Origin of the sequence: Gemmatimonas sp., assembly GCF_046594945.1 — a bacterium.
Classification (GTDB): domain Bacteria; phylum Gemmatimonadota; class Gemmatimonadetes; order Gemmatimonadales; family Gemmatimonadaceae; genus Gemmatimonas.
The window spans coordinates 1-45888 of sequence record NZ_JBKJRB010000021.1; the positions used below are offsets into that span (position 1 = coordinate 1).

General features: G+C 65.2%; 43 protein-coding genes. 22 read left to right on the plus strand and 21 right to left on the minus strand.

What is annotated here, in order from left to right; genetic code table 11:
* A partial coding sequence (locus tag ACLL97_RS02715) for a prolyl oligopeptidase family serine peptidase (protein ID WP_411278940.1) occupies positions 1-1522 on the plus strand: 1522 nt, incomplete at its 5' end.
* A gap of 107 nt (positions 1523-1629) precedes the next feature.
* Here ACLL97_RS02715 and ACLL97_RS02720 read toward each other — a convergent pair.
* Entirely contained in the window at positions 1630-2538 is a 909-nt protein-coding gene (locus ACLL97_RS02720; protein ID WP_411278941.1) for a hypothetical protein, read from the minus strand.
* Positions 2539-2647: 109 nt separating this feature from the next.
* Between ACLL97_RS02720 and ACLL97_RS02725 the strand changes: the two genes are divergently transcribed.
* Complete coding sequence (locus ACLL97_RS02725; RefSeq protein WP_411278942.1) at positions 2648-3088, plus strand: DUF2721 domain-containing protein; 441 nt, start codon at positions 2648-2650, stop codon at positions 3086-3088.
* 69 nt (positions 3089-3157) lie between these two features.
* On the opposite strand, the gene ACLL97_RS02730 is transcribed toward ACLL97_RS02725, so the two are convergent.
* The gene (locus tag ACLL97_RS02730) at positions 3158-3370 is read right to left on the minus strand and encodes a cold shock domain-containing protein (protein WP_411278943.1); all 213 of its coding nucleotides are present in this window, start codon (positions 3368-3370) and stop codon (positions 3158-3160) included.
* A 342-nt stretch (positions 3371-3712) separates the two neighbouring features.
* Between ACLL97_RS02730 and ACLL97_RS02735 the strand changes: the two genes are divergently transcribed.
* The 6 genes from ACLL97_RS02735 (at position 3713) to ACLL97_RS02760 (ending at position 9348) form a co-directional block, all read left to right on the plus strand.
* Complete coding sequence (locus ACLL97_RS02735; RefSeq protein WP_411278944.1) at positions 3713-4699, plus strand: alpha/beta hydrolase family protein; 987 nt, start codon at positions 3713-3715, stop codon at positions 4697-4699.
* 52 nt (positions 4700-4751) lie between these two features.
* Positions 4752-5333: a DinB family protein gene (locus tag ACLL97_RS02740; protein WP_411278945.1), complete on the plus strand. Its 582-nt coding sequence runs from the start codon at positions 4752-4754 to the stop codon at positions 5331-5333.
* Positions 5334-5436: 103 nt separating this feature from the next.
* Positions 5437-5616, plus strand: a complete 180-nt coding sequence (locus ACLL97_RS02745; RefSeq protein ID WP_373065321.1) for a hypothetical protein — start codon at positions 5437-5439, stop codon at positions 5614-5616.
* 295 nt (positions 5617-5911) lie between these two features.
* Positions 5912-6280 (plus strand): hypothetical protein, encoded by a 369-nt coding sequence (locus ACLL97_RS02750; protein WP_411278946.1) that lies wholly within the window; start codon positions 5912-5914, stop codon positions 6278-6280.
* Between the two features lie 54 nt (positions 6281-6334).
* Positions 6335-6868, plus strand: a complete 534-nt coding sequence (locus ACLL97_RS02755) for a hypothetical protein (protein ID WP_411278947.1) — start codon at positions 6335-6337, stop codon at positions 6866-6868.
* A gap of 2 nt (positions 6869-6870) precedes the next feature.
* Positions 6871-9348 (plus strand): ATP-binding protein, encoded by a 2478-nt coding sequence (locus tag ACLL97_RS02760; protein WP_411278948.1) that lies wholly within the window; start codon positions 6871-6873, stop codon positions 9346-9348.
* Positions 9349-9397: 49 nt separating this feature from the next.
* On the opposite strand, the gene ACLL97_RS02765 is transcribed toward ACLL97_RS02760, so the two are convergent.
* Both ACLL97_RS02765 and ACLL97_RS02770 read right to left on the minus strand, forming a co-directional pair.
* Positions 9398-9526: a hypothetical protein gene (locus ACLL97_RS02765; protein WP_411278949.1), complete on the minus strand. Its 129-nt coding sequence runs from the start codon at positions 9524-9526 to the stop codon at positions 9398-9400.
* A gap of 71 nt (positions 9527-9597) precedes the next feature.
* A complete protein-coding gene (locus ACLL97_RS02770; protein ID WP_411278950.1) occupies positions 9598-10425 on the minus strand; it encodes a DUF547 domain-containing protein in 828 nt (275 codons plus the stop codon).
* Positions 10426-10435: 10 nt separating this feature from the next.
* Between ACLL97_RS02770 and ACLL97_RS02775 the strand changes: the two genes are divergently transcribed.
* Positions 10436-10759, plus strand: a complete 324-nt coding sequence (locus ACLL97_RS02775) for a hypothetical protein (RefSeq protein ID WP_411278951.1) — start codon at positions 10436-10438, stop codon at positions 10757-10759.
* Here ACLL97_RS02775 and ACLL97_RS02780 read toward each other — a convergent pair.
* From ACLL97_RS02780 to ACLL97_RS02795, 4 genes are all read right to left on the minus strand, one after another.
* Positions 10747-11433: a CAAX prenyl protease-related protein gene (locus tag ACLL97_RS02780; RefSeq protein ID WP_411278952.1), complete on the minus strand. Its 687-nt coding sequence runs from the start codon at positions 11431-11433 to the stop codon at positions 10747-10749. The two genes, ACLL97_RS02775 and ACLL97_RS02780, sit on opposite strands and share 13 nt — an antisense overlap.
* A 47-nt stretch (positions 11434-11480) precedes the next feature.
* Positions 11481-11771, minus strand: a complete 291-nt coding sequence (locus tag ACLL97_RS02785) for a hypothetical protein (protein ID WP_411278953.1) — start codon at positions 11769-11771, stop codon at positions 11481-11483.
* Between the two features lie 165 nt (positions 11772-11936).
* The gene (locus tag ACLL97_RS02790) at positions 11937-12596 is read right to left on the minus strand and encodes a DUF4412 domain-containing protein (protein ID WP_411278954.1); all 660 of its coding nucleotides are present in this window, start codon (positions 12594-12596) and stop codon (positions 11937-11939) included.
* Positions 12597-12618: 22 nt separating this feature from the next.
* The gene (locus tag ACLL97_RS02795) at positions 12619-13983 is read right to left on the minus strand and encodes an aminotransferase class V-fold PLP-dependent enzyme (RefSeq protein WP_411278955.1); all 1365 of its coding nucleotides are present in this window, start codon (positions 13981-13983) and stop codon (positions 12619-12621) included.
* Between the two features lie 253 nt (positions 13984-14236).
* Here ACLL97_RS02795 and ACLL97_RS02800 point away from each other — a divergent pair, with 253 nt between their 5' ends.
* Positions 14237-15760 carry a S8 family serine peptidase gene (locus ACLL97_RS02800; RefSeq protein ID WP_411278956.1) on the plus strand — a complete coding sequence of 508 codons (1524 nt, stop codon included), beginning with the start codon at positions 14237-14239 and terminating at the stop codon, positions 15758-15760.
* Between the two features lie 97 nt (positions 15761-15857).
* Here the strand turns inward: ACLL97_RS02800 and ACLL97_RS02805 are convergent, their stop codons facing one another.
* Complete coding sequence (locus ACLL97_RS02805) at positions 15858-18551, minus strand: TonB-dependent receptor (protein WP_411278957.1); 2694 nt, start codon at positions 18549-18551, stop codon at positions 15858-15860.
* 48 nt (positions 18552-18599) lie between these two features.
* Entirely contained in the window at positions 18600-19691 is a 1092-nt protein-coding gene (locus tag ACLL97_RS02810; RefSeq protein ID WP_411278958.1) for a FecR family protein, read from the minus strand.
* A 172-nt stretch (positions 19692-19863) separates the two neighbouring features.
* Here ACLL97_RS02810 and ACLL97_RS02815 point away from each other — a divergent pair, with 172 nt between their 5' ends.
* Positions 19864-20412, plus strand: a complete 549-nt coding sequence (locus tag ACLL97_RS02815) for an RNA polymerase sigma-70 factor (protein WP_411278959.1) — start codon at positions 19864-19866, stop codon at positions 20410-20412.
* 104 nt (positions 20413-20516) lie between these two features.
* The gene (locus ACLL97_RS02820) at positions 20517-21431 is read left to right on the plus strand and encodes a hypothetical protein (protein WP_411278960.1); all 915 of its coding nucleotides are present in this window, start codon (positions 20517-20519) and stop codon (positions 21429-21431) included.
* Between the two features lie 89 nt (positions 21432-21520).
* On the opposite strand, the gene msrB is transcribed toward ACLL97_RS02820, so the two are convergent.
* Entirely contained in the window at positions 21521-21922 is a 402-nt protein-coding gene (gene msrB / locus ACLL97_RS02825; RefSeq protein ID WP_411278961.1) for a peptide-methionine (R)-S-oxide reductase MsrB, read from the minus strand.
* A gap of 16 nt (positions 21923-21938) precedes the next feature.
* Between msrB and ACLL97_RS02830 the strand changes: the two genes are divergently transcribed.
* The 4 genes from ACLL97_RS02830 to ACLL97_RS02845 all read left to right on the plus strand — a co-directional run bounded on the left by ACLL97_RS02830 (position 21939) and on the right by ACLL97_RS02845 (position 28704).
* A complete protein-coding gene (locus ACLL97_RS02830) occupies positions 21939-22559 on the plus strand; it encodes a lysophospholipid acyltransferase family protein (protein ID WP_411278962.1) in 621 nt (206 codons plus the stop codon).
* Positions 22559-25102, plus strand: coding sequence for a DUF5916 domain-containing protein (locus ACLL97_RS02835; protein WP_411278963.1), 2544 nt, complete (start codon positions 22559-22561; stop codon positions 25100-25102). Before ACLL97_RS02830 ends, ACLL97_RS02835 begins: the two co-directional genes overlap by 1 nt.
* Before the next feature lie 100 nt (positions 25103-25202).
* The gene (locus ACLL97_RS02840; protein WP_411278964.1) at positions 25203-27515 is read left to right on the plus strand and encodes a 3-hydroxyacyl-CoA dehydrogenase/enoyl-CoA hydratase family protein; all 2313 of its coding nucleotides are present in this window, start codon (positions 25203-25205) and stop codon (positions 27513-27515) included.
* Positions 27516-27537: 22 nt separating this feature from the next.
* Complete coding sequence (locus ACLL97_RS02845) at positions 27538-28704, plus strand: thiolase family protein (protein ID WP_411278965.1); 1167 nt, start codon at positions 27538-27540, stop codon at positions 28702-28704.
* 123 nt (positions 28705-28827) lie between these two features.
* Here ACLL97_RS02845 and ACLL97_RS02850 read toward each other — a convergent pair whose 3' ends face one another.
* From ACLL97_RS02850 to ACLL97_RS02875, 6 genes are all read right to left on the minus strand, one after another.
* Positions 28828-29916, minus strand: coding sequence for a phosphotransferase family protein (locus ACLL97_RS02850; RefSeq protein ID WP_411278966.1), 1089 nt, complete (start codon positions 29914-29916; stop codon positions 28828-28830).
* 6 nt (positions 29917-29922) lie between these two features.
* The gene (locus ACLL97_RS02855) at positions 29923-31149 is read right to left on the minus strand and encodes an acyl-CoA dehydrogenase family protein (protein ID WP_411278967.1); all 1227 of its coding nucleotides are present in this window, start codon (positions 31147-31149) and stop codon (positions 29923-29925) included.
* Positions 31146-31940, minus strand: coding sequence for an SDR family NAD(P)-dependent oxidoreductase (locus ACLL97_RS02860; protein ID WP_411278968.1), 795 nt, complete (start codon positions 31938-31940; stop codon positions 31146-31148). Before ACLL97_RS02860 ends, ACLL97_RS02855 begins: the two co-directional genes overlap by 4 nt.
* A 40-nt stretch (positions 31941-31980) precedes the next feature.
* Complete coding sequence (locus tag ACLL97_RS02865) at positions 31981-33411, minus strand: bifunctional metallophosphatase/5'-nucleotidase (RefSeq protein WP_411278969.1); 1431 nt, start codon at positions 33409-33411, stop codon at positions 31981-31983.
* Between the two features lie 317 nt (positions 33412-33728).
* Positions 33729-34964 carry a 4-hydroxy-3-methylbut-2-enyl diphosphate reductase gene (locus tag ACLL97_RS02870; RefSeq protein ID WP_411278970.1) on the minus strand — a complete coding sequence of 412 codons (1236 nt, stop codon included), beginning with the start codon at positions 34962-34964 and terminating at the stop codon, positions 33729-33731.
* Positions 34965-34973: 9 nt separating this feature from the next.
* Entirely contained in the window at positions 34974-35435 is a 462-nt protein-coding gene (locus tag ACLL97_RS02875) for an acyl-CoA thioesterase (protein ID WP_411278971.1), read from the minus strand.
* Between the two features lie 64 nt (positions 35436-35499).
* On the opposite strand from ACLL97_RS02875, the gene ACLL97_RS02880 reads away from it, so the two are divergent.
* The gene (locus ACLL97_RS02880) at positions 35500-36420 is read left to right on the plus strand and encodes a universal stress protein (protein ID WP_411278972.1); all 921 of its coding nucleotides are present in this window, start codon (positions 35500-35502) and stop codon (positions 36418-36420) included.
* Here ACLL97_RS02880 and yjjX read toward each other — a convergent pair.
* Positions 36405-36977, minus strand: coding sequence for an inosine/xanthosine triphosphatase (gene yjjX, locus ACLL97_RS02885; protein ID WP_411278973.1), 573 nt, complete (start codon positions 36975-36977; stop codon positions 36405-36407). The genes ACLL97_RS02880 and yjjX overlap by 16 nt on opposite strands.
* Before the next feature lie 97 nt (positions 36978-37074).
* Here yjjX and ACLL97_RS02890 point away from each other — a divergent pair, with 97 nt between their 5' ends.
* Both ACLL97_RS02890 and ACLL97_RS02895 read left to right on the plus strand, forming a co-directional pair.
* Entirely contained in the window at positions 37075-37728 is a 654-nt protein-coding gene (locus ACLL97_RS02890) for a CGNR zinc finger domain-containing protein (protein ID WP_411278974.1), read from the plus strand.
* Entirely contained in the window at positions 37725-38384 is a 660-nt protein-coding gene (locus tag ACLL97_RS02895; RefSeq protein ID WP_411278975.1) for a hypothetical protein, read from the plus strand. Before ACLL97_RS02890 ends, ACLL97_RS02895 begins: the two co-directional genes overlap by 4 nt.
* Before the next feature lie 25 nt (positions 38385-38409).
* Here the strand turns inward: ACLL97_RS02895 and ACLL97_RS02900 are convergent, their stop codons facing one another.
* Entirely contained in the window at positions 38410-39084 is a 675-nt protein-coding gene (locus ACLL97_RS02900; protein ID WP_411278976.1) for a sigma-70 family RNA polymerase sigma factor, read from the minus strand.
* A 102-nt stretch (positions 39085-39186) separates the two neighbouring features.
* Complete coding sequence (locus ACLL97_RS02905) at positions 39187-39804, minus strand: TetR/AcrR family transcriptional regulator (RefSeq protein WP_411278977.1); 618 nt, start codon at positions 39802-39804, stop codon at positions 39187-39189.
* Positions 39805-40020: 216 nt separating this feature from the next.
* On the opposite strand from ACLL97_RS02905, the gene ACLL97_RS02910 reads away from it, so the two are divergent.
* The 3 genes from ACLL97_RS02910 (at position 40021) to ACLL97_RS02920 (ending at position 44011) form a co-directional block, all read left to right on the plus strand.
* The gene (locus tag ACLL97_RS02910) at positions 40021-40518 is read left to right on the plus strand and encodes a GNAT family N-acetyltransferase (RefSeq protein ID WP_411278978.1); all 498 of its coding nucleotides are present in this window, start codon (positions 40021-40023) and stop codon (positions 40516-40518) included.
* A 65-nt stretch (positions 40519-40583) separates the two neighbouring features.
* Entirely contained in the window at positions 40584-41741 is a 1158-nt protein-coding gene (locus ACLL97_RS02915) for an FIST signal transduction protein (RefSeq protein WP_411278979.1), read from the plus strand.
* A 50-nt stretch (positions 41742-41791) separates the two neighbouring features.
* Positions 41792-44011 (plus strand): putative bifunctional diguanylate cyclase/phosphodiesterase, encoded by a 2220-nt coding sequence (locus ACLL97_RS02920; RefSeq protein WP_411278980.1) that lies wholly within the window; start codon positions 41792-41794, stop codon positions 44009-44011.
* 8 nt (positions 44012-44019) lie between these two features.
* Here ACLL97_RS02920 and ACLL97_RS02925 read toward each other — a convergent pair.
* Positions 44020-45888, minus strand: a 1869-nt coding sequence (locus ACLL97_RS02925; RefSeq protein WP_411278981.1) for a DEAD/DEAH box helicase, incomplete at its 5' end; no start/stop codon positions are given.

Here is a 45888-nt window from a genome sequence, read left to right on the forward strand (position 1 = left end):
CGGCGACAAGGTGCGCCTGGTACGTCGCGATCGTCCACAGCGCGCCGTGGACTTCATCGAAGTCGACATCGCGACGAACGCCATCAAAACCTTGCTCGCCGACGGAATCGAAGGCGCCGCGCTCGAACCGAAAAGCATCGCGTATCTCAAGAAGGGCGGCGATTTCCTCTGGTGGTCGCAGAAGACGGGCTGGGGCATGTTCTACGTGCACAGCTTCGACGGCGGCGAGAAGCGTCCGCTCACCACCGGTCAGTGGAACGCCAACAGCATCGTCAAGATCGACTCCACGACGCAGCAGGTGTGGCTGTCCGGCCAAGGGCGCGAGGTGGGCGAACAGCTCTACCAGACGCATCTCTATCGCGTAAATGGAGACGGCTCGGGCTTCACGCTGCTCGACGCCGGGAACGCGCACCATGCCCTGACGCTCGGCGAGAACGGAACACCGAGCGTGGTGTCACCCACGAAGCGCTACATCTACGACACGTTCTCGCGCATGGACTTGCCCCCCAAGTCGGTGCTTCGTGACGGACTCACGGGACGCATCCTGAGCACTCTCGAAGAGATGGATCTGTCGAAGCTCAGGGAACTCGGATTCAAGAACGCCGAGACGTTCTCGGTGAAGGCGGCCGACGGTATTACGGAGCTGTACGGCAACCTGTGGAAGCCGTTCGACTTCGACAGCACCAAGCGGTATCCAATCATCACGTACGTCTATCCGGGGCCGCAAACTGAAGGCCTGACGACCGGCTTCAGCGTGCGCGGGCCGCTCATGCAGCTCGCGCAAGTCGGTTTCATCGTGGTCGAAGTCGGCCATCGTGGCGGCAGCCCGCTTCGTTCGCTCGCGTACCATCGCTACGGTTACGGCAACATGCGCGACTACGCACTGGCCGATAAGAAGTACGCGATCGAGCAACTCGCGGCTCGTCACGCGTTCATCGACATCGACAAGGTCGGTATCTTCGGCCATTCCGGTGGCGGCTTCATGACCGCCGCCGCCATGCTGTTGCCGCCGTACAACGACTTCTTCAAGGTGGGTTGGTCGGAATCCGGCAATCACGACAACAACATCTACAACCAGAACTGGAGCGAGTGGAACCATGGCGTGAAGGTCATTGCCAAGGCCGACAGCGCCAGCGGTGCCGTACGGGCTGGTGGCACCGGTGCCGCGCGTCGCGGCGGACCGGCAGCGAACGCCGCCGCGCGTGAAGTGGTGCAGGATTCCACGAACGCCGACAAGATCAAATTCGACATCCGCGTGCCCACCAACGACGAGCTGGCCGGAAATCTCAAGGGCAACCTCGCGCTCGCGACCGGTGACCTCGACAACAACGTGCACCCCGGTGGTACCATCCGTCTCGTGAACGCGCTGGTCAAAGCCAACAAGCGCTTCGATCTGTTCATCTATCCCGGTGAACCGCATGGCTACCGCGGGACCGGCCCGTACAACCAGCGCATGCTGATGGAGTACTTCGGCGAGCATCTGCTTGGTGATTACTACCGCGGCAACGGCGAAATCAGGTAACGCCGGACGGTAGCCCGTCGGGAGCACCCACGAGGGGACGTGTCGTGTGATGGATTCGCGCGACTCGGCCCCTCGCGGCATTTCAGGAACAGCTGGTGCACTCGTGTTCAGTCCGCGCCGTCCGGAATCTCCACAAACTGTCCCCCGTGCAACGTCGTCCCGTCATGGTGCACGAAGAACGCGCGCACTGGACGACCGTCACCGTACAGAAATCGAATGTCGTTCAGCCCGTCGCAATAAAAGCTGTTGCAGATATCGGCCCGCATGTCCCGTGGGAGCGCGCACCCGTCGGATCGTTGGTACACGCATCCGGCGGACATCGTGCGCGACGGCACGTAATCGAGGTAGTCGGCGATGATTGCGTCGTCCTCCCGGTCTGGGTATCGACTGAGATACCGAACCATCGAATCCTCGCCCTGATATGCGTGGTCGCCGCCCCCACGGCAGCAGTTTCCACGACACGCGCCGCACCCCGCCCCCAGCACCGCCAACTCGGCCCGTCTCCGCGACGTCAGCGGCGTCTCTGGAGCGGTCTCTACCGCCGAGACCGACGGCGACGCACCTTCCAACAAGCGCTGACGCGCGCCCGCCAACTGCTTACGTAGGTGCACTTCGAACGCTTGGCGCCGTCTCGGCGGCAGGCGCTTCACGCGATCTGCGTTCTTCGGAATAACCGACAGCGCATACGTTCGGCCTTCGTCGACCGTCAGGCCCCGCGCTGCCGCCGCTTGCGCCTGATAAGTGGGCGCGCTCGCGAGAATCGCCGCCCTCGCTTCCTGCAACGCCGCGCGGGGACGCTCCACCAGCAGTACATGCCGGCACCGCGCGGAGCCGCACTGTCGCTCCGCGCGCAACAGCGGCGGTACCGGCCTCGAACAGATCAAGCACTGCTCATGCGCCGGAACTGCCGCGAAGCGGAAAGCACAGGTGGGAGATTCGCACACCACCGCGGTCGGGGTACGCCACGCGGGAATCGCCTTGCCGCACATCGCGCAACCCGGGTTGTCCGTCTGCATGGCTCGTGGTCGTAGGAAAGAGGGGCCCGCTCCGCGCGCGGGACGTTCGCATAATCTGCGGGCCGATCGGTGATCCCGCAGGGGCAGTCCCGGTGTCATCTTTCCCCACATGCAGCCAGACGTCAGAATTTCTGCCATCGCCCACGTCATCCAGTTGGCGATCGCGCCAGTTTTCATGCTCACCGGTATCGCGTCTCTGCTTGGCGTGCTCACCAGTCGCCTCGCCCGCATCATCGACCGGGCTCGAGCGCTCGAAGACCGCCTCATCGACGTCACCGGCGAGCACAAGCATCTCATGGGTTCCGATTTGTTCATGCTCTCGCGTCGCGCCCGGCATATCAATCGCGCGATCAGCCTGTGCACCATTGCGGCGCTGCTCGTCTGCCTGATGATCGCGATTTTGTTCATCAGCGGTTTCTTCTCGTACGACATTTCCCGCATTGTCGCCACCTGCTTCGTGCTCTCGATGGCAGCGCTGATTACGGGACTGCTGAGCTTCTTGCGCGAAGTGCAGCTCGCGACGCGCTCGCTGCGCATCGGTTCGCACTGAACACCACGCACGACGGGCCACCTGCGCGATGCCGGTGGCCCGTCGCGGGTCCCGCACCGCCGTGTGAAATCAGTCGCCGATCTTCACGACCTGCTCGGCCGCCGGACCCTTCTGACCCTGCACAATGTCGAATTCCACGCCCTCGCCCTCGGCGAGGCTGCGAAAACCGCCGCCCTGAATGGCCGAGTGATGAACGAAGCAATCCTTTGAGCCGTCATCGGGCGTGATGAATCCAAAGCCCTTGGCATCGTTGAACCACTTCACCTTGCCGGTCGTACGCATGGCGCTGCTCCCGTTGCTGTGTGTTCGGAGTCCGGCCCTGCCGTACGTACCGAGCACTCGTGTCGTTCGCGGATCAGACCCCCGCGTGGGTCGCCGATACCGTGCGGCATCAGCTCAGCATTCGATCGGCGACCCCCGCTCGCACAAAAGGGACCCGCATGTCGCCAGGTCCCCGAAGTCGCCGGCTGTGCGGTTCCCGCACCGTGGTGCGGCTGCCGTGTCTCGAATGCCGATCACGGTAGCGTCGACGATGCACAGTGTCAACAGGATTCTTTCGCCGAGTCACGGGTAGGAACGATGGCCCTGCTGGACGCCCGACACGCGCGCCCCCACCTTCCCGCCATGCCGATTCCGCCTGCTGAATTTTTGCGCGCGATACTCGCGCTGCTGCTCATCGCATCACGTGTCGCCGCCCCGGCCGTCGCGTCCGCCCAAGGGAACGCCAAAGGCAACGCTCAGGGCAACGCCGCGCCGCGCCTGATGCGCGCGGGCGATGTCGATACGGTGCCGCTCCACGATGTCGGCATACGGATCGCCTACGGTGGCGACTCATTGCAGTTCGGCGAACTACGCCTGCCGGCTGACGCGACGAACGACAATCGGGCACCGATCGCGATCGTGATCCATGGCGGCTGTTGGTACTCGCCCTATGCGTCGGTGCGGAACAGCGCGCCCTTGGCCGACGCCCTCGCCCAGTCGGGGGTCGCCACCTGGAACGTTGAGTACCGGCGCTACGACAATCCCGGGGGCGGCTGGACCGGCACCTTCCGCGATGTCGCCGATGGGGCGGACTACGTCCGCACTCTCGCCAAGCTCTATCCGATCGACACCACCCGGATCGTGCTTACCGGACATTCTGCCGGCGGACACCTCGCACTGTGGCTGGCGTCCCGCTACACGCTCGAGCGGACCAGCCCGCTGTTCGGCGGCACGCCACTCCGCGTACACGGGGTAGTCTCGGTAGGCGGTATCGCGGACCTGCGCGAATTTTTCGGGCGCCAGCGGACCACCTGCGGCAATCCGGCCGTCGAGTCGCTGCTGGGGGGCACCCCCGACAGCGTGCCGGCACGCCTGCGTGAGTCCTCACCGATCGAACGGCTACCACTTGGCGTCCCGACGGTGCACCTCGCCGGCGATAGGGATTTCATCGCGCCGGTGGCCGTGCGCGAGGCGTACGTAGCCGCCGCCAGAGCAAGCGGCGACAGCGCACGGGTGGTCACCATCGTCGGCGATGGCCACTTCGAGGCGATGACGCCGTACAAGGCGGCCGGCCGCGCCGTGATCGATGCCATCCGTGCCATGCTCGACCTGCCAGCGGCGATACGTTAACGGCCAGCGCTGGCGCACCTCCTCCCTCTCCCCTCTCTCTGGACTTCCATCGATGAAGCAACGCTACGCCGCCATGCTCGCGCTGGCTCTGCCCGCCGCCCTCGCCGCCCAGCCGTCGGCCGCCCCCCAGACCGATCCGATCACCGCAGCATTCCGTGGCCGACTCACCACGATGCACCGCAACCTGGCCCAAGCGCTCGACTCCATTCCGGCCGACAAATTCAGCTACAAGCCGACGCCGGCGCAGCTCACCATCGGCTACATCGCGCAACACCTCGCGAACGACAATTACCTGTTCTGCAGCAACTTCGGCGACGTGAAGCCGACGCGGTCGAACATGGAGCTGACGACACCGGATTCGGTGAAAGCCACGTGGCCGAAAGCCGACCTGGTGACGCAGCTCAAGGCCGCCAACACTTTTTGCGAGAACGCACTCGCCCAAGTCAATGACCAGAACATCGGCGCGGCGGTCACGATGAGCCTTCCCAACGGACAGACGCGCAGCACGACCCGGGTGGCCATGGTGCTCGGCCACGCGCTCGACAACGCCGATCACTATAGTCAGCTGGCGAACTACATGCGCCTCAACAACATCCTGCCGCCGTCGGCGTTGCCGCGTCCGGCCGCGCGCTGACGTCGGCTCACTGCATGGCTGACGCCGCCACCCGCTTCTGCCACCGGCCTTTACAGGCGCCTCCGCCACCAGCAACATCAAGGGGCCCCCAACCGGAGTGCTCATGAAGGATTCGCAGCTCAAGGCCTTGCTCAGGAAAACAGCCGCCAAGGCGTCGCAGCAAAAGAAGCCGTCCCGCAGTCTGTTCGATCCGACGCTCGAAGCCACGCGAACCAAGACCGAACCGCTCGAAGGCTCTGATGCGGAAGGGATTTTCAAGGAAATGAAGCGCCGCGAATTCTGACGGACCAAGCCTTCGTCGTACGGCAGACAACGCCGGCGGGCTGATTCTCGCTCGGCAGCGAGATCGGCCGCGGTAGCCTGGGAATCGGGTTGTTCGCGCGAGACGTCATTCTCGAGCGTCCGGTCGCGATCAAGCAGCTGGCACCCGCCATCGCCGCGCGCACCAACGTCAGTCGCTCGGCCGAGGCATCCGTATTGGCATCCGTATTGGCATCCGTATTGGCATCCTTGTTGGCATGCTGCGGCGAGTGTCGCTGCGGCCGCCCGAGCGCAGGACGCGACCGCCCTGCGTCGCCGTGCGTTCGAGCTCTCCGGCCAGCAGCGGCGCCGGCGCGTGGCTGCACGAGCCGCCACGCCACGCCACGCCACGCCACGTCACGCCACGCCACCAGCCGAGGGCCGCCTACGCCTTCGATCGCGAGCGCGCGGCCGTGAACGGGCGCCTGAGGGCCACCATCGCTGCCCCCGAAGCAATCCGGCTCGACCTCCTTCGCCTCGATACCGGTACCACGCCGCGCGGACGCCGTACCGAACACTTGATGTCGTTCGCAACCTGCCGCGCCGAGTGGATGCCGCGCGACGCGGAACGGGGGCTCGGCCGCCCCGCCGTGAGGCAAACGGCGACACCGTCCGGACGACTCGCGCCGGAGCCGACGCCGGTGTGAGATTGCGGGACGGGCGCCTGTCGTGCAGCCCGGTGATCCCGAACCCGATCTCACATGACTCGCTCGAAATTCCTGCTCGTTGCCACGCTCGTCGGCGGGGCCGCCGTCGCGGTCACCGCGTGCGGAGACGGCAAGCCGGCCCCCGCCGCCGATAGCGCCGCCGCTACGGCCGCTGCTTCGTCCACCGACACCGTGAAAGTACAGGGCGTCTGGTCGGACAGCGTGACCGCCGAATCCGGCTACCTCGCTGAATACGTCAACGGCAAACTCGTGGTGATCGAAGAGCAGATGCTGCTCGCCGACAGCACCACATCCACGCGCGCCTATTTCTACAACGCCAACTACGAGCCGACACGGCTCTTTGAACACCGTGCACTCACGGCCGCATCGAGCAATAGCACGCCGAAAACGTTGCACTCGCTGCTCAACATCTACCTCACCGGCGACAACGTCGACTCCACCAGCAAGAAGGTGGACTTCGTCGCGAAGACCGTGCAGCCCTACGAGGTCGCGAACATGCGGAAGCATGAGCGTGAGCTGTTCGCCCGCGTGTCCATGACCTACACCGCTCCTCGCACCAACCGTTGACGATGACTGACTTCGAGACGCTGGGCGCCTTCTACCTCGGCAAGCGCTACGACCTCGCCGCCCGCGCGCGGCAAGACGACTACGTGCTGTACGACGCGAAGGATCTCACCACGCATGCCGTGATCATCGGCATGACCGGCAGCGGAAAAACAGGTCTCGGAGTCGGCCTCATCGAAGAAGCCCTGATTGATCACATTCCCGTGATCGCGATCGATCCCAAGGGCGATCTGGGCAACCTCGCGCTGCGGTTCCCGTCGCTCGCGGCGGCGGATTTCCGTCCCTGGATCGATCCGCAGCAGGCCGCCAATGCCGGCCTCTCCCCCGACGCATTCGCCGAGAAGCAGGCTGCGCTCTGGAAAGACGGACTCGCCAGCTGGGGCGAAGACGGCGCGCGTATTCAGCGAATGGTGGACGCCGCCGATGTCACGATCTACACGCCGGGTAGTACGGCAGGACGACCGCTGTCGCTGCTGAAAGCGTTCGTGGCCCCGCCGCCGGTCATCCGCGACGATACGGAAGCCATGCAGGAGCGCGTCGACGCCACCGCCACGAGTGTACTCGCATTGCTCGGCATCGACGCAGATCCGATCTCGAGCCGCGAACACATTCTCCTGGCGAACCTGCTGCATGCCGCATGGAGCGATGGACGCGATCTCGATCTCGCAGGACTCATCGGCGGCATTCAGTCACCGCCGTTCAACACCGTCGGAGTGATGCCGCTCGATACAGTGTTCCCCCCGAAGGAACGGACCGAGCTCGCGATGAAGCTCAACAACTTGTTGGCGGCGCCGGGCTTTCAGACGTGGATGCAGGGTGAACCGCTCGATACCGCGACGTTGCTGTACGACGCCAACGGCAAGCCAAAGGGCTCGATCGTATCGATCGCGCATCTCGGTGACGCCGAGCGCATGTTCTTTGTGACGCTCCTCCTCGCCGATATTCTCGCGTGGGTGCGCACGCAGCCGGGCACCGGCTCGCTGCGTGCGATTCTGTACATCGACGAACTGTTCGGCTACATGCCGCCGGTCGCGAACCCGCCATCCAAAGTCCTGCTGCTCACGCTACTGAAACAGGCCCGCGCCTACGGACTCGGCGTCGTGCTGGCCACACAGAATCCGGTGGATCTCGACTATCGGGGTCTGTCAAACACCGGCACCTGGTTTATTGGACGCCTGCAAACCGAACGCGACAAGATGCGCCTGATGGAAGGTCTCGAAGGGGCCTCGGGCGGACAGCCATTCGATAAGGCGGCCATGGAGCAGACCATCGCCGGACTCGGCAAGCGTGTGTTTCTCATGCACAGCGTCCACGAGTCGGCCCCGATCACCTTTGAAACACGCTGGACGATGTCGTATCTCGCCGGCCCGATGACACGCGAGCAGATCAAAACGCTGAGCGCGCGCACCGGCACGATCAGTAGCGCGATGGCAGCCGCGAACGACGCGACACGACCGGGCGGCGGCGCCGGGAGCGCGGGCAGCAGCGGAGGCGGCAGTATATCGTCGCTCGATCCGTCCGCGTCGGCGCAGGCACCGGTGTTGCCCCCCGAGGTGCCACAGTACTTCCTGCCCGTGCATTCGAGCGGAGGCCCGATCAGCTATCACCCGGCCGTATTGGGGGTCGCCGATCTGTCGTTTGCGAGTGCGAAATACGGCGTCACGGAGCAGCGCCGCGTATCCCTGTTGGCAACCATGGACGACGGTCCGATCACGCTCGAGTGGGACCACGCCGAGCGCATCGAGGTCGATCCGTCGGCACTCGAACGCAGCCCGATCAATGGGGCGGCGCCTGGCGCGGCGTATGGCGCCCTTCCGAAGGCCGCCACTAACGCGAAGAGCTATCCCGTGTGGAGCAAAGCGTTTCAGAAATGGATCGTCGCCAACGAGAGCGTGTCATTGCTCCGCAGCGCCGCCTTCAAGCAAACGTCGAACCCGGGTGAATCGGAGCGTGATTTCCGGATTCGGTTGCAGTTGATGGCGCGTGAGGCGCGCGACAATCAGATCGAGACGCTGCGCGGCAAATACGCCACCAAGCTGGCGTCGTTGCAGGAGCGTCTTCGTCGCTCCGAGCAGGCCGTGCAACGTGAGCGGGCCCAAGCCTCGCAAGCAAAGATGGACACCGCCATCTCCGTCGGTGGCGCAATCCTTGGCGCGATCTTCGGCCGAGGCAAGATTTCCGCCGGATCGATCACCAAAGTCGGGACGGCGGCCCGTGGCGCCGGACGGGCGGCGCAGCAGCAGGGCGATGTGACGCGCGCCAACGAAAGCGTGCAGGCGCTAGCGGCGCAGTACGCCGATCTGGAAGCGGCGCTGCAGCACGACATCGATGCGCTGGGAGCGACCTATGACGCGCAGCAGGATGCGCTCGAGGCGATCCCGATCAAGGCCAAAAGTGGCGACGTACAGGTGCAACTCGTGGCCTTGGTGTGGGTGCCGTTCCGTCGCGATGCGGCCGGCATGACAACGGCGGCCTGGCGATAAGCCGGGCCGCCGGGGACATGCCAGTACGGAACGCGACCGGACGACCGGTTCAGAATGCGTTGAACGCGTACGCGACCGCGTAGGCAATCAGGAACGCGAGTCCGCTTTGGGCGAACGACTGCATGTCGAATCGGATCGAGCGGACGCGCGTGAGATGCGGGGGAACGGGGCGATGCATGAGCGTCTCCGGGAAAAGGGCATGTGCATTCCGACGCCGGACGCGGGCCTGGGGTAACAGCCATCCCGTACTCAACGTGAACGTGGCTTCGCGTTCAGCGACCAGTCGAAGGGGAGTTCCCGCATCCCAAAGCGTCCGGATTCCAGGCGCTTCTTGGTCTCGCCGTCGAACCAGGTCGCGAGATAGGCGCCGAGCTCCGAGCGCGAGTTGCCGAAGTCGAACTTGTAGTACGTGAAGATGGGGCTCAAGCGTGGGAACCGCGTCTCGATCTGGTTCCTGGTGCTGTCCTTCAGAAACCGTGTGCCCTGATCGAACAGCTGTCGATCGAGCTCCGCACCGGTGTACGCCTCCGACCGCAACGGCGGGCTCCCTTTGGCCGCCGAGACCAGCGCAAAGTGAATTCGCGGATCATGGAAATCCTGGCGGATGATCCGATGCTCCACTTCGTCGAGCGTCAGCGTGCGTCCGGCGGCGCGCACGATCGGCTCGCTCCACGGCCCCTTGAGCCGCAGCACACCGAGCGTGCGGTCGATGTTCCGAATGCTCTCGCGTTCCCCGTGGTTGACGATCAACTGGATGGTGTAGGCGTTGTACACATTGATCCAGAATGCCAGTCGCTCGTCATCGTCGGCACCGGCCAGCGACGCGCGCTCGAGCGATGTCAGATAGCGACGGAACGCGGCGGCATCGCGGAATGCGTCGTAGTCCACCAGCCCGTCGGTCACGTGCATCCGCAACAACGTGTCGAACGCGGCGTGGTCGAGCGTCACGCGCGCGGCTGCAGCGGCCGGCACGGAGGACGTGGGCGTCAACTGCGCGGCGAGCGGTGTCGCGATGCACAGCACGACCCCCAGCCACCGGCGTGCGACATGTGAGGCCCTGCGCAGCGAGAAGGACATTGTGTATAGTATGACGATGAGTACCGACTGGTTGTTGGGCATCTGGCGCCTCATGCGTGCCGACCCGTCACTCGACTTCGCCCCGGGTGTACGCATGGAATTTCTCGTCGATGGCGTGCTCCGCTACCACGTGGACGTCGGCGGACACGATCAGGTCGTCGAGCTCGTCTATCGCGTCGACGGTGACGTGCTGCACACCGACAACCCGGCGGCGCCGCACAGCATGAGCGTCCGCCTTGAGCATGGTGTCGGCGACGTGTTGCTGCTCGACTTCGGCGGTGCGCAGGCGATGCTGGTGCGCGAAGTCGAGCAGCCTGAGCGCTACATCCAGTAGGCGTACTGCTTCGTTACCATGACGAAACCGGACAGGGCGGCGTTCGTGACGGCGTGCACCAGCACGAGGTCGCCCAGCGACTTCGTCTTCCACATCCACCAGTTGTAGATGACGCCGCATAGCAAGCCGACTTCCCAAAAGGGACCGTGCTCGCTCGCGAAGAGTAGCGCCGTCGCCACGAACGCCATCACGTTGTACGTGCCAAGCGGCACTTTCTGCCAGTCGTTGTTCACGATCCAGCGGGGCAGCCAGCCGCGCCAGAAGAGCTCCTCGAGAATCGGCACCAGCAACGCGGCACGAACCACGCGCAGCATCACCACCAATGGGTCCGCCAGCTCCGACGGCGGGATGGTGGCCTTCACCGTCCCGGTGATGCTGTTCTGAAAGAGCCAGTGTTCGCGCCACCCGGGGAAGAGCTGATCAGGCGCGACCCACAGGGCGCAAACCGCCAGCCCCAGCAACACGCTCGGCACCACGTGTTGCACGCGAAGCGACAGCACCACGTCTCTCGAAATCGTCAGCATCACCGCTAGCAGTACGCCGACGCGAACGATGGATTCCCAAGGCTGCGGTATCGGGAGGGAGGGCCCGACCGCCAACAGGATCATGAATACCGCAAACGGCGCGATCCACGGGAGAGACGGGTACCGCTGGCTCAATGAATGTTCTGACATGCACCAATTGTATCGCCTCGGGGGCCATCATGACCCTTCTCCCGCCTTTACGGTCCGTACACGACCGGCGAGGTGCCCTGCTTGATGTCCCGGGCGCCAGCGGCCACACCCGAGCCGACCGCCAGGCCCGCGGTCAAGGCGGTGCCGAGTCCCACGAGCGGAAGGAATGGGACCAACACCGCGCCCAGCAGAAATGCCGCGCCACCCGCGGCCCACGGCGCGATGCCCTTTTGCACGGAGTCGACGTAACGCAGACGATTGCGCACAAACCGGCGAGTGGTGCCATGAAGAACGACGGCCAGGATGCTGGCGATCGCGAACGAGATGAGAAAGAACACGGAAACCTCCTGAGTAATCGGGGAGAGCGCGCGTCACACAGTCCGTGGCGTCGTGCGTCCGCCCACCCTCTGACTCCCTAACGCGATGACGGGGCGGAGGTTTCAGCCCCGTCCCGTCGTGTCACTCTGCCACAACATCGCGGCCACGGAATCGCGGCCACGGATTCAGCGACGGTGTGGCATCTCCAGCTTCGTGTAGTTGAGCGGCACCGAGAATAAGTCGTTGGCCAACTTCTTCTTCTCGATCTTCACGACCTCGAGTGGAACGCTCCCGTCGGCCATCGTCACCTTGAGCGGGAAGCCGCCATCGGCCGTGAGCATCTGCTGCCAAGCCGGCTCGCTACTGCGCGGCATCGAGGCCAGCGGGTTCACGTAGCCGCCAAGTCCCTTCGCCAGGCAGAGATCTACCGTCTGCGCCGCACTGGCCACCGTCACGTGTTCGCACGAATAGCCAGCCACGGTTTCCAGGCGGCCGGTACGCGTGATCTTCGCGTCGGTCGGCGGCTTCGCGGCAACACTCGACGCCGCGCCTGCGATCGGCATCTCCATATACGACTTCTGCGCGGCGATCAGCACGTAGACCTTCTGCTCCTGCGGCACCGACAGCAGCGACATCGCGCCGGCCGGCCCACCCATCGATACGCGCACCTTGCCGTTGCGCACCAGATACTCCATCTCCTGCCGCTGCAGACCGTTCGCGCCCTTCGCCGACATGCGCATCGTAACTGCACCTTCGAACGGCTGCGCCGCGAGGGTGCGCGGCACCGCAACCACAAATATCGTTGCCGTCGCCGCCGCGATGGTGATCGAAAACACTCGAGACATCAACCCACTCGGGTAAAAGACATCACGCCATACCGTTGCGGATGGCCGTGAGCACGAGCTCGGAGAACCGGTCAATTTCGTCCAACGTGGTATACACGTTTGGGGTGACGCGGATCCCGCTGAACTCGGCGTGGACGATTGGCGTCTGCACGACGCGGTGCTGCGTCACCAGCCAGCTCCCAAGCTTCACCGGATCGAGCCCGTCCACGTTGAAGAAGCCGATGCCGCCGCCCCACTTGGAATCGAGGGGCGTCAGCACCTTCACCCGACCCTGTCCTTCGGCCAACAGACGCTTGGCCCACCGGTCGCGCAGAAACTTGAGACGCGCCTGCTTGCGCGCCGCGCCGATCGCGCGATGAAACGCCAGCGACACCGAAATCGCGTTGTGATTCGCCGCCGGATGCGTGCCGATCTCCTCATACTTGCGGATGTCGGCGTCCTGTCTCGGGTTGCCCGCCATCAAGGGCCACATCGGTTCGATCTTGTCCTTACGCACGTACAGGAAGCCCGTGCCGATCGGCGCCAGCAGCCATTTGTGCAAGCTGGTCCCGTAGTAGTCCACGTCGAGCTCATCGCGCGTAAAGGGGAACTGTGCGAACGCGTGCGCCCCGTCCACAAACGTCGCCACACCCCTCGCGCGGGCCATCGCGATCAGCTCCTTCACGGGGAGAATCTGACCGGTCAGGTTCGTGATGTGCGTGATCTCCATCACGCGCGTGCGCGGCGTTATCGCGGCGGCGAACGCGTCGACGATCTGCTGCGGCTCGGTGCACGGCACCGGGAACGACACTTCCTTCACCACGATGCCCTCACGACGCCCGCGCTGGTTCCACGCGTTCAGCATGCGCCCGTAGTTCTGGTTGCTCACGACGACTTCGTCGCCGCGTTTGAGATCGATGCCGAAGATGAGCGTCTCGAGTGCTTCCGACGCGTTGCGTGTGATGGCCATTTCGTTCGTATCGCAGCCGAACTCGAGCGCCAGTTCGCGCCGCACGATTTCAATGCGCGGCTCGAGCGTCTGCCACATCTGAATCACCGGCAGCGTGTTCGAAAAGCGCAGGTCGCGCTCGAGCTGCGCCATGACATGCGAGGGCGCTGGTGAGCAGCCGCCGTTGTTCAAGTTGATCCACGTGCGGTCGAGATCGAACGCGCGCTGAATCGGCTCCCAGAAATCTTCGTCAGAGGCAAATGCCTCAGCCTGTGCCGCATCGCCGCGCCAGGTAGGCGCCGACGGGTCGAAGAGGGCGACGCCGCGATCTTTGGCGACATCGGAGGCATCCATCAGCCGCCGGATGGCCTGCGGCGAAAATCGCGGCGAGAGCACGGCGGCGAGGCTGGGCAGAGCGGTCGCCCCGGCCACGGCGGAAACGAAGAGTCGGCGGTCCATGCCGGAACATGCCGACAAATTCCGTCGGCCGCGAGCGTGAAGTTCAGATCACAACTGACAGATGTCGGCGCGAATCGCCCCACCTGAGCCCGTATTTCATGGCGATACGATTAAGCCTGTCACACAGAGGGACCTGGGTCACACAAAGGGCGATTTTTGCTGTGCCGATCGAGCAGAGTCATCCGTCACTAGCTCGACTGCACGACGCACGAGGCGCCGAGGGCGGTCATACCTTTTTGAACCGTACCCATCGATGTCACTCTTTTCGCGCGTCTCCTTTGGCTCCCTGCTGCTCGCGGCTGTGTCCCTGACGGCCTGCTCGGATGCCACCGATGTGACGAGTCCCGCCGTTCCCGCAGCCGCCCGCTTGACTGCCGCCGCTTCCTCCAGCGCTGCCGCCGACGACAGTACGCAGATCGATTACATCGTGACCTTTGATGCCAGCGTGACGGATCCCACGGGTCGGGCTCGTGCCCTACTCGCCCAGCAGAAGGGCCAGCTCAAGCGCGAATTCAAGTTCGCCTTGAAGGGTTTCTCGGCCACCCTTACCCCTGCTGCGGCCAGCCGACTCCGGGAGGCTGATGGTATTCTTCGCGTCGAAGCAGACGGCAAGGTCTTCATCACGGAGACGGTGAGCGCCTCGTCGTGGGGTCTCGACCGCCTCGACCAGCGCCCGCTGCCCCTCGACGGTCAGTACAGCTTCGCCGGCAATGGTGCGGGCGTCCGCGTCTACATCGTCGACACCGGCATCCTGACCTCGCATGAGCAGTTCACCGGCCGTGCACTGGCCGGCTTCTCAGCCTTCGGCGACAACAACCCGGAAGACTGCAACGGACACGGGACGCATGTCGCCGGTACGATCGGTGGCAGCTCCACCGGTGTCGCGCGCGGCGTCAACGTGGTGCCCGTTCGCGTGCTCGATTGCAGCGGTAGCGGCTCGTGGAGCGGCGTCATCGCCGGTCTCGATTGGGTGGCCGGTCAGAAGACGGCGAATAAATCAGTCCCGATGGCGGCAAACATGAGCCTTGGCGGCGGATACAGTGCCTCCGTGAACGATGCCGTCACCAGGGCGATTGCCGCTGGCGTGACCTTCGCGGTGGCGGCGGGCAACAGCGGCGCCGACGCCTGTAGCACGTCGCCGGCCAGCACCACGAACGCACTGACCGTCGGTGCCACCGAGTCGAACGACTACCGCGCCAGCTACTCCAATTACGGCAGCTGCCTCGACATCTTCGCCCCAGGCAGCGGCATCTACTCGTCGTACATCGGCTCCTCCAGCTCGTACGCCAACCTCAGTGGCACGTCGATGGCCTCGCCGCACGTGGCTGGTGTGGCCGCCTTGATCCTCGGCAGCTATCCCTCGTACTCGCCGTCGCAAGTCCGTAGCGCCATGCTCGCCGGCGGCACCGCGAACATCGTGGTGAACCAGGGCAGCGGATCGCCGAACGTGTTGCTCACGAACATGTTTGCGGCCACCGTGACCCCGCCTGCCGATACGGTCGTCACTCCGCCGAAGGACACCACCACGGTCATACCGACGCCGGTGATCGCGCTTTCTATTACGAAGCAGGTCACCAAGACGCAGAACACCGCCAGGCTCGCCTGGAGCGGCGCGACGACCACCAACGTCGATCTGTATCGTAATGCGGTCCGGTTCCTGACCACGGCGAACGACGGCGCGTACAACGACGCGAAGCGTCCGAAGGGCGCCTGGACCTACAAGGTCTGCAACACCGGCACCACGATTTGCTCTCCGGATGTCACGGTCGTCTTCTGATCGTCGGATAGCATGACGTCGCACGGCAGCACCACGAGAAGTGCCCGACGGCCGTCAGCCGTCGGGCGCTTGTTCGCTTCACGGTCGCACGGCACGCTCAAAACAACGAGCGGAGTCCGAAGCTCAACGTGCGGCCGGCGGTGACGGTCGCATTGTCGGGCGCACCGCGCTGCACATTCAACAGATTCTCTCCGCCGATCAGCACCGACAAGTCGCCGCGCAATCGATAACTCGCATTCGCGCGCCAGCGCGTCACACCATCGTAGTTCAGCCAGTAGCGACGCAACAGCGGCCCACCGACGTCGTACGCTTTTGTGGTATTGGCGAGCGCTTCACCGATGGCCGCGCGATCGTAGCCGATCCAGTCCGCCGCCCGCGTGGCGGTCGAGCTGAGACTCCACCGACGGGCCGCCCACGTGGCCGACAGACTCACCGTGGACGCCGGCACATCGAGCATGCGATCCCCCACGCGCAGCTCACCGCGGTAGCCGTTGGCCGTGCGAGCGACACGGCTGTCGACGAGCGACAGCGTACCGGCCAGCTGCACTGCGCGGCGACGCGCCGTGGCTTGCAGCTCCCAGCCCCGATTCGTGATTGCACCGACGTTCTGCAGCGTATACGACAGGTTTCGGACGATGCGGCCGTTGGAGCCGACCGCCGTCGTCATCGATCCGACCGGCTGGATCAACCCCGACGCGTTCTGATCGAACCGCGTGACGTGCAGCGAAACGCCATGGGCAAACACGACATCGGCACCCGCTTCGAGCCCGGTCTGCTGCTCGGGCTGCAAACTCTCCGATGCCACGCCACGTCCCATCCACGACGTGCCGCGCGCCAGCGTGCGCGCTGGCCGTATCCCGGTACCGAACGCACTGCGGAGCTTCACTACCGCCGGCCCGTAGTCGCGTACGTAGGCCGCGCCGACCATCGGCAACAGCGCGTGCTGCACGCGCGCGGTCGCTCCGCTCGTGCGTTCGGCGCGACCGCCGGCCGAGACGTACCAACGGTCCTGCCACGACAGCATGGCCTGGGCCGATGCGCCGGAATTGTTGATCCAGCGCTGGGCGAGTGGCCATGCGGCGGGCGACGCCGCGATGGCCGGCGTGAGTGCGCCGCCGCCGGGGCGATATCCCGATGTGTTTACCACCTCCGACGCCACGTCACGCGTCAGCGCCTGTTCGGCGGCAAAGGTCACGGCGAGCAACATGCCCGCAGCCACATCGAAGCGACCAACGGTACGCAGTCGCAGCGTGCCGCGATCGGCCGCCCCTTGGCCCTCGCCCAACGCACTCGTGGACAACACCGGCGTGGGCAGCGAGGCAGCTGAAAGGCCACGCAATCGATAGCCATCGACACCGGCGATCACGGTGTGCGTCCAATGCAGATTCGGCATCATCGCCATCGTGCCGCCGACGGTGTACTGCGACAGCGACTGGCCCGTCGCGCTGTCACCAGCGAACGGCGGCCGCGCGGTGGTGTCGCGTGGCGGTCGATTCCCGCTCGAATCCGGTGGCGCCGCACCGAGTCCGCTCGCCGTCTCCCGCATGCGTGACGGCCAAAGGGGCGAGGCCGATGCATCCGCGCTCGCCGTCAACGACGGCGAGGTGGCACCAACAAAGAGCAGGCTTGTGCTGGCATTGGCGCGCTGTGCCGAAAAGCGCGCGGTGCCGGTAAACACGGCGTTCGCACGTATGACGCGCACGTCGGCATCGGCCAGTAGCCGCTGCTCCGAAGCACCCGGCACGTACGCGCCCACGGTGCCGATGTTCAGTCCGAGCCCGAGACTGCGGGCGCTGCTGCCGCTCCGAAACGACAGCGCGTGATCCTGCACGAAGGCATCGCGCGGCGCGTACGCCGTCGCCGACAATCCGGCCGTCGTGGACAGCTGGACCACGGGCGCGCCGGTGGGTGTCCCATCGTGTCGCGTGAGAATGTTCACGACACCGCTGATCGCATCGGCGCCATACAGCGCCGCGCCCTGCGGTCCGCGAATGACTTCCACCCGCTCCACGCGCGCCGGATCGAGCAGCGTAACCAGCAGGGGATTGGCGACCTCGATGCCGTCCAGATATATCTTCGGCGCACTCACCCCGAACGAGCTGGCCCCGCGAATGCTGCCGTAGCGTGCCGACAGCGTGCCGGCGCTCGCCGTCCATGACCACACGCCGGGAACCGCCAGGTCCAGCGCCTCACCGAGTGTGCCTACACCATGCCGGGCGAGCGTCGCCCCGTCGATGACATCGAGCGCGAACGGCGATCCGCGTTGCGGCGCGCCGTTGGGCGATCCCGTCACGACCACGCGATCAAGCACGCTGGCCCGGCGGGACAGGGCATGGCTCGACCCGGTGCTCGCCAACGCACCCGTCGAGACAGCCCCCGTGCCGGCCTCCGCCACCACGCCCGCGCGCGACGGGGCCAGCACGACCTGCCTGGTGCCCAGCACGATCGATCGCAACGTCGTACCGGACAGCAGCGATTCCAACACCGCACCGACTGGCACGCGATCGAGCGTGAGGCACACGCGCTTGCCGGCCGGCAGCAGCTCCGCGCTGTACGACAGTTCGATCCCGGCGACCACGGCCAGGCGATCGAGCGCTTCGCGAATCGGCACATCAGGTACGTGCAGCTTCACGATCCGGTCGAGCGGCGGCGCCCAGATCGACGAGCGCTCCTGCGCCCCGAGTCGTACGGCGCAGACCGGATCGGACGCCGGAGCAGACGCGACGGGCGCGCTCGCGGCGCGAACGACAGCAAGGGGCGCGATCAAGACTGCGATCGCGCCCACGGTCATCCCGCGTCGTACCACCTGCCACCGCCACATGCGCGTCGATCGCCTCGTTCAGGGATGCGGCGTTGAACCTGGTCCCTGCGGCTGAAGAAGTATCGTATCGCCACGCTGCACCACCTCGGCTCCAAGGGCCAGCGCAATCACCTGCACCACCTGGGCGGCCGAATCGCCACGGAACGACGCCGTTAGTGTACGCTGCGCAAGCGCCGCATCAGCCACCAGCAACTCGATGCCATACCACCGGCGCAAATCCGCCTGCACTTCGGCCAACGGCGCGTCGCGATACGCCAACTGTCCGCGTGTCCACGCCATGTCTTCATCGGTAACGGTGCCGCGCGCTACCGCCACTGTGCCCGCCTGCAGCACGCCCCGATCACCCGCCCGCAGCTCCACTGGTGCCGCACTTCCAGTACTCGTATCACGCAGCGCCACGATCCCGTGCGTCACGGCCACCAAGACCCGACCCTTCGCATCTGTCTTCACCGAAAAGGCGGTGCCGATGTCCCGAATCTCCGCGCCGCGCGAATGCACCACGAACGGATGCGCTCCGTCATGCTTCACGTCGAAGAAGGCCGCCCCTTCCAGCGTGACATCGCGATTGCCGCGGCTGAATCCCGAGGCAACCGTGAGTCGGCTGCCGGGAGCTAGCACCACCGTGCTGCCATCGGATAGCGTCACCGAGTCCCGTTGCCCCACCGGCGTGCTATACACCCGCTCCGTCGCCCGGTTGCCCCCGCGCCACTGCGCGATGCCCACCATGGCGGTGAGCGCGGCCGCGGCCGCGAAGAGTGGTCCACGCCAACGACGCGCCGAGCGCGGTGCCGCGGTCTCGGTCGCCGCGCCGCCGCGATGGACCGCCATCAACGGGGTCATCGACGGGGGCATCGACGGGGTCTCCGCCAAACGACTCCGCACGGCCGCCAACGCCTGTTCGGTATCGACCGAAATCTCCGAACGCGTTACCGCGCGCTCAGCGCGCGCCTTAACAAGGGCTGCCAACGCCGCGTCTTCCGGATGGGTTGCGAGCCACTGGGCGACCACAGCCGACTCGACGGCATCGCTTTCTCCCGCCATGAAGCGGGCGAGCGCGTCCCAGTCAGCGTCGGAAGCGGATGCAGCGGATAAACGGATTTCGTCGGACATGCCCGAGAGACACGAGTAAATGGCGATACCCTACGTCCCCGCCTGTCCCGCGGAGCCCAGCGCAAAAGCGCCTCGATCCGATGTAGTATACGCTGCAACCGAGGCCGACAGGACTCCGAGGAGTCGCGTCGACCGTATCCTGGCCCAGTCATTTCCCGACCCCACGCCCCTCGTGTCAGACGCTGACTTGCTGGCCCGCCTTCGGGGCGGGGATCACGCGGCGTTCGAGGCGATCTTCCGGCAGTGGTACGAGCCCGTGGTCCGCTCGGCCAACCGCGTACTCCATGATCCTGGCGTAGCCGAAGAGCTTTCACAGGACGTGTTCCTCGAACTCTGGCGTCGACGCGAAACCCTTGCGCCGGATAGCAGCGTCGCGGGCTATCTCCTGCAGGCGGTTCGCAATCGCTCCCTCAATCATTTGCGCCACCTGCAGGTGCAGAAAAAGTCGGTTGTTTATGTCGAGGCGCTCAGTGAGCCGGCCGACCACGCCGACGCCGAGACGCAGGCCGGCGAGCTACAGGTCGCGATTCGTGACGCTATCGACGCCTTGCCGCCGCGCACGCGCGAAGTGTTTCTGATGAGCCGCGAACGCAACCTGCGCTACAGTGAAATCGCCGAACTACTCGGGGTGACCGTGAAGGCCGTGGAAGCCAACATGAGTCGCGCGCTGCGGCAGTTACGAGAGAAACTGTCCCCATTCCTGCCGAGCAGTGGCGCGTAGCACGTAGGGTGTGGCGGCGGTGGTGTGTTTCCTTCTTCGAACGCCTCACCGATGCCATCGCGACCGTCGCGAGCCTCGAAGGCGGCCCCTCCGAGAGGTTCACCATGGCACGATCCCGTTTTCTGACGCTGACCGCGACCGCGACGCTGCTCAGCGCGGCGGCCTGCAGCCTCGACAACAACAACGGTCCGAACGCTTTCCTGTCTGACTTGGCGTTCAGCACCGCACCCGCCGGCCTCGACTTGGTCTCCAGCAGCTATGCGCCGTCCGACAGCAACGGTATGCCGTGGGGTGGACCCGGCCGTGGACGTGGCGGCGGACCCGGTATGGGCGGTTTCATGGGCGGCGGGCTCGGTGATGCCTTTGTCGGCGGCGCGGCCCCCGGACGTGGCCCACACGGCGGACCGTTCGGCCTCCGTATCGACGCCAACTGCGTCTTCGCGGCCAGCACCGGTGATCTCACCTGCGGACCGACGGCCAAGAACGGCCTCACCGTGACCACGATCTACACGATCAAGAACGCGGCGGGCACTGCGCAGTCAGCGATCGACAGTGTGACCACGCACTCGGTGCGGCTACGCACTGCGGTGACCGGTACCGCCACCCGGAGCCGCGACGGCAGCGTCACCGCGACGGTGAACAACAGCGGCGATCGCACGATCACGGGACTCGCGGTCGGCAGCCCGCAGCGCACGGTGAACGGCACGTCGCAGGGCAACGAGACGGCCAACGGCACCAACCGTGAAGGCAAGACCTTCTCGTCGGTGCGCACCGCCTCGGACACGACCACCGGACTCGTGATTCCGGTGTCCGCCACGGCGCAGACCTACCCGACCGCTGGCACCGTGGTTCGCCGCATGAAGGTGATCATGACGATCGACGGCACGAGCTCTACCCGGGAACGCCGCGAAGCGCTCACGTACGATGGCACGACCACGGCCAAGTTACAGATCACGGAGAACGGCACCACGAAGAACTGCACCGTCACGCTCCCGCGCGGTCGCCCGACCTGCTCGTGAACCTGATGCAGGAGTGACGTAGAGCCCCGATGTTGGATCTCCGGATCCGGTATCGGGGTTCTGCGTAGCCGACGGTGCCGCGCGACCGGCTAGTCGTCGCGCGCGCTGAAATCGAGCGACGCGGAGTTGATGCAGTAGCGCAGGCCGCCGGGCGTCGGTCCGTCGTCGAAGACATGCCCGAGATGCGCATCGCACGACGCACAGTGCGCTTCCACGCGGACGGTGAACCACCGCCGATCGGTGTTGGTCTCGATCGCCACGTCGGACAGCGGTTCGGTGAAGCTCGGCCAACCGGTCCCCGAGTCGAATTTCGCGCTCGACGAGAATAAGGGCTGCCCACAGCCGGCGCAGAGGTAACAGCCGTCATCGTGATGATCCCAATAGCAGCCGCCGAACGCCCGCTCGGTGCCGTGCAAGCGCATGACGCGGAATTGTTCGGTCGAGAGAATCGTCCGCCACTCCAGCTCGCTCTTGCGGATCTTGTCTGTCATCTGTCAAATGAACGGCATGACGCCCCCCCTCGCCAGCGTACACGCGCCGGAAGACTGGCAGCTCGGTCCCGATGTCCCGCAATCGCATCGCCAGTGGCTCCGTGCGCTGGGCCGTACTCTCCTCCATCGAGCCGGCTGGCGCTTCGAAGGACAGATGCCGAACGTGCCGCGCTTCGTCGCCATCGTCGCTCCGCACACGTCGAACTGGGATTTCCCGCTCGGCCTGGCGGCCAAATGGGCCCTCGGTTTCGACGCCCACTGGTGGGGCAAGCACACGCTGTTCGTGCCGCCACTGGGTTGGTTTATGCGAGCCAACGGCGGCATTCCGGTGGATCGCAAGAATTCCCAGAATGCCGTCGAGCGCACTATTGAAGCGTTCCAGTCGCACGAGCGATTCGCCCTCGCCCTCGCCCCTGAGGGCACGCGCAAGAAGGTGTCGACATGGCGCAGTGGCTTCTGGCACGTCGCCAAGGGTGCTAATGTCCCGATCTGCTGCGTTGCTTTCGACTTCCGACGCAAAGTCGTACGGCTCGGGCCAACCACGATGCCCGTGGAAGATGATCCCGCCGCGGGAATCGCCCGCATCCGGACGTATTACGCTGACGTGGCCGGACGCGACCCCTCGCAACAGACCTGATGTTCGCATCGTTTCCACGCCGTATCGCTGTTCCCTCCGCGCGGTCGACCGTCGCGCTCCTCGCCGCCCTGATCACAGCACTGTCATCTCGCCTGCCGGCACAGGACGCAGACAGCACACGAGCCACCGTGGGCCGCGCGATTCGTGCCACACGTGCACCGGACATCGACGGCCGCGAGGACGACGCCGTCTGGCGAGCCGCGCCGCCGATGACCGCCTTTCGGCAGTTCGAGCCCGGCGAGAATCTCGAGCCGACTTTCCGCACGGAAGCGCGCGCCGCCTACGACGATCGCTATCTGTACGTCATCGTGCGCGCGTTCGATCCGCATCCCGACAGCCTCGCGTCGCTGCTCTCTCGGCGCGATGTAAAGACGGCCAGCGATCAGCTCAAGATCCTCATCGACGCCTATCACGATGGACGCACCGGCGTCGAACTCGCAGTCAATCCGGCCGGCGTGAAGCGTGACTATTCGATTTACGGCGACATCACCGAAGACGCCACGTGGGATGGCGTCTGGGACGTCGCGACCACCATCGACAGTCTGGGGTGGATCGCCGAGTATCGCGTGCCCTTCAGTCAGCTGCGCTTCACGGCGAAAGACGTGCACACTTTCGGCTTTGGGGTGTGGCGTGACGTCACGCGGCTGAATGAACGCACGGGCTGGCCGCTCTACCGACCGTCGCGCCGTACCCTCATCTCGCAGCTCGGAACACTCGAAGGCATCACTGGCATCGGCACGCCGCGTCGACTGGAACTGCTGCCGTACACGGTGACCAAGAGCGTGCCGAATCCGGCAGCGCTCCACGGTGGCTCACGCGGCTCGCTGGCTGGCGGTCTCGATCTCAAAGCCGGCATCGGATCGCGCGTCACGATCGACGCCACCGTCAATCCCGACTTCGGTCAAGTCGAAGCGGATCCCGCCGTGCTCAACCTGTCCGCATTCGAGATCCGGTTCGACGAGCGTCGACCGTTTTTTCAGGAGGGCGCCGGGCTGTATCGCTGCGGCGGATCGTGCGAAGGCATTTTCTACACGCGTCGCATCGGGCGGACACCACAACTGCGGCGCGCGAATGCCGATGCGCTCTTCACGAACATTACTGCCGCCGCCAAGATCACCGGCCGCTTCGACAACGGGGTCGCCTTCGGCCTGGTGAACGCGTCCACCGAGAATGTGCGCGGCGCCAACGGCGCCACCATTGAGCCGCAGACGAACTATCTCGTCCTGCGTGGACTGCGCGAGATGCGCGGCGGGCGCTCACAGCTAGGTATGGAGCTCACCGACGTCCGTCGTCGGAGTGATGCCGCGACTGACCCGTTTCTCCGTCGCGCGGCGACCACACTGCTGCTGCAAGGCTATCACCGGTTCGCGCGAGACCGATGGGAGTGGATGGCCTACACCGGCCTGAATGAAGTCAGCGGCTCGGCGCAGTCCATCGCCCTCACGCAGCGCAACAGCGTGCACTTCTATCAGCGTCCCGATCATGAACAATCGTACGATTCCACACGCACCGCGATGGGTGGTGTGGTGGTATCCACCGGCATCAAGCAGGTTGGCGGTCGCGTGCGCTACGAGAATTCGTTTCGGTATGCGTCGGCCGGGGTCGAGATGAACGATCTCGGGTTTGTGAACCTCGTGAACGACATCTCGTTCCGGCAATCGCTCGACCTCCGACAGCTGCGACCCAATCGCCTGCTGCGCTCGTCATTCTCCACGATGAGCGCGCAAACGAACTGGACCACCGGCGGCCTGCTCTCAGCGCAGACGTTGTCCGTGCACACCAGCGGCTCGCTGCTGAATAACGTGGGTGGTGCGATTACCGCGTCGCTCAGCGACGTGGGCGGCACGCATTGCGTGAGCTGCGCGCGGGGTGGACCGGCGCTGCGGCAGTCGATCAGGAACAATCTCCGCGTCGATCTCGTCGGCGATCCGCGCCCGGTGGTGGTACCGCGCGCGGCATATCGCCTCGGCACCAGCGACACCGGGCGCTCATGGTACCGCGGCGCCGACGCCGGTGCCGAGTGGCGTTTCGCCAGCCGATTCTCCACGTCGATCGCAGTCAACTACGAGCAGGTCACCAACGACCAGCAGTGGATCGGCAATTACGGTGCATTTCTCTCCGACACCACGCACTACACGTTTGCGCGGCTCCAACAACACATTCTCGGCATCACCGTACGGGCCAACTGGACCGCTACCCCCACGCTGTCCTTTCAGCTGTACGCCCAGCCATTTGTGACTACCGGTGACTACAGCAATTGGCGCGAACTGACTGACGCACGCGCCGGCGACTACGCCGATCGCTTCTCGTCGTTCCGTACCACGGCCCCGGCCGACTTCAACGTCAAGCAGTTCAACTCGAACGCCGTGCTCCGGTGGGAGTACCGGCCAGCCAGCACGGTTTTCCTGGTCTGGCAGCAAGGCCGGGCTCAGGACGACCGGAACGCCGGGGTATTCGTCCCCGGTCGCGACGTGCGCCAGCTCTTCGGCGCCCGTCCGCTGAACACGTTGCTCCTCAAGGTGAGTTACTGGTTCACCCCGTAGCAGCGAACATGACGCCAACGTCGTGTTTTTCGTCGCCGCCCCTTCCGCCCAGCCGATCTACGGCGGAATTTGTGGGGATCCCTTACGGAGAGAGTTCCGAATGCGCATGACGACTGTCGGCGTGGTGGGCGCCGGGGCCATGGGGAGCGGCATTGCCGCTCTCGCTGCCTCGGCGGGCTGCCGTGTCGTGTTGCTCGATATCCCCGGCGATAGCGATCCCACATCGCCCAACCGCAGTGCGCCCGCCACGAACGGGTTGCAAAAAGCGATCAAGTCCAAGCCGGCCTCCTTCATGGAGGCCGCGGCGGCGGCTCGCGTGCGCACCGGCAACACCGAAGATCATCTCGAGCTCCTCGCCGAGTGCGACTGGATCTGTGAAGCGATCGTCGAACTCGCCGAGCCGAAGCAGCAGCTGTTCGCACGCATCGAAGCGCTGATGAAGTCCACGGCGATCATCTCGTCGAACACCTCGGGCATTCCGATGTCGGTGCTGCTGGAAGGACGTGGCGAGAAATTCCGTCGTCGCTTCCTCGGCACGCACTTCTTCAATCCACCGCGTTACATGCACCTGCTCGAAATCATTCCGACGCCCGACACGGATCCGGCGGTGATCGGGGCCACGCGCGAGTTCGCGGAACGCACGCTCGGCAAGGGCATTGTCATCGCCAAGGACGTGCCGGGCTTCATCGCCAACCGACTCGGCGTGTACGGTATGGTCGGCACCATGCGACGCATGGAGCAGCACGGCCTTACGGTGGATGAAGTGGACGGACTCACCGGTTCGTTGATCGGCCGCGCACGCACCGCCACGTTCCGTACCGGTGATCTCTCGGGCCTCGACGTGCTCGCGCACGTGACCAAGGGGATCGGCGGCGCGACCGGTGAAGACTTCGCGCTTCCGTCGTGGATGCTGGAAGACCTGGTGGCCAAGGGAAAGCTTGGCGACAAGACGGGGGGGGGCTTCTACGCGAAGGCGAAGGAAGGCACGCAAACCTTCGACTGGAAGTCCAAAAGCTATGTGCCGCAGCAGCGGCTTGAGGGTGGGGAGATCGGCCAGGCGATCCGTATGCCGATCGCGCAGCGACTGCCGGCGGCCGTGGCGATGACTGGCGCGCAGGGCGCGTTCCTACGCGACCATCTCGCGGACGCCGCGCATTACACACTCACGCTCGCTTCAGAATTGGCGTACGACATCGTGGCGATCGACCGCGCCATGGAGTGGGGCTACGGCTGGGAAGCGGGCCCCTTCCAAGTCATGGACGCGCTGGGCATCGACTGGCTGCGGGGTGAGTTCCGCGCGCAGAACAAGAGCATCCCGTCGCTGCTCGAACTGGCGAAGGGGTCGTTCTACAAGGACGGCGAGTATCTCACCTTCGACGGCACCTATGAACCCATTCCGGGAATCCCCGGTCGCGTGGCGCTGGCCAACCTCGCCAAGAACGGACGCGTGCTCGACGACAACGGCCTCTCTCGTCTGATCGATCTCGGCGACGGGGTGGCGTGTTTCGAGTTCCGGTCGAAAATGAACAGCCTCGGCGACGGGGTGCTCCGAGGACTCGAAAGCGCGCTCAACAAAGTCGAGAAGCTCGGGTTCAATGGCATGGTCATCGGCAACGAAGACGCGCGCGCATTCAGTGTCGGCGCCGATTTGTCGCTGGTTTCGTTCGCGGTGTCGGCCGGCGCTTGGGATGATATCGCGCGCTCCTGCAAGGTTTTCCAGGACAGTGTGATGTCGATTCGCCGCGCGCCGTTCCCGGTGGTCGTCGCACCGGCCGGTATGACGCTCGGGGGCGGTGCGGAGTTCACGCTGCACGCCGATGCCGTGCAGGCGCATGCCGAGACGTACATGGGGCTCGTGGAGGCCGGCGTCGGCCTGTTGCCGGGCGGCGGGGGTACGAAGGAGTTGCTCATGCGCTTCACCGCCGAGCTGCAGAACTACGAAGAGGCCGATCTGTTCGCCGCCGTGAAGCGTGCGTTCAAGCTGATTGCCTTCGCGACCACGACCACGTCGGCATACGACGCCAAGGCGTTGGGCTTCCTGCGCGAGAGCGATCGCATCAGCATGAATCGCGATCACCAGCTCGCCGACGCAAAGGCGCGGGTGCTCGATCTCGCGCGCGGCTATCTCCCGCCCCTCGAGCGCACAGTGCGCGCGCTTGGCCGTGAAGGGCTCGGGAATCTCGAGTACGCCCTCTGGGCGGCGAAGGAAGCGGGTCAGGCGTCGGCCCACGATGTCCGCGTCGGTCGCGCCATTGCCTACGTGTTGTGTGGCGGTGACGGTACAGCACGTGACGTCACCGAACAGGACCTGCTCGACCTCGAGCGCGAACAGTTCCTCAGCCTTCTCGGCACCAAGGAGACGCAGGAGCGTATCGCGTACACCCTCACGACCGGCAAGCCGCTGCGCAATTGAGCGCGCGGCAGGAGAAATAGAGATGACTGAGGTCGTAATCGTCAGTGCCGCTCGCAGCGCGGTCGCGCGCGGCAAGGCGGATGGTGCGCTGGCCGGCGTGCATCCGGTGGAGCTGTCGTCCACCGTGATGAAGGCCGCGATCGATCGCGCGGGTATCGACCCCGCGATCATCGAAGACGTGCAGTGGGGCTGCGCGATGCCTGAGGCCTCGCAGGGACTCAATCACGCGCGCTTGGCGTGGCTGCGTGGTGGCTTCCCGGTGGAGACGGCGGCGGCTACGGTGAATCGCTTCTGCTCATCGGGGCTCCAGTCGGTGGCGTACGCCTCGCAGGCCATCATCGCGGGTCAGGGCGATGCGGTGATGGCCGGTGGCATCGAGATGATGTCGCAGGTGCCGATGTCGGGCTACAACACGCGACTCTCGCCGGCAATCACCGAGAGCTATATCGGCATGGGTTTCACCGCCGAACGCGTCGCGAAGCGTTGGGATATCTCGCGCGCGGCACAGGATCAGTTCGCGTTCGAGAGTCAGCAAAAGGCGGTATCGGCCATTCAGCGCGGGGTGTTCACCGACGAGATTGTCCCCATTCCCACGCCACGTTTCACGTGGAAAGGCGCCGAGAAGACGGTCACGGACGTCGTCTTCTCCACCGACGAGTGCCCGCGGGCCGACACCACGCTCGAAGGGCTCGCCAAGCTCCGTCCGGCGTTTTCACCCACGGGCACCGTCACGGCGGGTAGTGCCAGCCCCTATTCCGACGGCGCCGCGGCGGTGCTCGTAATGAGCGCGGCGAAGGCCAAGGAACTGGGCATCACCCCGCTCGCGCGCTTCGTGAGCTTCGCCGTTGGCGGCGTGGACCCTGACATCATGGGTGTCGGACCAATCAAGGCCGTGCCGAAGGCGCTCGCGCGCGCTGGCCTGACGCTCGCCGATCTCAAGCTCATCGAATTCAATGAGGCCTTCTCGGCGCAGGCGTTGGCCGTGATCAAGGAACTCGGGATGGACACCAGCATCATCAACGTGAACGGCGGTGCCATCGCACTCGGACATCCGCTTGGCGCGACCGGTGCCAAGCTCACGACGCAACTCGTGCACGAACTCAAACGCCGCGGCGGCGGCTACGGCATGGTCACGATGTGCATAGGCGGCGGCATGGGCGCCGCCGGCATCTTCGAGGTCTACGCGTAGGAAAACCCACGGCCCACCGCTCACGGCCCACCGCCGAGAGCACACAGCCCCCCAGCCCAAAACCCGGGAGCGGACAGCCTCACGCCCACAGCGCGCAGTAACGCGCCGTGGGTGTGAGGCGTTTCACACCCGTCCCGTCACCGCCGCATCCTTCGCCGCGCAACCCAACGCCTTCACAACCTCGCCCAACACCCCGAAGCGCGGGTCGCGTGTGAGCCCCTGCACATGCCGCGCATAAATCTGCTGCGCGATGACCGCCACCTTGAACAACCCGAACGCGTAGTAAAACGGTGCATCGCTCACGTCGATGCCACCGTGCGCGCCATACGTCTGCACCAGCTCGGCCCGCGTCAGGTTCCCGGGCAACGCCGTAATACCGAGTCCGAGGGCGCGAAATATCGGCGCATCTCCGGGCTCCACCCAATACGCGAGAGTGGTGCCGAGGTCCATCAGTGGATCACCGATGGTCGCCATTTCCCAATCGAGAATCGCTCGCACACGCGTCAGATCGGGCTCGAGCACGAGATTGTCGAGCTTGAAATCGTTGTGCACCAGCGCCGTTGCGCGATCAGGTGGACGATGCGCCTCCAACCAGTCGGCAACAAAATCGAGCTCTGGCACATCGCCCGTGCGTGAGGAGACCCATCGTTTCGTCCATCCCTGCACCTGCCGCTGCACGTAGCCAGCCGGACGTCCCAGCGATGCAAGCGGCTCAGTCGACACGTCCACGGCGTGTAGCTGCACCAGCGTCTGCACGAAGGTCTGCGAGAGCACGGCCAGCTTCGCCGGCATCGCGGCCACGTTGGCGGTGAGCGAATCCGGCGGCGTGCCGCGCAAGATCACGCCGTCCACATGCTCCATCAGGTAAAATGGCGCACCGATCACGGCGGCGTCATCGCAGCGGGCGACTGGCTTGGGTACCGGAACGCCCCGCGCGTGCAACGCCTCCAGAATGCCATGTTCACGACCCACGTCGTGCGCGATCCCCGCCTTCACCCCACGTGGTGGACGTCGCAACACCAGCGCCCGTCGGCCATGTTCGTGCTCCATCGTGATCAGATAGGTGAGATTCGAAAATCCCGCGGGGAACTGCCGGATGCGCAGGCGAGCGCCGGCGGGCACCGTGTCCGGTACCGTCTCCGCAAGCCACGCGAGCAGCACCGCAGCGTCAATCTCTTCTCCCTCGCGCAGCGCGATTGTTTCCTCACTCACGAGCGGCTACTCACGCGGCGTCCGCGGCGGGAGATACGGCGTGAGCGCGCGGCGGGCAATCACCGTGCGATGCACTTCGTCGGCACCGTCGTAAATGCGCGCGGCCCGCTCGTGCCGATACCACCAGGCCAGCGGGGTGTCGTCGGTCATGCCGAGGGCGCCGTGTGCCTGGATCGCGCGATCGAGCACGCGCTGCAGCGTGTTGGCCACGAAAACTTTGATGTACGCGATCTCTTCGCGCGCCGCCTCTTGGCCCAAGCGCGCCATGCGCGTGGCGGCATCCATCACCATCAGGCGTGCAGCATGAATCTCGATGCGCGAGTCGGCGATCCAAAACTGCACCTGCTGTTTGTTCGCCAGTACGTCGCCGGGCGCCAACTCGCGCTCCGCGGCACGACGACACATCAGATCAAAGGCGCGCTCGCAAATGCCGATCCAGCGCATGCAGTGATGGATGCGTCCCGGGCCGAGCCGTTCCTGCGCGAGGGCGAATCCATGACCTTGCCGTCCAAGCACATTGGTGACCGGAACGCGCACGGCATCGAAGCGCACCTCGGCGTGGCTGGCCCAACCACCACCACTCTCGCCCATGACCGCGATGTTTCGCACCAGCGTGTACCCTGCGGCCGGTAACGGCACCAGAATCTGACTGGCGCGAAAATGCTTGCGCGATTCGTCCGGATCGGTCACGGCCATCACCACGGCGAACGCCGCGCCGTCGGCGCTGCTCGTGAACCACTTGTGGCCGGTGATGACGAACTCATTCCCGTCACGCACCGCGTGCGTGGACATCAGCACGGGGTTCGACCCGGCGTGTTCCGGCTCCGTCATCGCAAAGCAGCTGCGGATCTCGCCGCGCGCCAGCGGCCCGAGAAACTGCGCCTGCTGTGCATCCGTGCCAAACTGCAGCAGCAGCTCCATGTTCCCGGCATCCGGTGCTTGACAATTGCACGCGTAGTGGCCGAACGGTGTCCACCCAAGCACCTCGCTCAGTCGCGCGTAGGCATCGAGCGGGAGGTCGCGTCCGCCGAGTGATGCCGGCAGGAACGGTGCCCAGAGACCGAGCGCGCGCGCCTGCTCCCGCAACTGCGACAACACCGGCGCATTCGTTTCCCAGTCGCCGTGCAGCAGCTGTAACTCGAGCGGCACCAGCGTCTCGCGTACGAACGCGCGCGCCGTAGCGAGTAGCGACTCCAGCTCGGTCGCGCCGGGAGTAACTCCACCGTGCGTCATGTGAGATACCCACCGTCGACCATGTAGACGCCACCGGTGCAATAGGCCGACGCGTCAGACGCCAGGAACAGCGCCAGCCCAGCCACGTCGTCAGGCTCGCCGATGCGTCGGATGGGCTGATGACCGAGCACCTGATCCGCGAGGTCCTTGTCCTGCCAGAGCGCCTGCGAAAAGCGCGTCTTGATGAGGCCGGGGCAGATCACGTTGGCGCGGATGCCATCGGCACCCCACTCCTGCGCCATCACCTTGGTCAGTGACACCAGTGCCGCCTTGCTCACGCTGTACAGCCCGAGTCCCGCTTCCGGCGACACCCCACCGATACTCGCCACGTTCACGATCGCGCCGCCGCCACGCTGCGCCATGACGGTATGTGCCGTCCGACAGAGTTCCAGCGGCCCCTTCACGTTCACGGAGAAGATCTTCTCGAAGGCCTCGTCGGTGGCCTGCTGCAGCGGTCCGAAGATCGGATTCGTAGCCGCATTGTTGATGATGATGTCGATCCCGTCGAAGTGTTCGACCGTGCGTGCGGCCAGCTCGTGCGCGTCGGCCGCCTTCCCCATGTTTGCCGGGATCCCGACGACGTCGAGTCCTTCGCTGCGGAGCGCCGTGACCACCGCGTCAACGTGTTCGACCTTGCGGCTCGAGATCGCGACCCTGGCTCCGGCACGCGCCAGCGTGGTCGCGATCGCGAGCCCGATGCCTCGAGTGCCTCCGGTCACGATCGCGACTTTCCCATCGAGACGCAGGCGCGATATCGCGTCGGCAGTGCGCGGGGTAATGGGCTCATGCATGGCAATAGGCTTGGTGAAGGGAACCGGAAGTACGTTGTCGTTATCGCCGATCGAGTCGCGTCACGCGGCCGATCGGCGGCGGGACGATGCGGCCGTTCATGCGCTCCAGATGTTGCAGCATCAAATCGGCCGTGCGCGGGCGCGAGCTGGGCGCGGCCTCGAGTGCCCGACAAACATCGGCCGCTTCGGGAATGCGATACCCGTCACCGCGGCGACACGCCGGATAGGTCACGATCGACAGCTGCAGCGCCTCCCGCGCCCCGATCGGACGCCCGTCATCGCGCAGCAGATCACCGACGACCCGTGCGCCACTGGGTCGAGTGGCGTCGAAGTGAAAGCGTACGCCGCTCAGCTGCAGATACGGTCCGTTGCCAAGTCCGTCAACCCCGACGCTCACCTCGAGGAGTTCGCGCAGGCGCGCTCCACTCACGGGAAAGGTCACGACCCGCGTTTCGTCGGCGAACAGAAAAATGCCCTCGATCATGTGCCGCGTGATCGGGCCGGCGGGCATGATGTCATCGAAGCGCAACGCGCCGGAGTTGATCAGTGCCACGTCGGCGTTCGTGCCGATACGCATGGCGTCGGCGATCATGTTGCCGAAGGGGCTTTCGCGCTTCGAGATGGAATCGATCGCGTTGATGGGCTCGGGCGCGATACCGAGCACCCGATCGGGACCGATACGCTGCGTCAGTGTGTCGCGCCACCGTTGTACGACGGCCATCGTGGCGGGGTCATCCCGCATCCCCGGACCGATGTCGAAGCGGCGATCGGTCACCCGCCACGGCGATGCGCCGTCACGCGCAAATGTGACCAGGATCGCCGTTCGCGAATTCGACACGGCCTTCACCAAGAGACGCCCGCCGCGCTCGATTCGGCGTCCATCATGGTCGTGGCCGCCAAGAATTGCCGAGATGCGCGGCTCGCGCTCGAGGGTGATCACATCGTCCCGCATGAAGCGATGCGTGAGCGCCACCACCAGTTCCGATCCCTGCCCCAGCAGCGTGTCCACGGTGGCCGTGGTCGCGCTATCCGGATTCCGGCACGATACGTAGGGCGCGTAGTCGCGCACGACGGTTGTCCCGAGGATGCCGACCTTCACGCCGCCCAGTCGCAGCGTATCCCAGCCACGGACGCCAGGGAACGACGCGCCACTCGCCTCGCCGCAATTGGCGGAAAGCCACGTGAAGCGCGACTCCCGCAGTCGCGTCACAAGGTTGGTGCGCGATCCGTCGAACTCGTGATTCCCCAGCGTCGCGAGGTCGAGCCGCGCCGCATTGAAGCCGTCCACCATCTGCGCGCCGCCATACCACTTGCCGAGCACACTCGGACTCAACACGTCGCCCGCCAGCACGAACAGCACCTTGTCGTCATTCGCGCGTTCGATCGAGTCGCGCAAACCCGCCACGCGCGCCAATCCCCCCCGCCCGTCACGCAAGGTGTCGGTGACATATACATCGTTCACGAGCAGCATGCGCACAATCTGAGTCGAGCCACGCGGCGGCGGTGCCGCCCTGCCGGACGATGGCGTGCGACAGGCCGCGCTCAAGACAGCGGCGGCGAGTAGCACGCCATTCACGACAGGACGCGGGCACCGCCGTCCGGCCATCAGACCGCGATTGCCGCCGGAAGCCGCGCAGGCGCCCTCACGCCAACGACGCCGCGCCAGCGCCGTGACCCGCTGGCGGCTGCGAGAGATTCCCGGCAGCCATGCCGCTATTCGCACGAAACGCCACCAGCGGACCATGCATCGGCCGCGATCTCCGATTTAGCGTGGACGGGCAAACGCCCTCAGAGGCTCGTATCGACGCGTTCGCCACGAATGGCAAACACGCGGGCCACCGCCTGTCCGATCTTGTTGTTCGGCGTGCTGGCACCAGCCGTGATGCCGACACGCAGTACCCCAGTGGTCGGTAGCCAGTCGGTCACTTCCTCTTCGTGATGATGCGGGCCCACGCGACGGATCCGCACCGCGTTCCCTTCGACGTCGATCTCATCTGGATCGGCAATATGGAACGTCGGCACCTGCTCGGCGCACAGCGACGCCAGCGAAATCGTGTTGCTGGAGTTGTAGCCGCCCACCACCACCATGAGATCGAGCGGCTCCGCCAGCAATTCGACAACGGCGTCTTGCCGGTCCTGCGTGGCGCTGCAGATCGTGTCGAACGTGCGGAAGTGCTCCGACCGATGTGCATCACCGTACGCGCGCGCCATCGCGTCGCCCACCGCCGCACCGATCGCCAGCGATTCACGCGCCAGCATCGTAGTCTGATTCGCGACGCCGATACGATCGAGATGCAGATCGGGATCGAAATGATCCGATGCGGCTTTCGCGAACGTCTCGAGGAACTGCGCACGCGAGAGTGGCGGCCTCGGTGTCGGCGTGCCGGCCTTTGCCTCGATGTAGTCCATCACGAGATCCGCTTCGGTCATGTCGCGAACGACGATGTACTGGCCGCCCGGATACTTCTCCACTTGCGACGCGGTCGCGCGCGTTTCTTCGTGGTAGTATTTGCCGTGAATCAGCGACGTGAAACCGTCACGCGCATAGACCTCCACCCGCTTCCACACATTCAGCACCGATCCGCAGGTCGTATCAACCACCACGCACCCGCGCTCCCGTAGCGTCTGGAAGTCTTGGATGGTGACGCCGAAGGCGGGCAGGATCACGACGTCGGCCGGCTCCACGGGCGCGTAATCAAACCCCTTGCCACTGGCCGAGAGAAAGACCACGCCCATCTCGCGCAGTTTGGCGTTGACGTGGGGATTATGGATGATTTCACCAGCCAGAAAGATCCGCTTATCGGGAAACTTTCGTCGCGTCTGATACGCGTAGTCCACCGCGCGCTCCACGCCGTAACAGAACCCGAATTCCTTGGCGAGGCGCACCGTGGTCTGACCCGCGTGCAACGTGTAGTCGTGCGCACGAAGCATATCCACCAGCTGACCAGTGTAGTCGGCCGCGAGGGTGTCCTGCACCTCAGCCTTCAGGCCGAAGCCTTTGCGCACGTACGTCGTGTCTGACATACCGGCAATCTAGCGCGTTTCTGGCGCGCCGGCGCGGGCTTCCTCGACCGTCAAGACGAAGGGCGCCAGCGATTCGCGGGCGATCCGCGGCAGCGAGCGCTTCACAAATCCGTCCACCGTGACGCACACCACGACCATCGTGGCGGCGGCAATCAGGGTATGGCGCGTGGCGTGACGGACGTCCACCTGCAGCGTGAGCGAGGTGTCGCCCAGGCGCGACACGTAGGTCACGAGCGACAGTGCATCGTCGATGCGGGCCGGCGCGAAATAGTCGATCTCGAGACGACGCCGCGGCATCCAGAGGCGGGGATTGTCGAACAGCGTCGCGTAGGGCAGACCCGCCGCCCGCAGTAGCTCCTGCTCTGCCACTTCCACGAGCCGCGTAAAGGCGCTGAAACGCATGATCGATACGAGATCGACATCCGCCCAGCGGACGCGTTCGTGGGTGACAAAGGGACGCGATGCCGTCATGAGACCCGTAGCAGAACGGTGACAAACTATCGGGAGATCCCCTCTGGCAGGATCGCTCCCGGGCGTGCAACGTCTTGCAATGTACAAGACCATTCTCGTGCCATTTGACGGCTCGGTGCTCAGTGCCCGTGCCTTGCCCGTCGCCGTGGCGCTTACCCGCCGAACCGGGGCCTGCCTGCAACTCGCGCTGGTGCACGATCCCAGCGCCTACATTCCCTTCGTGCCGGGAGAGGTTGCCATCCCCGTGTACGACGCGGAGCTGGTCAGCGAACACCGGAAGCAGGATCAGGCCGCGCTGGACGCCGCCGTGGCTGAACTCACGGCGCAGGGGGTGTCGGCGTCAGGCGTGCTGCTCGAAGGCACGATCGTCGAGGCCCTGGTTGAACATGCGCAATCGGCGGGGGTCGACCTGACCGTGATGACCACGCACGGGCGCAGCGGCTTCGAACGGTTGCGCATTGGCAGTGTGGCCACGGCGTATCTTACGCGCGCCACCGCGCCGGTGTATCTGGTGCGCGGCGCGGGCAGCGAGGCGTCTCCGGAGCTGCCCGTCGGCACCCTCCTCTGCACGCTCGACGGCTCCCCGTTTGCCGAAGCGATCCTTCCGCACGCGAAGACGTTCGCCGAAGCGACCGGACTCACGATGGCGCTGCTGTCGGTCGCCGTGCCGCACGCGATGCCGATGGCCCCGTTCGGGGCCGAGGCGCTGCTGGTTGATGACAACGCGCTCGAGCTCGAGGAGGCCGGACGCCGCGAGTATCTCGCGCAGATGGCGGCGCAATGCCCCCCGGGAACTACCGTCCACGCCGTGACCGACATGAGCGTCTCACGCGCCATTGTCGAAGAGGCCACTCGGACATCGGCCGGCGCCCTGGCGCTTGCGACGCACGGACGCGGCGGATTCAAGCGCATGGTCTTGGGCAGTGTGGCCGACGAAGTCATCCGTCACACTCACACCCCGGTGCTTGTTTACCGACCGTCCTGATCGTCGGATCGATTTGTCGCCGCGAACAACGTTGGCGCCAACCACGGCGCCAACGCGTAGGCTACCATCGGCTCGTAGGCCCGCTGTCGATCGATCAACCCCGCCGTGAGGATCCCCACGGCGCCGCGGCCGTGCTTGGTCCCCACGGCGCTGGCGATCGCGTCCATCGCGTGTCCCAGCTCTTCCCCGGCACGGATACGCGCCGCAACCACGTCCGGCAGCGGCATCGACAGCGAACCACCCATCCCCTCCCGACCATCGCGGTCGACCACCACCGCCCACGCGCAGCTGCGCATGCGACCGTCGGCCAATTCCACAACGCCGCCTTCCAAACCGACTGCCAGCTCCGCCCCCGTCAGCTGGAGCGCCGCCAGTGCCCGATTCCGCGCGCCGCGCTGTGTTTCTTCGTCGCCCATCGGTTGATCAGGCACGCCGCTCGCGACGTCGATGCCCTCGACCTGCAACGCCGGCTGGACACGCTCGAGTACGCTACGCACGGCGGCAAGCTTGACCGGATTACGCGAACCGACGGCAACGCGCGCGAAGGGAAAGTTCATATTTTGGCGGAATTGCCGTAGAAAAAGGTCGAGGGTGGTACATGGCGCTTGCTCGCAGCCACGTATGCACGTAACCTAGCTCTTCTGACTCCACGATATGCTCGGTTCTCTCTCCGACGCGCGACGGGCCGACTCGCGCGATCGTCCACCCGGACTCGTGCCCCCTCGCACGCGACTCTGGCTTGACTTCGTCAACACTGACGCCGCCGCGCAAATGCCCGGGGGCGATTTGTTGCGCGACTTCGAGGCAGTCCTGCTCTGGTTTCAGGCGCAAGGGGCCATTGACGACGAGCGCGCCGCTGGCATTCGCCGCCGCGCCGTCCTCCAGCCGGCCGCGGCCGCCGCTACCCTCGTCGACGCCCGACGAGTGCGCGCGGCGCTTCGCGTGCTCGCCGAAAAGGGGCAGCTCACGGCACGCGTACGTGACGACGCCGTCGTGGAGATCAATCGCGTGCTTGGCCGTAGTGCCGGTACGCGCCGGCTCGACCCACGGTCCGCCGGCGGCTACGCGCGCGCCTTCGTACCCACCGGCGATGCGTTCGCCGGCCTCATGATTCCGATCGTCGAATCTGCCGCCGACTCGCTGGTCGATGAGGAGCTGGCGCGCGTGCGGCGGTGCGCTGATCCGCGCTGCCATCGCGTGTTTCTTGACGGCACCAAGAACGGGCTGCGACGCTGGTGCGACATGGGGACGTGCGGCAATCGCGCCAAGGCTGCCCGCCATCGGGCGCGCTCGGTGAAGCACCCTTGAGCGACACGCCGCGTGCGTTTGACACCATCCCGCGCCCGGAGGCCGATCCCGACCTCACACTGGAGCGTGGATTCGTCGCGTCATTGCGATGGCTCGTGTCCGAGGGCGATGCACGTGGCGTGCGACGCATCGCCGTCGAATTGCGCGCCCTCCGCGAAGCGCTGGCCGCGCTTGATGAAACACGGGCGGCGCGCGACGAGTTCGAGCGCCGCGCCCATGAGCTCGACAAGGAATTGCAGGCCGCGCTGGCCGTACTGGGACCCGGTACCGCGATTAATGGCAACGGGTCACTGGTGCAGCGGCTGGCTCGCCTCCGCGAACGACTCGCCGAGGACACGGCGTCGCGTCGACAGCTCACACTCGAGCGCGATGCGTGGCGCGCCATGTGCACGTTGCTCACACAGACACGCGCCCGTGTGCACGAACTTCTCGAGGACGCCGAACGCGAGCGCGACGCCCTCGCCGGTGCACTCGATGTCATGAAGGCGCGCGTAATGGAACTCAGCGCCCTCCACGACGATGCCGCACGCGATTCAGCCGCCAGTCGTGCTGAACTGGCGGCCGTTCGGGATAAACTGCATCGGTGGAGCGGCACCGTGGAACGCGCATTGCATGAGCTGGCCAGCGCTGCTGGCTCACTCGCCCGCGACGCCTGAACGCCCCAGCGGTACGCCAAACTCCCTACTCGCCCACAACCGCGGTCACGGTCGGCGTCACGACCGCACGCACGATGGACTCTTTCAGATAGCCCATCTCCACTGCGTAATTGGCCAACTTGCGCTGCAACAGGCGGCGTCCGCGAAAGAGGCGCGATTTCACGGTGCCCTCGGGCACGCCGAGCGCCGTCGCGATCTCGGCATACCGAAGCCCTTGCAGATCACTCAGCACCACGGCCGACCGATACTCCTCGGGCAGCGAGCGGATCGCCCGCGTGATTTCATCGTCGAGAAACGAGTCGTAGAAGCGCCCCTCGGGATCGGCCTCGCCCACCGCTTCGAACAGCGCCCAGCCTTCGGTGTCCTCCGGCTGCTGCACTTCCCGCGCGTCAATACGACGCTTCCGGCTCACGAACACGTGATACAGGATGGTGAAGAGCCAGGCACGTATGTTTGTGCCGAGATGGTACTGCTCCCACCGCTCCAGCGCACGCAGCAGGGTGTCTGACACCAGATCCTCGGCGTCGTCGCGTGAGCGCGCCAGCTTCAACGCGAACGAGTACAGCGCGTCCAGATGCACGAGCGCCTCGCGCTCGAACTGCGCGCGACGGGCAACCCGATCGCCGCTCCGGTCCGCGACGTCACTCGCATCGCGCGGGACGGTCGCCAACTGCACTGCCTCGTTGTCTATGCTCACCATGATCCCTCTCTCCATAATCTGCGCCGAGCGCAGCGGTCGCTGTCGTCCTGCCGTGGAAGGAACCGACATGGTCCCTGCAACGAAGTGCTGTGAGGATCCTGCCTACTCGAGATTCCGGTGCACCGGCAACGCCGCCCCGTCACGCACATGCATGGCGATGAACCGCTTCAAATCGATGGCGATTCCCTCGAGCACCGAGAGATCGCGCTTCACGCGAGTCATCAGCACCGCCCCTTCCAGCGCGGCAATGATGAAGCGGGACAACCGCACCGCGTCGACATCGTCGTGCAGTTGCGGTCGCGCTTCCCACAGCAAGGAGCGGATCTGGCTGGCCCACCGCTCAAAGACCGCTTCGATCCGCACTCGGAACCCTTCGTGGGCATCGGCCAGCTCGGCCGCCAAATTGCCGAAGGGTGAACCGCGACGTCCGCCGCTCTCAGACTGCAGCGCCACCACGGCGTCGATAAACAGATTGAGCCGATCGAGCGGGTCGATCATCGGTTCACGCAGAATGGCGAGACCACGTTCGGCAAACCGTTCAAACTGCCGGTTCAATACTTCATAGCCGAGTTCCTCTTTCGACTTGAAATAGTGATAGAAGTGGCTCTTGCCACTGAGTTTCGCGCCTTTGATGACATCGTCTACCGAAGTCGAAGTAAACCCTCGCTCGGAGATCAACGTGGCGGCTGCGTCCAGGATTTGTGCTCGGCGGTCTGACATGTTAGGAAGAAATTAGGACCGTACGGTCCAATGCGCAAGCCCGGCCGGCAAAGTACTTATAAAACGATACTTGACAAACACTTACGCAACTTTAGCATTCCCATGATGAGCGAAAACGGTTTCGAAGATGCGAAAAAACTTGGACTGACGAGTCCTAACGTTCAGGCCGCCTCGGCAAGCCCCCGACCGTGCGAGGTCACGAGGACGTATCTCGAGATGTCCTCACCGCAGCAACTGGTGCCTGGGCAACCGCCCGACGTACCGGCCGCGCTTGAACGGATCGACCCCTGCTCGGTCGAGACGTGGCGAGGGCTGTACCGACAAATCGGTGCACCGTGGCACTGGCACGACCGCGACGCCTGGGAGCACCACGCGATCGCCTCGCATCTTGCGCGCCAGGACGTGCAGATTTTTCGCGTGATAGCAGAGTTCGGCGCGGAGTGGACGGACCCGACGGGCTTTCTCGAGCTCGAGCGGCACATGGATGGATCCGTGGAAATCGCCTATATCGGACTCGACCAGCGCGTATTGGGACGTCGCCTCGGTGCGTGGCTGGTATCGGAAGCCGTGCGAACGGCCTTCGCCTGGGGAGCCACGCGCGTGTGGCTCCACACCTGCACGCTCGACGCGCCGGCCGCGTTACCGAACTATCTCGCCCGTGGTTTTTGCGTCACTCGTGCCGAGACTTATTCCGACACGAATCCGTCGAGTTAGCCAGCAGCACGATCGCGCCCTATTCCGGGGCGCCACGGGCGGCTGTCGCCTTCGCCCCCAAGATCATGCGTGTAGGCTCTTCGCTCTGGACGCCGACGTCCGGCTGGTCCGTACCGTTGCCCGAAACGCCCAACGCAACGGTGCAACTCGTTTTGAGCTTCGGACCGGTCGAGCCCCCCGACAAGGCATGGTTCGCGGCCATTGCCGACCGCTACCCGGCCGCCGAGCACGTCTATGCCTCGGGAGGCGGACAAATTGCCAATGGGGCCGTCGACGACTGCCAAACCGTCGTCACCACCGTCGCCTTCCGGCACGCCACGGTCCGTCCGGTTATCCGCGATGGGGTCGACGTGGACAACAGTCGCGCGATGGGCTCCGAGATTGGCACCGAACTGGCCGCGATCACCGGCCTCCGGCACGTCTTGATCTTCGCCGAAGGCATCGGCATGAACGCCGCCGGCTTCCTCGACGGTCTTAATCCGCTGCTCCCGCCCGGCGTCAAGGTCACCGGTGGGCTGGCCTCCAACGGCATCCGGCTCACCCGATCGGTAATTGGCCTCAATGACACCCCCACCACAGGCCGTATCGTCGCCCTCGGTTTCGTCGGCGAGTCACTGCGCATCGGCACCGGCTCGGTCGGCGGCTGGGATTACTTCGGACCCGAACGAATCGTGACGCGCTCCACTGTGGCCAACGTCTTCGAACTCGATGGCGAGCGCGCTCTGGATGTGTACGCGCGTTACCTCGGTGACTTCGCCAAGGAATTGCCGGGCAGTGGTTTGCTCTTTCCACTCGAGGTGCGCGCCTACAAAGACGGGCCCGTCTCCGTGCGCACGTTGCTTGCCATCGATGAAGCCGCAGGCTCCATGCGCTTCGCCGGCGACATCCCGACCGGCAGCATCGTTCGGCTCATGCGCACCACGACCGACAAGCTCATCGACGGCGCGGCGCAGGCCGCCGAGCTAGCCAACAAGGGCATCGCTGATGGCCTCGTCGAAGGTGACTCCACGCTCACCCTCTGCATCTCGTGCATCGGACGCCGCGCTGTTATGCGCAGCCGGGTCGAGGAGGAGATCGAGGAAGTCGGCCGCCTGAGCGGCTCGTCCACGGTCGTCGGATTCTATAGCAACGGGGAGATCGCGCCCCCCACCGACGGCCGCGAGTTTGCCACTGCCGTGTTGCACAACCAGACGATGACCGTGACGACGATCTCGGAGCGCTGAGGATGCACCCGTACGTGCTGCGTCAGCTTCGACGACATGGGACCACCGAGATGTCGGACGCACTGACGCCGATCCTCACGTCGGTCAGCGCCTTGCTGCATGACGTGGACCGCGAGCGCGAGCTTGGCGCCGCGACCATGAAAGAGCTGTCGCGAGAGCTGGAGTCGCGTTACGCACGCATGCAGCAAAGCGAACAGCGGTATCGGTTACTCTTCGATGAGAGCCCGATGGCGATGTTTGCCCTCACCCGAGACGACCACCGCATTATCGCGTGGAACCGCGCCGCCGAAACGACATTCGGGCATCTCGAAAAGGACGTCCTGAATGCGCCGATCGCGAGCCTGCAGTTGTTCGGAAGCGGCCACTGCCAGCTCACGCTCATGCTCGCGTCAAACGTCGCGCTCCCCGAATCCGGCGTGCCGACGGACGCGACGATGCATGCTCGCGACGGGCGCGAGCTCGACGCGGAAGTCATGTTTCACACGGTGGTCCTGAAGGAGCACGAGGCGGTGATCGTGAACGTGCGCGATGTCACGGTCGAGCGTGCATCCATTCGTGCACGCGCCGAGAGCGAAGCGCGGTTCCGCGCATTCTTCGAGTACGCCGGCATCGCCATTCATGTGCTGTCGTTCGACGGCATCATTCTCGAGGCCAATCCCGCCTCGCAGGAACTGCTCGGCTTTTCGCCAAGTGACGTCGTGGGTCGGGCGGCGGTATCGCTCTCCCCCGAGGAAGATATCGAAGCCGCGCGCGAGTTCGGTCGTGAGCTCCGCACCGGGGAACGGGACTCCATCACCATCGAGCGCCGCTTTTTTCACAAGGAAGGGCACATTGTGTGGGGACAGCTCACCGTGTCCCGCGTGACCCACGGCGGCGAAGCGTGCATGATCGGCATGATTCAGGACATCACCGAGCGCAAGCGCATGGAAGGCCAGCTGCTCAAGCAGGCTTTCCAGGACGATCTGACCGGGCTGGCAAACCGCGTGCTCTTTCGCGATCGACTGGGTCATGCGCTCGACCGACGCCGCCGAGGTGACAGCCGGGTCGCGGTCATCCTGCTCGACCTCGACGGCTTCAAGCGGGTCAACGACTCACTAGGTCATGCCGTCGGCGACGAATTGCTACAGCTCGTCGGACGACGCATCGCCAGCACCGTCCGCGCCGGTGAAACGGTCGCGCGGCTGGGTGGTGACGAGTTCGCCGTGGTCATTGAATCAGTCGAGCAAGGTGACGACCCTGACGTGCTCGCCGAGCGATTGCTGGTGCTGCTGCGTACGCCGATGCGTATCGGGGGACGGGAGGTCGTCGTTGGCGTCAGCATCGGTATTGCGGTCGCCTCCCCGACGGACGACGAAGAGACCGTGCTCCGAAACGCGGATACGGCGATGTACGCCGCGAAATCGTCGGGGAAGGCCTGCGTGCGTCGCTTCGATCCGACGATGCACCGCGATGCCATGGAGTGGCTCGAGCTCGAGTCCGACCTGCGCCGGGGCATGGACCGTCACGAATTCTTCCTCGAATTCCAGCCGCTCATGCGCATCAAGAGCGGGCGCGTGAAGGGCTTCGAAGCATTGATTCGCTGGAATCACCCCAAACGTGGGTATGTCGTGCCGGGACTGTTTGTTCCGATCGCCGAAGAAACCGGCATGATCGTACCGATCGGTCGTTGGGTGCTGATGGAAGCGTGTAGGCAGGCGGCACGGTGGGCGCCTTCGGCCGGCGAGGAGCTCTCGGTCAGTGTCAACGTGGCGGCGAAGCAACTCGACGGTGAGACACTCATCGAGGATACACGCGCGGCGCTTCAAGTGTCCGGGCTCGACCCGCGTCGGTTGATTCTCGAGATCACCGAGAGCGACGTGATGCGCACGCCCGAACTCGCGCTGGCGAAGCTGCACGCGCTTAAAGCGCTCGGGATCAAGCTCGCGATCGACGACTTCGGCACCGGCTATTCATCGCTCAGCCATCTGCAGTACTTTCCAGTAGACGAGCTCAAGATCGACCGGTCGTTTGTATCACGGATCGAAGATGGCGTCCGCGAAGCCGCCTTCGTGCGTACGATCGTGTCACTCGCCAAATCCCTGAACGTTGAGGTGGTCGCCGAAGGGATCGAGGCAACGGGACAGCAGCAATTCCTCCGCTCCATCGGCTGCGATTTCGGGCAGGGATACCTGTACAGCCGCCCGCTGCCAGCGAGCGACGTCGACGCCTTTGTGAAGCAGTCGACGCCGGTGCGGTCGAGAATCGCGGCCTCAACCAACACACTCGTATAACGCGCCAGTCAGCGCCGCCGTCGCCCCTTCCCTGGGTGACGTTGACCGCCGGCGCCGCGAGACCCACCACCGCGCTCCCCACCGCGCTCCCCACCCCGTTCTCCACCGCGACCGCGTTCGGCCTCCCTTCGCGAACCACCCGCACGATCTCCACCCTTGCGGGATGCACTCGCTTCCGTGCTGCGCGCGCGTTCGTCGTCGGTGAACGGCAGATCGAGCTTGTGTTGCAAGTCGCCAAGCGTATCCGCGCGCACCGACCCGCGCTGGCCCCGCGGCACGACAAACCGCACCGGACGGTCGAGGGACGGCACCTCCTCTTGCACCATCGTGCGCGCCAGCTTCTCCGGCACGCGCAACCGAACGACCGGTACCAGTCGTCCCTCGTGCTCTTCGACGTCATAGTCCATCGGTACGGCGCGGTCGCGAATTTCCACCGCTCCCGGCATGGCGCGCGCTTCGGCCACCTGCTCGAGACTCACGAAATCACGCCGGTCAATCAGCATGGGCGCATGTCGGATGGTCTCCCAGTTGGTCGCGGTGCCCATTTGTGCTTCGTACCAAGCGGTCAGCTCCGCCTGACCAAGGCGCGGCGTGATCCCGCCCAGCCGACGCCACACTTCGCGGATCTCCTCGACCACCGGCTGATTGCGACGCACCGACGCGTGACGCAATTCATTGCGCGCCGCCGCCTCGGCCAGCAGATGCCGCGCTGCTTGGGCGTGCGCTTCGGGGAATTCGTCGAGCCCTTCGCTCTCACGCGCGAGTTCAAACCCGAAATACGTCAGCCGTCGACGCAACAGCACCGGTGACTGCTTGCGCTCGGAATCAAGCGCCAGCTCCGGTGGAAGTCGCTGTGCGTACTGCTTGATCAGTTCGATGGGAAGCTGCGTGCCTTCAATACCGGCCCGCGGCACACCGAAGCGATCGGCGAAGTAGCGCAAGGATCCCGCCACTGCCCCCCAGCTGCCGCACACACTCGTCTTCGACACGCGCGCTTCCTGACCGTCGGGCGTCTGCTCCTCGATCACGAGATCGAACGGCATGAAGCGCGCGAGCAGATCGCAGAAACGCGTGTGCAGCTCGCGACGCACCAACGGTAGCGTGGTCGGCAGCGGCATGCCGACCGAGCGGTACACGCTCGCCATCGCGAGCGCCGCGTCTTCGAGTGCCTTCACCAGAATTCCGCGCTGCTCGGCCCAGTGGGCGATGCGCTCGGCGTCGAACATGTGCCGCGACAACCCGTACACCTCGCCAATGTAGCCCGCGGCACGGAAGCCGTCGGCGTACACGTTGTAGGCCGTGAGGTGATCGCTACCACGCACCACCAGCCCCTCTAGATCGCGGCCTTCACGCGACATGCGATGCAACGAATCGATGCCACTCATGACCGCCAGCATCGGGAGCAATTCGTCATCGCCGTTCACGATGAGCTCCCCCCACGCCCGATCCACCGGCAATGCTTCCACCGCTTTTCCATACGTGGTCAGTCGGCCGTGCTCAATCAATCCGCGCGACTCGAGATGCGCGATCGCCTTCCGGTACGCGACGCGATCGAGCGGCACCGGCAAGTCGAGCGCGTCGGCCTGCACGCCGAGATCGGCGCAGGTAAGCGCCACGCGTTCGGAGTCGCCCGCCAGCTGAAAGTCGGGTGCGGTTGGCTTCAGTGACTCGAAGCGGATGTCGCGGTCGCTGAGAATGAACACGCGGCCATTCTCCACGCGGCCATGCACGCGCCCAGCCATCTGCAGGATTTCGTTCGACCCGAGGTGGACGCGCGTGAGCACATTGCGCCCACGGTCGATCACGTTGGTGAATCGGGTGTCGTCAATGATGACCGTGTCGAGCCCCGGTACGTTGAGCGCGCTCTGGCCGGCCGC

What these genes read in the sequence shown, in the direction of transcription:
- ACLL97_RS02720 (WP_411278941.1), bottom strand. Translation starts at nt 2,538, where the DNA reads ATGCAGACGGACAACCCGGGTTGCGCGATGTGCGGCAAGGCGATTCCC.
- ACLL97_RS02725 (WP_411278942.1), top strand. Translation starts at nt 2,648, where the DNA reads ATGCAGCCAGACGTCAGAATTTCTGCCATCGCCCACGTCATCCAGTTG.
- ACLL97_RS02730 (WP_411278943.1), bottom strand. Translation starts at nt 3,370, where the DNA reads ATGCGTACGACCGGCAAGGTGAAGTGGTTCAACGATGCCAAGGGCTTT.
- ACLL97_RS02735 (WP_411278944.1), top strand. Translation starts at nt 3,713, where the DNA reads ATGCCGATTCCGCCTGCTGAATTTTTGCGCGCGATACTCGCGCTGCTG.
- ACLL97_RS02740 (WP_411278945.1), top strand. Translation starts at nt 4,752, where the DNA reads ATGAAGCAACGCTACGCCGCCATGCTCGCGCTGGCTCTGCCCGCCGCC.
- ACLL97_RS02745 (WP_373065321.1), top strand. Translation starts at nt 5,437, where the DNA reads ATGAAGGATTCGCAGCTCAAGGCCTTGCTCAGGAAAACAGCCGCCAAG.
- ACLL97_RS02755 (WP_411278947.1), top strand. Translation starts at nt 6,335, where the DNA reads ATGACTCGCTCGAAATTCCTGCTCGTTGCCACGCTCGTCGGCGGGGCC.
- ACLL97_RS02760 (WP_411278948.1), top strand. Translation starts at nt 6,871, where the DNA reads ATGACTGACTTCGAGACGCTGGGCGCCTTCTACCTCGGCAAGCGCTAC.
- ACLL97_RS02765 (WP_411278949.1), bottom strand. Translation starts at nt 9,526, where the DNA reads ATGCATCGCCCCGTTCCCCCGCATCTCACGCGCGTCCGCTCGATCCGA.
- ACLL97_RS02770 (WP_411278950.1), bottom strand. Translation starts at nt 10,425, where the DNA reads ATGTCCTTCTCGCTGCGCAGGGCCTCACATGTCGCACGCCGGTGGCTG.
- ACLL97_RS02775 (WP_411278951.1), top strand. Translation starts at nt 10,436, where the DNA reads ATGACGATGAGTACCGACTGGTTGTTGGGCATCTGGCGCCTCATGCGT.
- ACLL97_RS02780 (WP_411278952.1), bottom strand. Translation starts at nt 11,433, where the DNA reads ATGTCAGAACATTCATTGAGCCAGCGGTACCCGTCTCTCCCGTGGATC.
- ACLL97_RS02790 (WP_411278954.1), bottom strand. Translation starts at nt 12,596, where the DNA reads ATGTCTCGAGTGTTTTCGATCACCATCGCGGCGGCGACGGCAACGATA.
- ACLL97_RS02795 (WP_411278955.1), bottom strand. Translation starts at nt 13,983, where the DNA reads ATGGACCGCCGACTCTTCGTTTCCGCCGTGGCCGGGGCGACCGCTCTG.
- ACLL97_RS02800 (WP_411278956.1), top strand. Translation starts at nt 14,237, where the DNA reads ATGTCACTCTTTTCGCGCGTCTCCTTTGGCTCCCTGCTGCTCGCGGCT.
- ACLL97_RS02805 (WP_411278957.1), bottom strand. Translation starts at nt 18,551, where the DNA reads ATGACCGTGGGCGCGATCGCAGTCTTGATCGCGCCCCTTGCTGTCGTT.
- ACLL97_RS02810 (WP_411278958.1), bottom strand. Translation starts at nt 19,691, where the DNA reads ATGTCCGACGAAATCCGTTTATCCGCTGCATCCGCTTCCGACGCTGAC.
- ACLL97_RS02820 (WP_411278960.1), top strand. Translation starts at nt 20,517, where the DNA reads ATGGCACGATCCCGTTTTCTGACGCTGACCGCGACCGCGACGCTGCTC.
- msrB (WP_411278961.1), bottom strand. Translation starts at nt 21,922, where the DNA reads ATGACAGACAAGATCCGCAAGAGCGAGCTGGAGTGGCGGACGATTCTC.
- ACLL97_RS02830 (WP_411278962.1), top strand. Translation starts at nt 21,939, where the DNA reads ATGACGCCCCCCCTCGCCAGCGTACACGCGCCGGAAGACTGGCAGCTC.
- ACLL97_RS02835 (WP_411278963.1), top strand. Translation starts at nt 22,559, where the DNA reads ATGTTCGCATCGTTTCCACGCCGTATCGCTGTTCCCTCCGCGCGGTCG.
- ACLL97_RS02840 (WP_411278964.1), top strand. Translation starts at nt 25,203, where the DNA reads ATGCGCATGACGACTGTCGGCGTGGTGGGCGCCGGGGCCATGGGGAGC.
- ACLL97_RS02845 (WP_411278965.1), top strand. Translation starts at nt 27,538, where the DNA reads ATGACTGAGGTCGTAATCGTCAGTGCCGCTCGCAGCGCGGTCGCGCGC.
- ACLL97_RS02855 (WP_411278967.1), bottom strand. Translation starts at nt 31,149, where the DNA reads ATGACGCACGGTGGAGTTACTCCCGGCGCGACCGAGCTGGAGTCGCTA.
- ACLL97_RS02860 (WP_411278968.1), bottom strand. Translation starts at nt 31,940, where the DNA reads ATGCATGAGCCCATTACCCCGCGCACTGCCGACGCGATATCGCGCCTG.
- ACLL97_RS02865 (WP_411278969.1), bottom strand. Translation starts at nt 33,411, where the DNA reads ATGCTGCTCGTGAACGATGTATATGTCACCGACACCTTGCGTGACGGG.
- ACLL97_RS02870 (WP_411278970.1), bottom strand. Translation starts at nt 34,964, where the DNA reads ATGTCAGACACGACGTACGTGCGCAAAGGCTTCGGCCTGAAGGCTGAG.
- ACLL97_RS02875 (WP_411278971.1), bottom strand. Translation starts at nt 35,435, where the DNA reads ATGACGGCATCGCGTCCCTTTGTCACCCACGAACGCGTCCGCTGGGCG.
- yjjX (WP_411278973.1), bottom strand. Translation starts at nt 36,977, where the DNA reads ATGAACTTTCCCTTCGCGCGCGTTGCCGTCGGTTCGCGTAATCCGGTC.
- ACLL97_RS02890 (WP_411278974.1), top strand. Translation starts at nt 37,075, where the DNA reads ATGCTCGGTTCTCTCTCCGACGCGCGACGGGCCGACTCGCGCGATCGT.
- ACLL97_RS02900 (WP_411278976.1), bottom strand. Translation starts at nt 39,084, where the DNA reads ATGGTGAGCATAGACAACGAGGCAGTGCAGTTGGCGACCGTCCCGCGC.
- ACLL97_RS02905 (WP_411278977.1), bottom strand. Translation starts at nt 39,804, where the DNA reads ATGTCAGACCGCCGAGCACAAATCCTGGACGCAGCCGCCACGTTGATC.
- ACLL97_RS02910 (WP_411278978.1), top strand. Translation starts at nt 40,021, where the DNA reads ATGTCCTCACCGCAGCAACTGGTGCCTGGGCAACCGCCCGACGTACCG.
- ACLL97_RS02915 (WP_411278979.1), top strand. Translation starts at nt 40,584, where the DNA reads ATGCGTGTAGGCTCTTCGCTCTGGACGCCGACGTCCGGCTGGTCCGTA.
- ACLL97_RS02920 (WP_411278980.1), top strand. Translation starts at nt 41,792, where the DNA reads ATGTCGGACGCACTGACGCCGATCCTCACGTCGGTCAGCGCCTTGCTG.